This window comes from Polynucleobacter sp. MWH-UH23A (genome assembly GCF_040409805.1).
GTDB lineage: Bacteria > Pseudomonadota > Gammaproteobacteria > Burkholderiales > Burkholderiaceae > Polynucleobacter.
On sequence record NZ_CP099572.1, the window covers coordinates 1 to 57,671 of the forward strand.

Annotated in this window: 49 protein-coding genes, 7 tRNA genes, 3 rRNA genes and 1 pseudogene (1 of these 60 running past the window's edge); 54 read left to right on the top strand and 6 right to left on the bottom strand. The window is 46.1% G+C overall.

Going from position 1 to position 57,671, the window contains the following annotated elements:
• Positions 1–39: 39 nt before the first annotated feature.
• From dnaA to priA, 26 genes are all read left to right on the top strand, one after another.
• Positions 40–1,470 carry a chromosomal replication initiator protein DnaA gene (gene dnaA / locus NHB35_RS00005; protein WP_353432353.1) on the top strand — a complete coding sequence of 477 codons (1,431 nt, stop codon included), beginning with the start codon at positions 40–42 and terminating at the stop codon, positions 1,468–1,470.
• A 263-nt stretch (positions 1,471–1,733) separates the two neighbouring features.
• The gene (gene dnaN / locus NHB35_RS00010; protein WP_353432354.1) at positions 1,734–2,849 is read left to right on the top strand and encodes a DNA polymerase III subunit beta; all 1,116 of its coding nucleotides are present in this window, start codon (positions 1,734–1,736) and stop codon (positions 2,847–2,849) included.
• An 11-nt stretch (positions 2,850–2,860) separates the two neighbouring features.
• The gene (gene gyrB, locus NHB35_RS00015) at positions 2,861–5,359 is read left to right on the top strand and encodes a DNA topoisomerase (ATP-hydrolyzing) subunit B (RefSeq protein WP_353432355.1); all 2,499 of its coding nucleotides are present in this window, start codon (positions 2,861–2,863) and stop codon (positions 5,357–5,359) included.
• Between the two features lie 2 nt (positions 5,360–5,361).
• Complete coding sequence (locus NHB35_RS00020) at positions 5,362–5,856, top strand: SET domain-containing protein-lysine N-methyltransferase (RefSeq protein WP_353432356.1); 495 nt, start codon at positions 5,362–5,364, stop codon at positions 5,854–5,856.
• A gap of 14 nt (positions 5,857–5,870) precedes the next feature.
• A complete protein-coding gene (locus tag NHB35_RS00025) occupies positions 5,871–6,095 on the top strand; it encodes a DUF3717 domain-containing protein (RefSeq protein ID WP_353432357.1) in 225 nt (74 codons plus the stop codon).
• 93 nt (positions 6,096–6,188) lie between these two features.
• On the top strand, positions 6,189–6,956 hold the full coding sequence (locus NHB35_RS00030) for an ABC transporter ATP-binding protein (RefSeq protein WP_353432358.1): 768 nt from the start codon (positions 6,189–6,191) through the stop codon (positions 6,954–6,956).
• The gene (locus tag NHB35_RS00035; protein WP_353432359.1) at positions 6,953–7,654 is read left to right on the top strand and encodes an ABC transporter ATP-binding protein; all 702 of its coding nucleotides are present in this window, start codon (positions 6,953–6,955) and stop codon (positions 7,652–7,654) included. Before NHB35_RS00030 ends, NHB35_RS00035 begins: the two co-directional genes overlap by 4 nt.
• A gap of 21 nt (positions 7,655–7,675) precedes the next feature.
• Positions 7,676–8,902, top strand: coding sequence for an ABC transporter substrate-binding protein (locus NHB35_RS00040; RefSeq protein ID WP_353432360.1), 1,227 nt, complete (start codon positions 7,676–7,678; stop codon positions 8,900–8,902).
• 14 nt (positions 8,903–8,916) lie between these two features.
• Positions 8,917–9,837 (top strand): branched-chain amino acid ABC transporter permease, encoded by a 921-nt coding sequence (locus NHB35_RS00045; RefSeq protein ID WP_353432361.1) that lies wholly within the window; start codon positions 8,917–8,919, stop codon positions 9,835–9,837.
• A gap of 2 nt (positions 9,838–9,839) precedes the next feature.
• Complete coding sequence (locus NHB35_RS00050) at positions 9,840–10,769, top strand: branched-chain amino acid ABC transporter permease (protein WP_353432363.1); 930 nt, start codon at positions 9,840–9,842, stop codon at positions 10,767–10,769.
• Between the two features lie 140 nt (positions 10,770–10,909).
• On the top strand, positions 10,910–11,647 hold the full coding sequence (locus NHB35_RS00055) for a TSUP family transporter (protein ID WP_353432364.1): 738 nt from the start codon (positions 10,910–10,912) through the stop codon (positions 11,645–11,647).
• 106 nt (positions 11,648–11,753) lie between these two features.
• Positions 11,754–13,673: a tRNA uridine-5-carboxymethylaminomethyl(34) synthesis enzyme MnmG gene (gene mnmG / locus NHB35_RS00060; protein WP_353432366.1), complete on the top strand. Its 1,920-nt coding sequence runs from the start codon at positions 11,754–11,756 to the stop codon at positions 13,671–13,673.
• Positions 13,670–14,347 carry a 16S rRNA (guanine(527)-N(7))-methyltransferase RsmG gene (gene rsmG / locus NHB35_RS00065; protein ID WP_353432367.1) on the top strand — a complete coding sequence of 226 codons (678 nt, stop codon included), beginning with the start codon at positions 13,670–13,672 and terminating at the stop codon, positions 14,345–14,347. The genes mnmG and rsmG overlap by 4 nt, the downstream gene beginning before the upstream one ends.
• Positions 14,348–14,354: 7 nt before the next feature.
• A complete protein-coding gene (locus tag NHB35_RS00070; RefSeq protein ID WP_353432368.1) occupies positions 14,355–15,125 on the top strand; it encodes an AAA family ATPase in 771 nt (256 codons plus the stop codon).
• A gap of 22 nt (positions 15,126–15,147) precedes the next feature.
• Positions 15,148–16,038 (top strand): ParB/RepB/Spo0J family partition protein, encoded by an 891-nt coding sequence (locus NHB35_RS00075; RefSeq protein ID WP_353432370.1) that lies wholly within the window; start codon positions 15,148–15,150, stop codon positions 16,036–16,038.
• 68 nt (positions 16,039–16,106) lie between these two features.
• Positions 16,107–16,601: an ATP synthase subunit I gene (locus NHB35_RS00080; RefSeq protein WP_353432371.1), complete on the top strand. Its 495-nt coding sequence runs from the start codon at positions 16,107–16,109 to the stop codon at positions 16,599–16,601.
• A gap of 40 nt (positions 16,602–16,641) precedes the next feature.
• On the top strand, positions 16,642–17,517 hold the full coding sequence (gene atpB / locus NHB35_RS00085) for a F0F1 ATP synthase subunit A (RefSeq protein WP_353432372.1): 876 nt from the start codon (positions 16,642–16,644) through the stop codon (positions 17,515–17,517).
• A 45-nt stretch (positions 17,518–17,562) separates the two neighbouring features.
• A complete protein-coding gene (gene atpE / locus NHB35_RS00090) occupies positions 17,563–17,829 on the top strand; it encodes a F0F1 ATP synthase subunit C (protein ID WP_114639407.1) in 267 nt (88 codons plus the stop codon).
• A gap of 63 nt (positions 17,830–17,892) precedes the next feature.
• Positions 17,893–18,363 (top strand): F0F1 ATP synthase subunit B, encoded by a 471-nt coding sequence (locus NHB35_RS00095; protein ID WP_353432373.1) that lies wholly within the window; start codon positions 17,893–17,895, stop codon positions 18,361–18,363.
• Between the two features lies 1 nt (position 18,364).
• A complete protein-coding gene (locus NHB35_RS00100) occupies positions 18,365–18,901 on the top strand; it encodes a F0F1 ATP synthase subunit delta (protein WP_353432374.1) in 537 nt (178 codons plus the stop codon).
• 45 nt (positions 18,902–18,946) lie between these two features.
• On the top strand, positions 18,947–20,488 hold the full coding sequence (gene atpA, locus NHB35_RS00105; RefSeq protein ID WP_353432375.1) for a F0F1 ATP synthase subunit alpha: 1,542 nt from the start codon (positions 18,947–18,949) through the stop codon (positions 20,486–20,488).
• 13 nt (positions 20,489–20,501) lie between these two features.
• Positions 20,502–21,371 (top strand): F0F1 ATP synthase subunit gamma, encoded by an 870-nt coding sequence (atpG, locus tag NHB35_RS00110; RefSeq protein ID WP_353432376.1) that lies wholly within the window; start codon positions 20,502–20,504, stop codon positions 21,369–21,371.
• Positions 21,372–21,426: 55 nt separating this feature from the next.
• Complete coding sequence (gene atpD, locus NHB35_RS00115) at positions 21,427–22,827, top strand: F0F1 ATP synthase subunit beta (protein ID WP_112202554.1); 1,401 nt, start codon at positions 21,427–21,429, stop codon at positions 22,825–22,827.
• Positions 22,828–22,848: 21 nt separating this feature from the next.
• The gene (locus NHB35_RS00120) at positions 22,849–23,265 is read left to right on the top strand and encodes a F0F1 ATP synthase subunit epsilon (protein ID WP_215316641.1); all 417 of its coding nucleotides are present in this window, start codon (positions 22,849–22,851) and stop codon (positions 23,263–23,265) included.
• 15 nt (positions 23,266–23,280) lie between these two features.
• The gene (gene hemE / locus NHB35_RS00125; RefSeq protein WP_353432377.1) at positions 23,281–24,393 is read left to right on the top strand and encodes a uroporphyrinogen decarboxylase; all 1,113 of its coding nucleotides are present in this window, start codon (positions 23,281–23,283) and stop codon (positions 24,391–24,393) included.
• Positions 24,394–24,661: 268 nt separating this feature from the next.
• Positions 24,662–26,797, top strand: coding sequence for a primosomal protein N' (gene priA / locus NHB35_RS00130; protein WP_353432378.1), 2,136 nt, complete (start codon positions 24,662–24,664; stop codon positions 26,795–26,797).
• A 7-nt stretch (positions 26,798–26,804) separates the two neighbouring features.
• On the opposite strand, the gene gcvH is transcribed toward priA, so the two are convergent.
• Entirely contained in the window at positions 26,805–27,197 is a 393-nt protein-coding gene (gcvH, locus tag NHB35_RS00135; protein ID WP_353432379.1) for a glycine cleavage system protein GcvH, read from the bottom strand.
• Between the two features lie 75 nt (positions 27,198–27,272).
• Here gcvH and NHB35_RS00140 point away from each other — a divergent pair, with 75 nt between their 5' ends.
• Positions 27,273–27,917 (top strand): MBL fold metallo-hydrolase, encoded by a 645-nt coding sequence (locus tag NHB35_RS00140; protein ID WP_353432381.1) that lies wholly within the window; start codon positions 27,273–27,275, stop codon positions 27,915–27,917.
• A gap of 34 nt (positions 27,918–27,951) precedes the next feature.
• Here the strand turns inward: NHB35_RS00140 and NHB35_RS00145 are convergent, their stop codons facing one another.
• From NHB35_RS00145 to NHB35_RS00155, 3 genes are all read right to left on the bottom strand, one after another.
• Positions 27,952–28,137: a hypothetical protein gene (locus NHB35_RS00145; protein WP_353432382.1), complete on the bottom strand. Its 186-nt coding sequence runs from the start codon at positions 28,135–28,137 to the stop codon at positions 27,952–27,954.
• 41 nt (positions 28,138–28,178) lie between these two features.
• A complete protein-coding gene (locus NHB35_RS00150; protein ID WP_353433447.1) occupies positions 28,179–29,213 on the bottom strand; it encodes a fatty acid desaturase in 1,035 nt (344 codons plus the stop codon).
• 190 nt (positions 29,214–29,403) lie between these two features.
• A tRNA-Arg gene (locus NHB35_RS00155) sits at positions 29,404–29,479 on the bottom strand.
• 102 nt (positions 29,480–29,581) lie between these two features.
• Here NHB35_RS00155 and NHB35_RS00160 point away from each other — a divergent pair.
• Positions 29,582–30,073 (top strand): c-type cytochrome, encoded by a 492-nt coding sequence (locus NHB35_RS00160; RefSeq protein WP_353432383.1) that lies wholly within the window; start codon positions 29,582–29,584, stop codon positions 30,071–30,073.
• Between the two features lie 63 nt (positions 30,074–30,136).
• On the opposite strand, the gene rsmI is transcribed toward NHB35_RS00160, so the two are convergent.
• On the bottom strand, positions 30,137–31,033 hold the full coding sequence (gene rsmI, locus NHB35_RS00165; protein ID WP_353432384.1) for a 16S rRNA (cytidine(1402)-2'-O)-methyltransferase: 897 nt from the start codon (positions 31,031–31,033) through the stop codon (positions 30,137–30,139).
• A 105-nt stretch (positions 31,034–31,138) separates the two neighbouring features.
• Between rsmI and NHB35_RS00170 the strand changes: the two genes are divergently transcribed.
• Genes NHB35_RS00170 through NHB35_RS00180 form a run of 3 tightly spaced genes read left to right on the top strand, consistent with a single transcriptional unit; the run spans position 31,139 to position 32,783 of the window.
• Positions 31,139–31,741: a phosphoheptose isomerase gene (locus NHB35_RS00170; RefSeq protein WP_353433448.1), complete on the top strand. Its 603-nt coding sequence runs from the start codon at positions 31,139–31,141 to the stop codon at positions 31,739–31,741.
• A 53-nt stretch (positions 31,742–31,794) separates the two neighbouring features.
• Positions 31,795–32,418, top strand: a complete 624-nt coding sequence (locus tag NHB35_RS00175; protein ID WP_353432385.1) for a BON domain-containing protein — start codon at positions 31,795–31,797, stop codon at positions 32,416–32,418.
• A gap of 17 nt (positions 32,419–32,435) precedes the next feature.
• Positions 32,436–32,783, top strand: a complete 348-nt coding sequence (locus tag NHB35_RS00180; protein ID WP_353433449.1) for a c-type cytochrome — start codon at positions 32,436–32,438, stop codon at positions 32,781–32,783.
• Positions 32,784–32,798: 15 nt separating this feature from the next.
• Here the strand turns inward: NHB35_RS00180 and NHB35_RS00185 are convergent, their stop codons facing one another.
• A complete protein-coding gene (locus NHB35_RS00185) occupies positions 32,799–33,455 on the bottom strand; it encodes a GNAT family N-acetyltransferase (protein ID WP_353432386.1) in 657 nt (218 codons plus the stop codon).
• Positions 33,456–33,926: 471 nt separating this feature from the next.
• On the opposite strand from NHB35_RS00185, the gene NHB35_RS00190 reads away from it, so the two are divergent.
• From NHB35_RS00190 to rpsJ, 23 genes and pseudogenes are all read left to right on the top strand, one after another.
• Positions 33,927–35,459, top strand: a 16S ribosomal RNA gene (locus NHB35_RS00190).
• 59 nt (positions 35,460–35,518) lie between these two features.
• Positions 35,519–35,595, top strand: a tRNA-Ile gene (locus tag NHB35_RS00195).
• A 30-nt stretch (positions 35,596–35,625) separates the two neighbouring features.
• A tRNA-Ala gene (locus NHB35_RS00200) sits at positions 35,626–35,701 on the top strand.
• 269 nt (positions 35,702–35,970) lie between these two features.
• Positions 35,971–38,844: ribosomal RNA gene (locus NHB35_RS00205) — 23S ribosomal RNA — on the top strand.
• Between the two features lie 106 nt (positions 38,845–38,950).
• Positions 38,951–39,064 (top strand): 5S ribosomal RNA (gene rrf / locus NHB35_RS00210).
• Together the 16S, 23S and 5S rRNA genes with 5 tRNA genes alongside form the textbook arrangement of a ribosomal RNA operon.
• Before the next feature lie 104 nt (positions 39,065–39,168).
• Positions 39,169–39,253 (top strand) — tRNA-Tyr (locus NHB35_RS00215).
• A gap of 5 nt (positions 39,254–39,258) precedes the next feature.
• Positions 39,259–39,332 (top strand) — tRNA-Gly (locus tag NHB35_RS00220).
• 21 nt (positions 39,333–39,353) lie between these two features.
• Positions 39,354–39,428 (top strand) — tRNA-Thr (locus NHB35_RS00225).
• A gap of 67 nt (positions 39,429–39,495) precedes the next feature.
• Positions 39,496–40,686, top strand: a complete 1,191-nt coding sequence (gene tuf / locus NHB35_RS00230; RefSeq protein WP_353432387.1) for an elongation factor Tu — start codon at positions 39,496–39,498, stop codon at positions 40,684–40,686.
• A gap of 17 nt (positions 40,687–40,703) precedes the next feature.
• Positions 40,704–40,779 (top strand) — tRNA-Trp (locus NHB35_RS00235).
• Positions 40,780–40,799: 20 nt separating this feature from the next.
• Entirely contained in the window at positions 40,800–41,177 is a 378-nt protein-coding gene (gene secE, locus NHB35_RS00240) for a preprotein translocase subunit SecE (RefSeq protein WP_353432389.1), read from the top strand.
• A 9-nt stretch (positions 41,178–41,186) separates the two neighbouring features.
• Positions 41,187–41,759 (top strand): transcription termination/antitermination protein NusG, encoded by a 573-nt coding sequence (nusG, locus tag NHB35_RS00245; protein ID WP_215389954.1) that lies wholly within the window; start codon positions 41,187–41,189, stop codon positions 41,757–41,759.
• 174 nt (positions 41,760–41,933) lie between these two features.
• Entirely contained in the window at positions 41,934–42,365 is a 432-nt protein-coding gene (rplK, locus tag NHB35_RS00250) for a 50S ribosomal protein L11 (RefSeq protein WP_173954844.1), read from the top strand.
• A gap of 2 nt (positions 42,366–42,367) precedes the next feature.
• Positions 42,368–43,069 (top strand): 50S ribosomal protein L1, encoded by a 702-nt coding sequence (gene rplA / locus NHB35_RS00255; RefSeq protein WP_353432390.1) that lies wholly within the window; start codon positions 42,368–42,370, stop codon positions 43,067–43,069.
• A 235-nt stretch (positions 43,070–43,304) separates the two neighbouring features.
• Positions 43,305–43,826: pseudogene (gene rplJ / locus NHB35_RS00260) on the top strand (50S ribosomal protein L10); the annotation flags it as partial.
• 141 nt (positions 43,827–43,967) lie between these two features.
• The gene (gene rplL, locus NHB35_RS00265; protein ID WP_173954847.1) at positions 43,968–44,345 is read left to right on the top strand and encodes a 50S ribosomal protein L7/L12; all 378 of its coding nucleotides are present in this window, start codon (positions 43,968–43,970) and stop codon (positions 44,343–44,345) included.
• A gap of 225 nt (positions 44,346–44,570) precedes the next feature.
• Complete coding sequence (gene rpoB / locus NHB35_RS00270) at positions 44,571–48,671, top strand: DNA-directed RNA polymerase subunit beta (protein ID WP_353432391.1); 4,101 nt, start codon at positions 44,571–44,573, stop codon at positions 48,669–48,671.
• A 1-nt stretch (position 48,672) separates the two neighbouring features.
• Positions 48,673–52,935, top strand: a complete 4,263-nt coding sequence (gene rpoC, locus NHB35_RS00275; protein WP_353432392.1) for a DNA-directed RNA polymerase subunit beta' — start codon at positions 48,673–48,675, stop codon at positions 52,933–52,935.
• 178 nt (positions 52,936–53,113) lie between these two features.
• The gene (gene rpsL / locus NHB35_RS00280) at positions 53,114–53,494 is read left to right on the top strand and encodes a 30S ribosomal protein S12 (RefSeq protein WP_068947691.1); all 381 of its coding nucleotides are present in this window, start codon (positions 53,114–53,116) and stop codon (positions 53,492–53,494) included.
• Between the two features lie 171 nt (positions 53,495–53,665).
• On the top strand, positions 53,666–54,136 hold the full coding sequence (rpsG, locus tag NHB35_RS00285) for a 30S ribosomal protein S7 (protein WP_068320103.1): 471 nt from the start codon (positions 53,666–53,668) through the stop codon (positions 54,134–54,136).
• 27 nt (positions 54,137–54,163) lie between these two features.
• The gene (fusA, locus tag NHB35_RS00290) at positions 54,164–56,266 is read left to right on the top strand and encodes an elongation factor G (protein WP_353432393.1); all 2,103 of its coding nucleotides are present in this window, start codon (positions 54,164–54,166) and stop codon (positions 56,264–56,266) included.
• 48 nt (positions 56,267–56,314) lie between these two features.
• The gene (tuf, locus tag NHB35_RS00295; RefSeq protein WP_353432387.1) at positions 56,315–57,505 is read left to right on the top strand and encodes an elongation factor Tu; all 1,191 of its coding nucleotides are present in this window, start codon (positions 56,315–56,317) and stop codon (positions 57,503–57,505) included.
• Between the two features lie 122 nt (positions 57,506–57,627).
• On the top strand, positions 57,628–57,671 hold the 5' end (the start) of the coding sequence (gene rpsJ / locus NHB35_RS00300; RefSeq protein WP_011901899.1) for a 30S ribosomal protein S10. It continues 268 nt past the right edge of the window; the window shows 44 of its 312 coding nt (coding positions 1–44); the start codon lies at positions 57,628–57,630; the stop codon falls past the right edge of the window.

Here is a 57,671-nt window from a genome sequence, read left to right on the forward strand (position 1 = left end):
ATAACTTTGCAGGATCGCTACAATGGATCCTCCAAAAATATGAGCAACCTACAAAATCCCCCCTCCTTGAATTCAATCAGTCCTTTTGGTTTTTGGGACGGCGCCGTTGGCGCACTCTCACGCGAACTATCACCACAACAGTTTAAAACCTGGATACAGCCATTAGTATTGCTATCTTTTGATGAGAGTGACCGCTTACTAACAATTGGAGCCCCAAACCGCTTTAAGTTGGACTGGATTAAAAAAACTTTTGCAGAACGTTTCCAAGAAATGGCTGCGGACTACTTTGGGGGACCAATCAATGTTCACTTTGCACTGGCGGTTGAAGGTGCCGTACAAGCAAGAGCAACTGGCGCCAGCGAGATTTCCGAGCCTGTGGTCGGCGTCGAAACCCATACAAATACCTCGCCAAATATTTCCGTTGAAGAACAGTCTTTTGAAATTGAGGATCATTCGAAACTTAATCCAAACCTTACTTTTGAGACCTTTGTAACCGGCAAAGCAAATCAACTTGCTAGGGCGGCCTCGATTCAGGTTGCGCACAACCCAGGAACCTCATACAACCCAATGTTTTTATATGGTGGTGTTGGTCTTGGAAAAACCCATTTAATTCATGCGATTGGTAACCATCTCCTCAAGGAAAAACCAAACGCTCGTATTCGTTATATCCACGCTGAACAATATGTATCCGACGTGGTTCGTGCTTACCAACAAAAGGCTTTTGATCGTTTTAAGCGTTATTACCACTCGCTTGATCTGTTGTTGATTGACGATATCCAATTTTTTAGTGGCAAATCAAGAACCCAAGAAGAGTTCTTTTATGCCTTCGAAGCGCTCTTAAGCAACAAATCTCAGGTGATTATTACAAGCGATACCTACCCAAAAGAAATGGCTGGTATTGATGATCGACTCATTTCACGCTTTGATTCTGGTTTGACGGTAGCCATTGAACCTCCTGAACTGGAAATGCGAGTGGCCATCCTTATGAAGAAGGCCGCCAACGAGGGCATCCCCATGAGTGAGGATGTGGCATTTTTTGTAGCCAAACATCTGCGCTCTAATGTGCGCGAGCTTGAAGGCGCCTTGAGAAAGATTCTGGCTTTTGTTCGCTTTCATGGTCGCGAGGTCACTATTGAGGTGGCCAGAACCGCCTTGAAGGATTTGCTATCAATTCAAAATCGTCAAATTTCGGTTGAGAACATACAAAAAGCAGTGGCAGACTTCTACAGCATTAAGGTTGCTGATATGTATTCAAAAAAACGTCCAGCTAATATTGCTCGCCCGAGACAAATTGCCATGTTTATGGCCAAAGAATTAACCCAAAAAAGCCTACCAGAAATAGGCGAGTTGTTTGGGGGTCGTGATCACACCACTGTTTTACACGCCGTTCGTAAGATTGCAGAAGAGCGAGCTCACGACAGCCAGTTAAACCATGAGATTCACGTTATTGAGCAAACACTAAAGTCATAATTTTTACTTGTGGATAAACGTGTGAATAACCCTAGGGATAAGTTTGGGGATTGCTTGTGGATAAATTGTGGAAAGATCCCGCTTCATGCAAAAATAGGGTCTTAAAGAAAAGTTATCCCGTTTTTATGCAGTGTTTATACAGAAGTTTTCCACAGGTTTTTTGGCGTTTAATGTGTTGTTTTGTTTGAGGTTTTTGACTTATCCACGGAAAAGACGGCCCTTATTACTATTACTATTTAGATATATACAAGGATTTAAAAGCAATGCAACTTGTCAACACCTCACGCGATAGTTTGTTAAAGCCACTACAAGTAGTAAGTGGAATTGTTGAGCGTAGACACACTTTGCCAATTTTGGCGAATCTCTTATTTAAAAAGAGTGGTGAGAGAGTGTCTTTTGTATCAACAGATATTGAAATTCAAATTACAACAAATGCTAATTTTGGTGTCGGCTCCGAAGATGTCACTACAACTGTTGCCGCAAGAAAGTTGTTAGATATTTTGCGAGCACTACCCGAGGGTCCGGTTTCTTTAAATCTTAAGGATAACCGTATGGTTGTTCAGAGTGGCAAAAGCCGTTTTTCTTTGCAAACATTATCTGCAACCGAGTTCCCAGTTATGCAAAGTGTTGGCGAGGTTACAGCTGCTTGGAAAATGACGCGGAAAAGTTTTCGCCAATTGATTAGTCAAGTGCACTTTTCTATGGCTCAACAAGATATTCGCTATTACTTAAACGGAATGTTGTTGGTTGTAGAGGGTAAAGAGGTGGTTGCTGTTGCAACTGATGGACATCGTTTGGCATTTTCTCAGGTTCAACTTACAGAAGCTCCGTCAGGATCTGGTCAGCGCCAAGAAATTATTATTCCTCGTAAAACCATACTTGAGTGCCAACACCTACTTGAAGATTCGGATGAATCATTGGAAATTAGTTTGACTGCCAATCAAGTTAAATTTACTTTTGGTGATATTGAGCTTATTTCTAAATTGGTTGAGGGTAAGTTCCCAGATTTCCAAAGGGTGATTCCAAAGGGGCACAAAAATTCTTTGGTGGTTGGTCGTGATGTGTTGCAAGCAGCATTGCAGCGCGCAGCTATTCTTACTACCGACAAATTCAAAGGTGTGCGCTTCTCTTTATCTCCAAACAAGATCACCGTTCAGTCTACTAATGCTGAGCAAGAAGAAGCCCAAGAAGAAATTGAAACTGAATACAGCGGCGATGCTGTGGAAATTGGTTTTAATGTGAGTTACTTGTTAGACGTATTGGCGAACCTAAAGAATGAAAAAATTCAAATTAGTTTAGGTGATGCCAACAGTAGTGCTGTAATCACATTACCGGGATCAGAAGACTTTAAGTATGTAGTAATGCCAATGCGCATTTAATGTAGAAAAAAATGACTGAAGAAAAAAAAGCAGTAGAGCAGTATGGTGCAGCATCGATTCAAATCTTAGAAGGTCTTGAAGCTGTTCGTAAACGTCCAGGCATGTACATCGGAGACACTTCCGATGGAACGGGTTTGCACCATCTTGTATTTGAGGTTTTAGATAACTCTATTGACGAGGCCCTAGCAGGCTACTGTTCTGAAATTACGGTTGTTATTCAAACTGATAACTCTATTTCAATTGTTGACAACGGTCGTGGTGTTCCAACAGGTATTAAGTACGACGATAAGCATGAGCCAAAAAGAAGCGCAGCAGAAATCGTGATGACCGAGCTGCATGCTGGCGGTAAGTTCGATCAAAACAGCTATAAAGTTTCTGGTGGTTTGCACGGCGTAGGCGTAAGTTGTGTAAATGCCCTTTCTAAATGGTTGAAACTAACTATTCGCCGCGATGGCAAAACTCATTACATGGAGTTTGCTCGCGGGGTCATTCAAAATCGCAATATTCAAGAAGAGAATGGTGTTGCTATTTCACCGATTACAGTAATAGGCGATACCGAGTTGTCAGGCACGGAGGTGCATTTTTTAGCTGATGAAGAAATTTTTGGAAATATTGAGTTTCATTATGAAGTTCTAGTAAAGCGAATTAGGGAGCTTTCATTCTTAAATAATGGTGTGCATATCAAGTTGATTGATCAGCGCACTGGACAAGAAGAAGATTTCGCTTTTTCAGGTGGTGTGCGCGGGTTTGTTGAATACATTAATCAAACCAAAAACGTTTTACATCCAAACATTTTTTACGCTGAAGGTGTTCGCCCTTCTGATTTGGGTGGTCAAATTACCGCTGAAGTATCGATGCAGTGGAACGATAGTTTTAGTGAACAAGTTCTGTGTTTTACCAACAACATTCCTCAGCGTGATGGTGGTACTCACTTAACTGGTTTGCGTGCCGCGATGACGCGCGTCATCAATAAATATATTGATGAAAACGAGATCGCCAAAAAAGCAAAAGTAGAAATTTCTGGCGATGATATGCGCGAAGGTTTGGCATGCGTGCTGTCTGTAAAGGTGCCGGAACCAAAATTCTCAAGCCAAACAAAAGATAAGTTGGTATCAAGCGAGGTTCGTGGACCGGTTGAAGAAATTGTTGCTGAAGCCCTAAGTGCTTATCTTCAAGAGCGTCCCGCAGACGCAAAAATTCTTTGTGGAAAGATTGTGGATGCTGCGCGTGCTCGCGAGGCTGCTCGCAAAGCACGAGATATGACTCGTCGCAAAGGCGCCTTAGATGGACTTGGGTTGCCAGGTAAGCTTGCAGATTGCCAAGAAAAAGATCCAGCAAAGTCCGAGTTATTTATCGTCGAGGGTGATTCAGCGGGAGGCTCTGCGAAACAGGGCCGCGATCGTCGTTTTCAGGCAATTCTTCCTTTAAAAGGAAAAATTCTGAACGTTGAGAAAGCCCGTTTTGACAAGATGCTCACAAGCCAAGAGGTAGTAACTCTCATCACAGTCTTGGGAACGGGTATTGGTGTTGAAGAATACAAGGCTGATAAATTGCGCTATCACCGCATCATCATCATGACCGACGCGGACGTTGATGGTAGCCACATTCGCACACTACTTTTAACTTTCTTCTATAGACAGATGCCAGAGTTAATTGAGCGAGGCCATATTTATATTGCTCAACCACCACTTTATAAGGTGAAGTTTGGCAAGAGCGAACAGTACATTAAAGATGATGCTGAGCTTAATCAGCTTTTATTGAAAATCGCTATGGAAACAGCCTCTTTGCAAACTCCTGGTGGCGAGGTAATCGAGGGCGAGGCTCTAAACGAGTTGGCAAAACACTATCAAGTGATTCAATCCATTGTTGATCGCCTATCTCGCACAATTGATGAAGACGCGTTACGCGCAATTGCCTCTGGAACCCAACTAAACCTGGACACTGAAAAAGCTGCAAATGAATCTGCTGATCGCCTAAGAGCCGCACTTGCAGACCCTTCCAATCCATTGGCATTACCACCAGAAATTATTGTGCAAAAAGAAGATCGCACAGAGCGATTCCGTTTGCTGTTGTCGCGTCGTATTCATGGCAACGTAAAACTCTCAACCATTAACTCTGATTTTGTTCATGGCGACGACTACCAGGCTCTCTCTAATGCTGCCGCGGTATTGTCTGGAAAAGTCTTAGCTGGTACGAAAGTGCGACGCGGCGATCCTGACAAGAATCTCAAAGAGCAAACCATTCATGATTTCAAGGGCGCATTCTCTTGGCTATTGTCTGAGGCCGAGCGTGTATTGAGCCGTCAACGTTATAAGGGTCTTGGTGAAATGAATCCATCGCAGTTGTGGGAAACCACTATGGATGCTGATTCAAGAACTTTGCTCCAGGTAAAAATCGAAGACGCGATTGCAGCCGATCAGGTATTTACTACATTGATGGGCGATGAGGTTGAACCACGTCGGGCCTTTATTGAAAAAAATGCGCTCATTGCGCGCAACCTAGACGTATAAATATGGCAACCAAAAAATTAAAACCACCGAAGGTGGATCGGTCTTCTATTGTTGTTAAATCTTCGCCAATTCATGGCAAAGGTGTCTTTGTGGCTAAGCCCATCAAAAAGGGCCAAGCAATTATTGAATACAAGGGTGAACGCATTAGTTGGAAGCTTGCTGAAAAACGGCACCCACATGACCCTAAAGACCCAAATCACACTTTTTATTTTTCTTTAGAAGATGGCCGTGTTATTGATGCAAAGTATGGTGGTAATGCTGCGCGATGGATTAACCACTCTTGCAGGCCTAGCTGCGAAACTCGTGAAGATAGTTTTGATGGTGAACCACGAGTTTTTATCTATGCCATGCGAGCCCTTAAAGTTGGTGAGGAGTTGTTTTATGACTACTCGCTGGATGTTGAAGGACCAATCACCAAGAAGCTAAAAAAAGAGTACGAATGTCGTTGTGGCGCTAAAAAGTGCCGCGGGACCATGCTATCCCTCGACAACAAATAAGCTCAACAGTTTATATGTTGTACATCACCATTCAAGAGCTTGAGGCTGCCATTAATTATTGGCGAAACCTGTCTCCCGCGAGGGGGGATGAGCTCAGTCTATGCGCCGAAGCCTCTACTTTGGCAAAGGCGTATGCCCTAATGATTATTCAAGGCTCCCAACGCGCCCCTTTGGATGTCTTAGATGAATCAGCAAGAATTGCGATTCAAAAAATTATTAAAAATACCCAAAGCTCATAATTTACAAACCCTTTTAATTTAGGGTAATTGCTATATATAGCTAGGCTGTTCTAGGTTATTCTCAAAGTCTTGCCCCAGCAGGGGGTAGAGGGTATGAACTTGCAAGAAACAATATTAAAAACAATTGGTCTGGGAAAATCCTTTAAGGGGTTTTCAGCGGTAAGCGACGTTAACTTGGATGTAACCAGAGGAACCATTCACGCCCTTATTGGGCCAAATGGGGCTGGAAAAACAACCTGCTTTAATTTGCTGACAAAATTTTTGGAGCCAACTAGCGGCCAAATTTTATTCAATGGCTTTGATATCACCAATGAGGCCCCATCACAAATTGCACGTCGGGGTGTGATTCGATCATTTCAAATTTCCGCAGTTTTCCCCCATTTAACAGTGTTGGAAAACGTTCGTGTTGCACTGCAGCGAGGATTGGGCACCGAATTCCATTTTTGGAAACCAGGAAGCTCACTGGATGTCCTAAACGAAAGGGCTTTAGAGCTATTGCAGGAGGTTGGTTTAGAGAAGTTTGCGGACGAAGAGACTATGAATTTAGCCTATGGTCGTAAAAGGGCGCTAGAAATTGCAACCACTTTGGCGATGGAACCAGAGTTGATGTTGTTGGATGAGCCCACTCAGGGCATGGGTCACGAGGATGTTGAGCGCGTTACCGAATTAATTGATCGCGTCTCTAAAGGGCGAACCATCTTGATGGTTGAGCACAATATGAAGGTTGTTTCTTCTATTGCCGATCGCATTACGGTGTTGCAGCGTGGTTCCGTTTTGGCTGAAGGCTCTTATCACGAGGTTTCCAATAATCCCTTGGTGGTTGAGGCCTACATGGGTAGCCATGGGGGAGATGCTTTATGACCATGGCCCTTGAGGTTAAAAATTTAGAGTCTTGGTATGGCGAGTCCCATATTTTGCATGGTGTGAATTTTGCCGTGCGCGATGGCGAGGTTGTAACGCTATTGGGAAGAAACGGCGCTGGCCGAAGCACTATTTTGAAATCCATTTTGGGTTTAACTAGCAAAAGAACCGGCTCCGTTCAGGTCTACGGTGCGGAAACTATTTCGATGCCGACATACAAAATTGCTCGCCTTGGAGTCGGATTTTGTCCTGAAGAGCGAGGCATTTTTGCCAGCCTAAGCACCGAAGAGAACTTGCTTTTATTGCCAGAGGTTGCACCCGGTGGAATGGGTTTAGATGAAATCTATGAAATGTTCCCAAATCTGTATGAGCGACGTAACAGCCCTGGAACACGTCTTTCTGGTGGCGAGCAACAGATGTTGGCTATGGCGCGTATTTTGAGAACGGGCGCCAAGCTACTTTTGCTCGATGAGATTACTGAAGGCTTGGCTCCAGTGATTGTGCAAAAGCTGGGTGAGGTTGTAACCAGTTTGCGCAAGAAAGGCTTCACTATTGTGTTGGTTGAGCAAAACTTCCGTTTTGCAGCGCCATTAGCGGATCGACATTATGTTGTTGAGCACGGAAATGTGGTTGAGGTTGTACAGCAAAACGAGTTGGCTGAAAAAGCGGCCTTATTAAATGAGTATCTTGGTGTTTAGTAGTTTTTATAGGAGATGGGTATGAAGTTAAAGCAAATTACCGCAAGTCTGGTTGCAGCGACCATGTTCGCTTCAAATCCAGTTTTTGCACAAAATGGATCCAAAGTTAGTGGCGATGTTGTAAAGATTGGAGTATTAACCGATCTTTCTTCAACTTATTCCGATTTGGCTGGTCCGGGTGCGGTGATTGCCGCCAAAATGGCGATCGCAGATTTTTCTAAAGACGGCACAGTCATTGGTAAAAAGATTGAACTTGTTAGTGCAGACCACCAAAACAAAGCAGACATTGCCGCCAATAAAGCTCGCGAATGGTATGACAAAGATGGTGTTGATGTAATTGTGGAGCTAGTTTCAACTAACGTTGCCTTGGCTGTAATGGAAGTCGCCGAACAAAAGAACAAAATTACCTTGGTTTCAGGTGCTGCATCATTGCCTATTACCAATGAGAAATGTACTGCCAATAACGTTCATTGGACTTACGACACTTACGCGCTTTCCAACGGAACAGGCAAGGCGGTTGTAAAGCAGGGCAAAAAGAATTGGTACTTTATTACTGCTGACTATGCATTTGGTGCAGCTTTGGAAAAAGATGCTACAAGTGTTGTAACTGCTAACGGTGGAAAAGTATTAGGAACCAGCAAACACCCATTTCCAAATAGCGATTTCTCTTCATATCTCTTGAAGGCTCAAGCCAGCGGTGCTGATGTAGTGGCTTTAGCGAATGCCGGTCAAGACACTATCAATACCGTTAAACAGGCTTCCGAGTTTGGTATTAACAAGAAGCAAACAGTTGTCCCTTTATTGATGTTTATTACAGACGTTCACTCTTTGGGATTAAATGCTGCTCAAGGTATGTACCTCACAGAAGGCTTCTACTGGGATAAAGATGACAAGACCCGCGCGTTTGCTAAACGTTTTATCTTGCAACATAAGCGCATGCCTAGCATGGTTCAGGCCGGCGTTTATTCCTCTGTATTGGCTTATTTAAATGCGGTTCAAAAGGCTGGCACCGACGATACTCAAGCAGTAATGAAAGCCCTCAAATCAACCAACATTGATGACGGCCTCTTCAAAGGCAAGATTCGTGCAGACGGTAAGTTTGAGCATGATATGTACCTCTTGGAAGTGAAGAAACCATCTGAATCTAAGAGCCCATGGGATTACTACCATGTTCGTGCGGTGATTCCTGCTGCCGAGGCAACCCAACCACTTTCATTGTCACGATGCAAATTGGTTACTAATAAGTAATTACAAAAACAAGCATGTTTGAACTTCTTGGAATTACCCCACAAGGGCTGGTTGCCCAGCTCTTGGTGGGTTTAATTAATGGCTCTTTTTATGCCATTTTGAGTTTGGGGTTGGCCATTATTTTTGGCCTCCTCAACATTATTAATTTTGCTCATGGAGCGCAGTACACCATGGGCGCATTTATTGCCTGGATTGGCTTAACTCAAATTAGCCAATGGCTTGGCTTTCCCGAGCTATCAATCAATTATTGGTTTGCTTTAATTGTTGTCCCACTTGTTTTGGCGGGCTTTGGTTTGATCCTTGAGCGGACGATGTTGCGTCGGCTTTATCACCTAGACCATTTGTACGGTTTATTACTAACTTTTGGATTGGCTTTGATTATTGAGGGAATGTTCCGTCATTGGTATGGAATTTCTGGTGAAAGCTATCCTGCTCCAGAGCTCTTACAGGGCGCGATCCCGCTAGAGTCCATTGGAATTATTTTGCCCAAGTATCGTTTGTGGGTTGTGGTGATTTCTTTGGCGGTTTGTTTCTCTACTTGGTATGTAATCGAGAGAACAAAGCTGGGCGCCTATCTGCGTGCGGGCACTGAAAATCCAAAATTACTTCAAGCATTTGGCATTAATGTGCCATTGATGATCTCTTTAGCATACGCCTATGGTGTTGGTTTGGCTGGTTTTGCTGGTGTGTTGGCTGCCCCGATCTTTCAGGTTAATCCGCTGATGGGATCCAACCTCATCATCGTTGTTTTTGCGGTGGTGGTGATTGGTGGTATGGGCTCAATCATGGGCGCGATTTTGACTGGTTTGGGCTTGGGCTTGGTCGAGGGCTTGACTAAGGTCTTCTATCCCGAGGCTTCAGGAGTTGTCATTTTTGTGATCATGGCAATCGTTCTCTTGATTCGTCCTGCTGGACTTTTTGGGCGGGAGAAATAATCATGAATCCCAAAACAAAATTGCTTTACGCCATTTTGGTTTTAATTGCCCTGCTGTTGCCGTTTCAAGATTTCATTTATCTTGTTTTTGCAATGAAGGTTTTGTGTTTCGCTCTTTTTGCTTGCGCATTTAATTTGCTGCTTGGCTTCACTGGTCTTTTGTCTTTTGGTCACGCTGCATTTTTTGGAACCGCCGCTTACATCACGGCTTACTTCTGTAAAGAGGCTGGCTTTTCGCCGGAGCTTGGTATTTTCTTGGGCGTAGTAGGTTCGGGTGTTCTTGGCTTTTTGATAGGATCCCTTGCCATTCGTCGCCAGGGTATCTACTTTGCGATGGTGACTTTGGCGCTCTCGCAAATGATTTATTTCCTGGCCGTGCAACTTCCTTATACGGGTGGCGAAGATGGCATTCAGGGCGTACCGCGCGGAATGCTGTTTGGCTTAATTGACCTCAAAGATGATGTAGCCATGTATTACTTTGTCTTGGCCGTTTTCTTGTTTGGGTTTGCATTGATCATGCGTGCCGTTCACTCGCCTTTCGGCCAAGTATTAAAAGCCATTCGTGAGAATGAGCCGCGTGCGATTTCTTTGGGTTACGACGTTGATCGTTTCAAGCTAATGTCTTTTGTCATTTCCGCGACGCTTGCTGGATTAGCGGGCTCAATGAAGTCTCTAGTCTTCCAGCTGGCAACCCTGACTGACGTTCATTGGCATATGTCCGGTGAAGTGGTGTTGATGACTTTGCTCGGTGGCATGGGAACAATTTTGGGTCCAGTTGTTGGCGCTGGCATTGTGGTTGGTTTGCAAAACTATCTCGCGAATATTGGATCTTGGAGCACGATTGCAACCGGATTTATTTTTGTAATTTGTGTGCTGGCATTTCGTCGCGGTGTTGTTGGTGAAATTGTTGCGCACCTTAAAAATAAAAACTAAGAAACAAAACGAAGTTTTTGTTTTCCTCTTATTATTTAGTTTTTAGTGTGGCGCGTTTAGCGCCACACTCATTTAAATAAAAAGAAAATAAAGAGACTCTCATCGAATTTTCAATTTACATATGGCCTTTGCTCTTGGCGATGGCTTTTTTTGCTGGCTTAGTGGATGCAGTTGCTGGCGGTGGCGGCTTGATTCAGGTGCCAGCGCTTTTTACTGCATACCCAGATGCACCCCCAGCCACCCTGCTCTCAACCAATAAGGTTTCTGCGGTAGGTGGAACGCTGAATGCCGCTCGTAGATATTTGCGACATGTGTCGCTGCCGTGGGCAGTAGTTGGTCCGGCAATTGTTGCTGGTTTTATTGGCTCTTTGTTAGGTGCGAATGCTGTAAGCAACTTTCCGGCGGAGCCATTGCGCAAAGCCTTACCTTTTGTCTTATTGCTTTTGTTGTTGTACACCTGGTTTCAGCCATCGCTTGGAGAAACTCATGCGCCAAAAGGTACAAACCGATTTCAGCAATTAAAAGGTGTTTTGCTGGGCTTAACCATTGGGTTTTATGATGGGTTTTTTGGTCCCGGAACCGGTAGCTTTTTGCTCTTTGGCTTTGTTCGTTTTTTCGGCTTCGACTTTTTGCATGCTTCTGCCGCAACCAAGCTGGTCAATGTAGCGACTAATCTTGCAGCTATATTGTTATTGGCAAGTTTTGGTCAGATTAATTGGACTCTTGGGTTTGCCATGATGGTCGCCAATGTTGCGGGCAGCCAATTCGGTAGTCGTCTGGCAATCAAACATGGAAGCAGTTTTGTCAGAAAGGCTTTCTTAGTCATTGTTAGCATATTAATTTTGAAGTCTGCATGGAATGCATATTTCATTAACTAAATCAAGCACTTAGAAATCAGCCTTTTAAATCCTGAAGAATTCCACATCTTTTGTTTCACGTGAAACAAACAAAATGCTATGATCATCGCCCTATCTAAGGCAAATCATGCGTTATACCAAAAGTTTTGATGTCATTGTTGTGGGGGGCGGTCACGCTGGGACCGAGGCCGCACTCGCCTCAGCACGCATGGGCTGCGACACCCTTTTAATTACCCATAGCATTGAAAATTTGGGTGCGATGAGCTGCAATCCTTCAATTGGGGGTATTGGTAAAGGTCATTTAGTTAAAGAAATCGATGCCATGGGCGGCGCTATGGCCGCAGCTACCGATGAGGCGGGAATTCAGTTCCGAATTCTGAATTCCAGCAAGGGCCCAGCGGTGCGAGCAACCCGCGCTCAGGGTGATCGGGTTTTATATAAAGCTGCTATACGTCGTCGTCTAGAAAATCAGCCAAATTTAAGCTTATTTCAGGCAGCCGTTGACGACCTTTTGGTAAAAGGGGATGAGGTTCAAGGCGTCATAACGCAAATGGGCTTGGAGTTTATGGCCAAAAAAGTTGTGCTTACAGCGGGAACATTCTTGGATGGAAAAATTCACGTCGGCTTGAATAACTACGCGGGCGGAAGAGCGGGCGATCCCGCGGCAGTCTCCTTGTCCGCCCGTCTTAAAGAGTTAAACCTGCCTCAGGGAAGATTAAAAACAGGCACACCTCCGCGTATTGATGGCAGAACCATTGATTTTTCTGTCATGCTAGAACAGCCAGGAGATCTAGACCCCGTCCCTGTTTTTTCTTACTTAGGGCGCCCAGAACAACATCCTAAGCAGGTTCCCTGTTGGATTTCTCACACAAACGAGAAGACCCACGACATTATTCGGCGTGGTTTGGACCGCTCCCCTATGTATACGGGTGTGATTGAGGGGGTTGGACCTCGTTATTGCCCTTCTATCGAAGATAAAATTCATCGTTTTGCTTCTAGAAATAGCCACCAAATATTTTTGGAGCCCGAGGGTTTAACTACAAATGAGTTTTACCCCAATGGAATTTCAACTAGCCTCCCTTTTGATGTGCAGTGGGATTTGGTTCGCAGTATTCGTGGACTAGAGTCGGCGGTAATTGTGCGCCCTGGTTATGCAATTGAGTATGATTTTTATGATCCACGTCAGCTGCGACACAGCTTAGAAACCAAGGCAATTAGCGGCTTATACTTTGCTGGGCAAATTAATGGCACCACTGGTTACGAAGAGGCTGCCGCCCAAGGCATGTTAGCCGGAATTAATGCTGGTTTGGCCGCTCAAGGCAAAGAGCCCTGGCTACCAAAGCGCAGTGAATCCTACATAGGCGTCTTAGTAGACGACTTGATTACTCGCGGGGTTCAAGAGCCTTATCGTATGTTTACTAGCCGCGCTGAATATCGCTTAAGTTTGCGCGAAGACAATGCAGATATGCGACTTACTGGGATTGGCCGCGAGCTAGGCCTAGTTGATGATCATCGCTGGGAAGTCTTTTGCAGGAAGCAAGACGCTGTTTCACGTGAAACATCTCGTTTGCATAATATTTGGGTGGGCCCAAAACATGAGGCTGCCCCTCTCATTTCAGAATTATTGGGTCAGGATTTATCGCACGAATGTAATTTGGCAGATCTTTTAAGAAGGCCTGGTGTTACGTATGAGGCAATTACTGGGCTTGGAGGCGGCATTTGGTCTCCCGGTAGTTTGGACCAAGATCTCGGTTTAGCCGCCCAAATTAGCGACCAAGTGGAAATTTCGGTTAAATATCAGGGTTATATTGATCGTCAGGCAACGGAAATTGCGCGACAAGAGCACAACGAGACCTATCCGCTCCCGGAGTCTTTGGACTATTCCCAGGTTCTTGGTTTGTCTAAAGAGGTGCAACAAAAGCTCAATTTGCACAAGCCGGCAACACTGGGGCAGGCAGGCAGAATTTCTGGGGTAACCCCAGCCGCCCTCTCCTTGCTTTTGGTACACCTTAAAAAAGGTTTGGGCCGCACCCAAGAAACTACATGACCGAAGACCTTCTCGAGTTGGGAATTGCAGAGCTTGGCCTAAACTTAAGTGAAAAAAATATTGCTGATTTAGAGCTTTTTTTGCAAGAAATGGGCCGCTGGAATCAGGTGCATAACCTTACAGCGATCGACAATGAGCAAGATTCTGTACGCTTGCATCTCATTGATTCAATTGCAGTTTTGCCAGTGATGAGACGTTTTTTGCAGGATAACTCCAAGATAGCTGATCTTGGTTCTGGTGGTGGTTTACCGGCCATCCCCATTGCCATTATTCAACCAAATTGGAGTCTGACATTAATTGAGGCTATTCGAAAAAAGACAGCATTTTTACAGCATATACGCGGAAAATTAAAGCTGAATAATATTGATGTGCTGAGTGAGCGAGTAGAAAATGTTGCATTGCAACAATCTAATCAATTTGATGCTGTTATTTCGAGAGCGTTTACCAATTTATCTCGATTTTTAGAGCTTTCGCTACCTCTGCTCAAGCCCAATGGGCTTGTATTTGCAATGAAAGCTAAGCGCGCGGACGAAGAGCTGTCAGCAGTTTGTAAGGATGATTGGCAATTGCTGGCTGACGAAGTGCTTTCCATACCCAATTTGCCAGTAGAGCGCCGTCTTTTAGTGCTCTCCCCCGTGAGAAAATTTATCCCCACTATTTCATCTGCAGTTTAAAAAACCTATGGCAAAAATATTCTGTATTGCAAATCAAAAAGGCGGGGTTGGTAAGACAACCACTGCAGTTAATTTAGCCGCGGGATTAGCTGGGCACGGACAGCGTGTATTGCTTGTTGACTTGGATCCTCAGGGCAACGCGACCATGGGTTCAGGGGTTGAAAAAGCGGATTTAGATTTAAGTGTTTATCAAGTTTTAATTGGCATGGCATCAATTAAGGATTGCGCACAGCGTTGCGAGAGTTCTGCTTACGATGTATTGCCGGCAAATCGTGATTTAGCAGGCGCGGAAATTGAGTTAGTAGACCTTGATGAGCGTGAATCTCGCTTAAAGGATGCTCTGTCATCAGTGGGAAATGATTATGACTTTGTATTGATTGATTGCCCTCCCGCACTTTCATTATTAACACTCAATGGATTGTGTGCTGCCAATGGCGTCATCGTTCCAATGCAATGCGAATACTTTGCGTTAGAGGGCCTGTCTGATTTAGTAAATACGATTAAACAAGTGCACGCCAATTTAAATCCTGATCTTGTGATTATTGGTTTGTTACGTGTGATGTTTGATGCCCGCATGACCCTTCAACAACAAGTATCAGAACAGTTGTTGGAGCACTTTGGCGACAAAGTATTTAAAACCATAATTCCGCGCAATGTTCGATTAGCAGAAGCCCCCTCTTATGGCCTTCCCGGTGTGGCTTTTGATAAATCATCGCGCGGTGCAAAAGCCTATTTAGATTTTGGCGCTGAAATGATCGAGCGCATTAAACACATGTAATTTTTTAAGAAGACAAATCACTATGGTTGCAGTAAAGAAAAAAGGTTTAGGTAGAGGTTTAGAGGCTTTGTTGGGTGAAAAAAATCAATCGCCAAAGCCATCAACAGATATCAACCGTTTGCCCCTAACGGCTTTGCAGGCTGGCAAGTATCAGCCTCGTCAAAAAATGGAGGTGGGTGCACTGCAAGAGTTGGCGGAAAGTATTCGCGAACAAGGAGTGATGCAGCCATTGCTGGTGCGTTTAGTTGGAGCGGGTAAGTACGAAATTATTGCTGGTGAAAGACGTTTTCGCGCAGCAACGATTGCTGGTTTAAAAGAAGTGCCCGTGCTTGTTTCCGGCGCCGATGATCAAGCTGCCGCCGCGATGGCTTTGGTCGAAAATATGCAGCGCGAAGACTTAAATCCTCTAGAGGAGTCTCAAGGATTGGCGCGCCTGATTGAGGAGTTTGGCTTTACGCACGAACAAGCCGCAAAAGCAGTTGGTAAGTCGCGTAGCGCCATAAGTAATTTATTAAGGTTGTCACAGCTTGCAAAGCCTGTGCAGGCAATGCTTTTAGCCGGGGAAGTTGATATGGGGCATGCCCGTGCCCTTCTGCCTTTGCCAGGAGCAAGTCAGGTCGCTTTGGCGCAAAAAATTGCTGCTCAAAGATTATCTGTGCGCGAGGCCGAGAGAATGGCCGCAGCATTAGTTGTCGCTGGTGGACAAATTGGGGATAAAAAAGCAAAGACCAAGTCTGGTTCAGTGATCCCAAGTCAAGATCCTGATATGCGTCGCTTAACCCAAGAAATTGCTGATTTAATAGGTTTAAATGCAGAATTTAAGTTTAAAGGCAAAGGTGGAGAGCTCAGAATTCAATTTAGTCAATTCGACGAGCTTGATTCTTTATTAAAAAAGTTGGGCATAGAGGCATAAACATTGCCAAAAATGTAGCCAAATCCTTTGACATATTGCACTGCACACATTAAACTTTCGGGGCTAAATTGATTCCTCAAAAAAATCAGTTTTCCAAGGCAGATGATTGGGATGAGCTCGAAGAAGAGGTCATTCGGGTCTATAGCAAGGAAGAAATTGTTGCGTTGCAGCAAAGTAATGCGGCAAAGTATCGAATTCTCTCGCCATGGAAAGTTTTGTTGGCCCAAGTGCTGATAACTGTCATCAGCATGGTGTTTTGGTCAATTTTTGGGGAGCCGGTAGGGGTAAGCCTTTATACTCAGTCGGCCTTTTTAGGTGGTTTAATTAGCGTCTTGCCTTCGGCCTTGTTTTTAGCAAGATTGGAAGTGGCAAAAAAATCGCAAAGATTAAATCCAGGAAGTTTTTTAGCAGCATTAGTTTCAGGCGAATTTATAAAAATAGCCTTGACATTAATGATGTTTGTGGGGATTGCATACCTCGTCCCCGGCGTGCTTTGGGTCCCACTATTGGTGACCTACCTGCTTGCCTTGAAGTGTGTTTGGCTAGCGTGGTTGTGGCGCTAAAAAGTGACAATTGAGATTGAAACAAAGGACTAGTTAAGAGATGTCTAGCGAAGTACACCAAGCCCATGCGGCAGCAGAACAAGTGACGCCAACGGCGTATATTTCTGAGCACTTACAAAATCTCACCAACACTGGTGGACCACAGTCATCCATCATTGATTTCAGCGTTATTAATTTAGATACTATTTTCTGGGCCTCTTTGATGGGCTTCTTAGCAGTATTTATCTTGTTAATCGCAGCACGTCGCGCAACCCCTGGTGTTCCTGGTCGTTTTCAATGTTTAGTGGAAATGATTGTTGAGATGGTGGACACTCAGGCAAAAAGCATTGTTCATGGCAACCGCACTTTTATCGCCCCGCTTGCGTTGTTTGTATTTTTCTGGGTAATTCTTCTAAATACTCTCGACTTAATTCCAGTGGACTGGGTTTTGGGTGTAAATCATTTCATCGAAAGCTTCGGTGTACATGTTCCTCACCACAGATTGGTTCCAACAACAGATTTGAATGCAACCATGGGCATGTCACTTTCTGTTTTGTTATTGGTTTTTTTCTACAGCTTCAAGATCAAAGGGATTGGCGGCTTCTTACATGAGTTGGTTTCTGCTCCTTTTGGCGCGAAGTGGTACTTGGCCCCATTCAATCTTGCATTGAACATCATTGAATATTTGGCAAAGGGTGTTTCCTTAGGAATGCGACTTTTCGGAAACATGTACGCTGGTGAGTTGGTGTTCTTATTGATCGCCTTGCTAGGAAGCGTATGGACGTTTAATTTAGATTTATCCCTGTTCGGATTGGTGGGCCATGTTATTGCAGGATCAGCTTGGGCCATCTTCCACATTTTGGTTATTTTGTTGCAAGCTTTTATTTTTATGATGTTGACTTTGGTTTACATCGGGCAAGCGCATAGCCATCACTAAGATTTTATTTTTAACCTACCTCTTTTAACTTCAGGAGTCAGCAACATGCAACAATTTCTCGCAAACATTCAAGGTTTCACAGCGATTTGTATCGGCATCATCATCGGCCTCGGCGCGATTGGTGCTTGTTTGGGTATAGCATTGATGGGCGGCAAGTACATCGAAGCTTGTGCACGTCAACCAGAATTGATGGAGCCACTCCAAACCAAAATGTTCCTCTTGGCAGGTTTGATCGACGCTGCGTTCTTGATCGGCGTTGGTGTTGCAATGTTGTTTGCTTTCGCAAACCCACTGCTCGCAGTTATTAAGTAATTGTTTTGGCATGGATGACCAAGTGGTCATCCAACTGTTCTCAACAATACTGAAAGGAATATCGTGAATCTGAACGCGACCCTATTCGCGCAAATGATCGTTTTCTTCGTCTTATGGTGGGTTGTTGCACGCTTTGTGTGGCCACCACTTGTTAAGGCGTTAGATGAGCGTTCAAGCAAAATTGCCGATGGTTTAGCTGCTGCCGAGCGCGGCAAAGAAGCGCTAGCATTGGCAAGCAATGAAGCTGAGCTAGAACTAAATAAAGCACGCCAAGAAGGCGTTCAACGCGTTGCCGAAGCTGAAAAACGTGCACAAATGTCTGCCGAAGAAATTCGTGCGAACGCACAAGCCGAAGCTGCTCGAATCATTTCTCAAGCAAAGCAAGATGCGGATCAACAAGTCACACGCGCACGCGAATTGTTGCGCGCTGAAGTTGCTGTTCTTGCTGTTAAGGGTGCTGAGCAAATTTTGCGTCGTGAAGTTGATGCAAAAGCGCATAGCCAATTGCTTGACCAACTAAAGGCAGAACTTTGATATGGCTGATTTAGCCACTATTGCACGTCCTTACGCTGAAGCGCTTTTTCAAAGCGCAAAGCCGGCGGAGCTCGCTGGTTGCTTGGAGCAGTTAAATGAGTTGGCACAGCTTGCTGCTTTGCCTGAAGTTGCTGCTTTATCAAACAACCCAAAAGTCTCAGCTGATGATTTGAGCAAGTTGCTTTCTGGCATGGTGAAAACCAAGCTAGATCCTAAGGTTGCTAGCTTTTTAAATCTTGTAAATCAAAACCACCGCTTAGCAGCTGTTCCAGAAATTGCCCATCAGTTTGAGGCAATGAAGAACAAGAGCGAAGGTGCTGCAGAAGTAATGATTACCAGCGCATTCCCTTTAGAGGGTGCTGCGCTAAATGATTTGTTGTCAAGTTTGAAGAAGCGCTTTGGGGGTAAAGAATTGCGCCCAACTATTCAAGTTGATCCAGCATTGATTGGCGGTGTCCGCATTCAAGTTGGTGATGAAGTGATGGATAGTTCTGTCAAGGCACAGTTAGCTCAAATGCAAGCAAGTCTTGGCGCATAAGTAATCCCTATTAAGAACATACGAAATAAGACCCAGGAGTAAGTAATGCAACTCAATCCTTCCGAGATCAGCGAACTGATCAAAAGCCGAATTAGCGAATTGGGTGTTGACTCCCAAGTTCGCAACGAGGGCACTGTAATTTCAGTGACCGATGGTATTTGCCGTGTACATGGTTTGTCAGGCGTTATGCAAGGCGAAATGTTGGAGTTCCCTAACAACACAATCGGCCTCGCTTTGAACCTTGAGCGTGATTCTGTTGGTGCCGTGGTGTTGGGTGAGTACACCCACGTTAAAGAAGGCGACCCCGTTAAATGTACCGGCCGTATTTTGGAAGTTCCTGTTGGTCCAGAGTTGCTCGGTCGCGTAGTGAATGCGCTCGGTCAGCCGATTGATGGCAAAGGTCCAATTAATACCAAATTAACTGACTTTATTGAAAAAGTTGCCCCTGGCGTTATTGCCCGTCAATCTGTTAGCCAGCCAGTTCAAACTGGTTTGAAGGCGATTGATGCGATGGTTCCTATTGGTCGTGGTCAGCGTGAGTTGATCATTGGCGACCGTCAGACTGGTAAGACAGCAGTTGCAGTTGATGCGATCATTAACCAAAAAGGTAAAGGCGTTTATTGCGTTTACGTAGCGATCGGTCAAAAAGCTTCTACTATTGCTAACGTTGTTCGCAAGCTTACAGAAAACGGTGCAATGGATTACACCATTGTGGTTGCAGCAAGCGCATCTGAGTCTGCAGCGATGCAGTATCTCTCTGCATATGCAGGTTGCACAATGGGCGAATATTTCCGTGATCGCGGTGAAGACGCTTTGATTGTTTACGATGACTTGACTAAGCAAGCAGTTGCTTACCGTCAAATCTCCTTATTGCTCCGCCGCCCACCAGGCCGTGAAGCTTATCCTGGCGACGTGTTCTATCTCCACTCACGCTTGCTTGAGCGCGCTGCTCGTGTAAATGCCGACTATGTTGAGAAGTTCACTAACGGCGCAGTAAAAGGTAAGACTGGCTCATTGACAGCATTGCCAATTATTGAGACTCAAGCAGGTGACGTTTCTGCATTCGTTCCAACCAACGTGATTTCGATTACTGACGGTCAGATCTTCTTGGAAACTGACTTGTTCAATGCTGGTATTCGTCCAGCGATTAACGCGGGTATTTCTGTTTCTCGTGTTGGTGGTGCAGCTCAAACTAAGGTTATTAAGAAGCTGTCCGGCGGTATTCGTACCGACTTGGCACAGTATCGTGAATTGGCAGCGTTTGCGCAGTTTGCCTCTGATCTTGACGAAGCAACCCGTAAACAGCTTGAGCGTGGTCGCCGTGTTACTGAATTGTGTAAGCAAGCTCAGTACAAGCCACTCCAGGTTTGGGAAATGGCCGCTTCACTCTACGCAGTAAACAACGGTTATTTTGATGATCTCGAAGTGAAAGATGTACTGGCTTTCGAAAAAGGCTTGCAAGATCACTTGAAATCAAAATACGCTGATTTAGTTGCTCGTGTTGAAGAGACCAAAGATTTGAGCAAAGAAGACGAAGCTGCTTTACGCGCTGCGATTGAGGACTACAAGCGTTCTGCAGCCTTCTAAGGACGCGTAAATCATGGCCGGCACAAAAGAGATACGATCCAAGATCAAGAGCGTGCAAAACACGCGCAAGATCACGAAAGCGATGGAAATGGTCGCCGCATCAAAGATGCGTCGTGCCCAGGAGCGCATGCGTAATGCGCGCCCATTCGCCGAAAAAATTCGTGAAATGGTGGCTAATCTTTCTAAAGCAAATCCCGAGTACCGCCCTGCTTACATGGCGACTCGCGAAGTTAAGAAAGTTGGCACGATTTTGGTTACAACAGACAAAGGATTATGCGGTGGCTTAAATACCAACGTATTGCGTTTGATTGCAAACCAAGTGCGCGATTTGCAGGCAAAAAATATTGAAATTGAGTACACAGCGATTGGTTCAAAAGGTCTTCAGTTTTTGAATCGCTCAAAAGCAAAACTCATTTCTCAAACAATTCAAATTGGCGATACGCCACATTTGGATGTTTTGATTGGCGCAATCACTGCCCAGTTGGAAGCGTTTGAGAAGGGTGAGATTGATGCAGTGTATTTGGCATACACACGCTTTGTGAATGCAATGAAACAAGAACCTATTTTAGAAAAGCTTTTACCTTTGGAGCCGGCAGGTTTGAGCTCTGAAGATAAGTCAGGGCCATCTTGGGATTACATTTATGAGCCCGATGCTGAGTCCATTTTGAATGGCTTATTAAAGCGTTACGTTGAGGCGATGATTTATCAAGCGGTTGCCGAGAATATGGCGTCCGAGCAGTCTGCTCGCATGGTTTCCATGAAGGCAGCATCTGATAACGCAAAGAACGTAATTGGTGAATTGCAATTGGATTACAACAAAACACGACAAGCTGCTATTACCAAAGAGTTGTCTGAAATTGTTGGTGGAGCGGCTGCTGTTTAAGCGGTCAGCATTTAGGAATACGAAAGAATTTACGGAATTAAAAGCGGAGAAAGCGATGAGTAACGGAAATATCGTGCAATGTATCGGTCCAGTGGTGGACATTCAGTTCCCACGCGACAAAATGCCAAACATTTATGATGCGTTGACATTAGTTGAAAGCGGCGAAAAATCATTTGCTGAAAAAGGTTTGACCTTTGAAGTTCAGCAACAAATCGGTGATGGCGTAGTTCGCGCGATTGCGATGGGCGCTAGTGATGGCTTGCGTCGTGGCATGGAAGTGAAGTCCACCGGTAAGCCAATTTCTGTTCCTGTTGGTCCAGCAACATTGGGCCGCATCATGGACGTTTTAGGCCGCCCAATTGATGATGCAGGCCCGATTGCGACTGAAGAGCGTCGTGCAATTCACCAGCCAGCTCCTAAGTTTGATGAGCTCTCTCCTTCAGTTGATCTTTTGGAAACTGGTATTAAGGTTATTGACTTGGTTTGCCCATTTGCTAAGGGCGGTAAGGTCGGCTTGTTCGGTGGTGCGGGTGTTGGTAAGACCGTGAACATGATGGAATTGATTAACAACATCGCTAAGCAACACTCAGGTTTATCAGTGTTCGCAGGTGTTGGTGAGCGTACTCGTGAAGGTAACGACTTTTACCACGAGATGAAAGAATCTAACGTTATCGACAAAGTGGCGATGGTGTTTGGTCAGATGAACGAGCCTCCTGGTAACCGTTTGCGTGTTGCTTTGACTGGTTTGACTATGGCTGAAGCGTTCCGTGACGAAGGTCGTGACATTCTGTTCTTCGTTGACAATATTTACCGTTACACCTTGGCTGGTACCGAAGTTTCTGCGTTGCTAGGCCGTATGCCTTCTGCTGTGGGTTACCAACCTACATTGGCTGAAGAAATGGGTAAATTACAAGAGCGTATTACTTCTACCAAGACTGGTTCTGTGACATCTATTCAGGCTGTTTACGTTCCTGCGGATGACTTGACCGATCCATCACCTGCAACAACCTTCTTGCACCTAGACTCCACCGTTGTATTGTCACGTGATATTGCTGCTTTGGGTATTTACCCAGCGGTTGATCCATTGGATTCCACTAGCCGTCAGCTTGACCCACAAGTGGTTGGCCAAGAGCACTATGAAGTGGCTCGTTCAGTACAGATGACTTTGCAGCGCTACAAAGAATTGCGCGACATTATTGCGATTTTGGGTATGGACGAATTGTCTCCAGAGGACAAATTGGCTGTGGCGCGTGCTCGTAAGATTCAACGTTTCTTGTCCCAGCCTTTCCACGTTGCTGAGGTATTCACTGGTTCACCAGGTAAATACGTTCCATTGAAAGAAACCATCCGTGGTTTCAAGATGATCGTTAGCGGTGAATTGGATCACTTGCCTGAGCAAGCGTTCTACATGGTGGGTTCAATTGATGAAGCCATCGAGAAAGCGAAGAAGCTTTAATCGAACTCATCTAGGGAAATTATGTCAACCATACGCGTCGATGTAGTAAGTGCTGAGCAATCTATTTTCAGCGGTGAAGCGAAGTTTGTAGCGCTTCCTGGTGAAAGTGGCGAGCTCGGTATTTTGCGCGGCCACACTCCATTAATGACACGCATTCGTCCAGGCTCAGTTCGTATTGAAAAAGCTGATGGCGACGAAGAGTTTGTGTTTGTAGCGGGTGGCTATTTAGAAGTTCAGCCTGATCATGTAACTGTATTGGCAGATACTGCTATTCGTGGGCACGATCTGGATGAAGCAAAAGCATTAGAAGCTAAGAAACGCGCTGAAGAAGCCATGCAAAATCGTGGCACAGAATTCGATTTGGCATTAGCTCAATCTGAGTTTGCAATGGCTGCTGCACAGCTGGCAGCAATTGCGCGTTTTCGTCGTAAAAAATAAAAAACCGGTTATTCCTTGCTGTTAAACGATCGGTTTTTAAAGGCTTGCCTGGGCGAGGCGGTAGATCAAACACCGCTTTGGCTCATGCGCCAAGCTGGCCGATATCTTCCTGAGTACAACGCCACGCGCGCAAGGGCCGGAAGTTTTCTAGGCCTGGCAAAAAATCCTGCATATGCCACCGAAGTAACACTTCAGCCTTTGGATCGATATCCATTGGACGCGGCAATTTTGTTCTCTGACATTTTGACCATTCCCGATGCTATGGGATTGGGCTTGAAATTTACTGCGGGCGAAGGCCCTAGTTTTGATCATCCTTTGCGTGATGAGGCGTCTGTTAAGAAGCTACGTGCTGCGGATATGGGCGAGCTCAAGTATGTATTTGATGCTGTTTCGGAAATACGCAGCGCATTAGCTCAGGATGGTAAGCAACGTGTTCCTTTGATTGGCTTTTCAGGAAGCCCATGGACCTTGGCATGTTACATGATTGATGGTTCTAGCTCAGATGATTTTCGTCATGCTAAAACGATGATGTTTAGTCGCCCTGATTTATTGCAGCATATCTTGGATATCAATGCACAATCAGTGGCAAATTATTTAACTGAGCAAGTGAAAGCTGGCGCACAAGCACTGATGATTTTTGATACCTGGGGCGGGATGCTACCAGACGGTTGGTATCAAAGAATGTCTTTGGCATCGATGCAAAAAGTGATTGCCGCATTACCAAGAGAGCACGATGGTAGAAAAATTCCAGTAATCATGTTCACTAAGGGTGGCGCTATTTGGTTGGATGATATGGCGCAAGTTGGTGCAGATGTGATCGCATTAGATTGGACTATTTCTCTTGGTCGTGCGCGCAAACAATTACTCTCCTTAAATAAGCCTTTGGCTTTGCAAGGCAATTTAGACCCACTGATTTTGTTCTCTGAGCCAGAGCAAATCGCAAAACAAGCCAGTGCAATATTGGATGATTTGGCTAGCGCCCCACCTCTTAAATCTGGCTTACATTCTTTGGATGGCCATGTATTTAATTTGGGCCATGGGATTTCCCAATTCACGCCGCCAGAGAGTGTGTCTGTTTTGGCAGAAACGGTGATTAAGCACTCTAGGGCTTTAAGGACAAAGCGGTAATACTGAGTAACTGCTAACTTTCTTGGGGAGATTTTCCATAAAAGTTATGCACAGCAACATCTAAAAATGAAAATTCAGTGAGATTGCGTTAAAAGATAAACAGAAGCTTTCGGAAAGTAATGCAAATTATTGATTATTAAGGAAAATTTTGCAATTTAATCAAAAGGTAAGTATTCAAAGTTTGCTGGTAAATTAGCTTATAAATCAAAGTTTTTGGATGATATCCACAGACTTATCCACAAGCAAAATAGATAAAACGAAGTGCCTGATGCCCTCACCTATTGTGGTCCAAGTTGTTGTAGACAAGCCCCTTGCCCAAGGGTTTGATTACTTATGGGACAAAACAAGTTTGGGGCTAGATCCGCAAATCGGGCATGTGGTTGAAGTTCCATTTGGCAGATCCTTTTTAGTCGGAGCAGTAATAAAAGTAAGTGCTTACTCTGACTATAAAATAAATAAATTAAAGTCTGTTACCAAGGTAGCGCCATTGCCACCAATGGATGCAGCGGCCTTGCGGCTCATGAGTTTTGCAAGCCAGTACTACATCCACGGGCTTGGGGAAACCATCATTCCAGCAATCCCGCAGATGTGGAAAAAACCCTCTTCTTGGGAAAAACTATCGAGTTCACACTTGGCCGATGAGAATAAAAAGCCAAAGAAAAAAGAATCTGAAAAAAAGATTGCTGAAGGATATGTCGCAGAGTCTGAGTTAAATGAAGCCCAGAAAACTGCCTTGACACAGCTAAACGATTCTTGCCGACAAGAAAAATATCATGCTGCTTTGCTACAGGGTCAAACTGGCAGCGGAAAGACAGCAGTTTTTTTGCATTGGTTAAATATTCTTCTTGGCGACAGTAAAGCCCAGGCATTGATATTGGTCCCGGAGATTAATTTAACGCCTCAATTAGAGCGACGCGTACGCGCTTATTTCCCAGAAAAGAAAATGGCAGTGTTGCATAGTGGCGTTTCTGAAAAGAAGCGCGGAATCGCTTGGTATGAGGCAATTACTGGCGAGGCAAAAATTATTTTGGGAACCAGATTAGCTGCTCTGACGCCTTTTCCCAAGCTGAGTGCCATCGTAGTTGATGAAGAGCATGACCCATCCTATAAACAGCAAGATGGCATACGTTACTCGGCGAGAGATCTCGCAATCTGGCGTGCACACGATTTAAAAATTCCTATAGTGTTATCTTCAGCAACGCCCTCTCTAGAAACCTGGATGGCCGCCAAAGCCGGCCGTTATCAGCACCTGCGGCTGGATCAAAGAGCTCAAGGTGCGGCATTGCCAAATGTGCATTTGCTCAATTTGCGGGATCCGCAAAACCAACTCAGCCCAGGCGACAAAGTGAAGCCAGGCTTAAACATTTCTTTAAGCAAGCCAGTAGTTGCAGCAATTCAAAAAAATCTATATGAAAGTAAGCAAAGCCTCGTTTTAATTAATCGAAGAGGTTATGCGCCAGTACTTAGTTGCAGTGCTTGTTCGTGGTTGTCTAAGTGTCATCAATGCAGCTCTTATATGGTGATGCATAAAGCAGGCGCTTTGGGCGGAAAACCAGTTTTAAGTTGCCATCATTGTGGCCTAGTAAAAGGTATCCCTAGCCACTGTCCTGATTGCGGTAACGCTGATCTAAAAACCTTGGGGCAAGGCACCCAAAAGCTGGAAGACGCGATCGAAGAGTGGTGGCCAAATGCAAGGGTATTGCGTGTAGACACTGACTCAAGTCGCAAAAGCAAAGACGCTGAAGAATTGTTTCAAGAAATACACGATGGCAATGTCGACATCGTCGTTGGCACCCAAATGATTGCCAAGGGGCATGACTACCAACGCGTTGGTCTTGTGGCTGTATTGGACGCTGATGCTCGACTGTTCTCACAAGATTTTCGGGCGGCCGAGAGATTGTTTGCACAACTAGTTCAGGTTGCAGGTCGTGCAGGAAGGGCAAATAAGGATGGCCAGCGCAGTGGCGATATTTTTATCGAAACTCAGTTTCCGGAAGCGGCGGTATATCAGTATTTGTTGAGACATGATGTCGATGGATTTTTGGCTCATTTGGCCGCAGAAAGAGAAGAGGCAAAGTTGCCACCTTTCTGCTATCAGGCTTTGGTTCATGCAGAAGCCAAGAGTCTTGATAAGGCAATACGCTTTTTAATTAAGCTTAAAGGTCGATTGCATGATCAGGGTCTAATAGGCTCCGGCTTAAAGGCTTATGACCCAGTTCCTAGAAGCATGATGCGGGTAGCTGGCATTGAGCGCGCTCAACTGCTAATTGAGTCTGTGGATCGCAAGCGATTGCAATTGGCCTTAGAAGCTATTGATGGTGACTTGCGATCCCGGTCTCAGGGCCGCATTAGCAAGGAAGATCGGATTCGGTGGCTAATTGAGCGCGATCCGATATCTATTTAGGCTAAGCCTAAGCTCCTGCAGAAGAGTTGTATTGATCCAAACTCATGAGCTGGTTTAAGTCTGAAGACAGAGTGGTTTCAGAGCTCGGCTTGATTTTGAATAACCAAATGCCATAGGGGTTTTGGTTTACTAATTCTGGGTTGGCATCTACTGCTTCATTCAGAGCAATAATTTCACCACTAACTGGCGCATGAATGTCGCTAGCTGCTTTAACAGACTCTATGACGGCAATGGCTTCACCTTGTTTTACTTGTTGGCCAAGCTTGGGTGCTTGAAAAAACATCACATCGCCTAAAGCCTCTTGAGCATGGTTACTAATCCCAACCCATACTAAGCCATCACCCTCTAGGTCAGCCCACTCATGAGTTTGCGCGAATTTAAATGTATCTTCGGTATTCATTGTTTATCCTTTAGACCCATTTTATTCCCAGTCCCATAAACTAGGAATCCTTATTCATTTTTAGTGATGTGTTTTATGCCAATCAAATTAGGAATAGTTCCAGTCACCCCTTTTGAGCAAAATTGTTCAATTTTGGTTTGCCAAGAAACGGGTGATGCCGCCGTAGTTGATCCCGGCGGGGATATTGAAAAGATATTGGATGGCGTAAAACAAATGGGCGGCAAGGTAAAAAAGATTTTGCTCACTCATGGCCATTTAGATCACTGCGCAGCTGCCAAAGACTTATCGGATCAGCTTGGGGTGCCTATCGAAGGGCCACAAGAGGATGAGCGTTTTTGGATTGATCAGCTGCCGGAACAAACCGTTCGTTTTGGTTTTGGACATGCCAAAGTATTTGAACCCAATCGTTGGCTCAACGATGGCGATCATGTGCAAGTTGGCAATGTCAATTTTGAAGTGTTTCATTGTCCTGGACACACACCAGGACATGTGATTTTTTATGGCAAAGAAGATCGCCTAGCGATTGTTGGCGACGTATTGTTCGCGGGCTCTATCGGTAGAACAGATTTTCCGCGGGGCAATCATGCGGATTTAATTCATGCGATTAAAACAAAATTATGGCCCTTGGGCGATGATGTGCAGTTTGTGCCTGGACACGGACCCATGTCAACGTTTGGCAACGAGCGTAAAACGAATCCCTATGTGGGTGATAAAGCCTAGCAATCGCAATGATTGCATGTGCAGCTTGCGCTAATTAGGTTTTTGCTGAACCAGTGCGGTGCGTACGGTTGTATAAGCAGCTGGCGCAAATCCAACGTTGCTTGCGATTGCTGGTAGGAATCCAAGTTCCACCTTCAAGACGTTTTTCGCGACTGCAAGAAGAGCAAAATTTGAGGCTCTGTGAAGAATCTTGTGCGGCAGCTGGAGTCGTTGTAGTCATGGGCAATCCGAGTAAGGCAAATCTTTATACAAACTACTATTTTACCCGTTTTGCCCTACTGGCACTGGGGATAGCACCACTCTGACGGAGTCTGCCGTCTTGTTCCCATCAAAATCCAACCAAGCTTTGTTTTGGAAATCGTAAAGCTTGCACTTGCGCGCAGTGTCGAAATACCATGCCCAAGAGAACTTTTGGATAAAAATACGCTCTGGAAGGATGGTTTCGAGGGTTTTTTGGGCTTCTGGGAGGTGGTATAGAGGTACGCTCATGTCTACGTGATGGGCGGTGTGCTCCATGATGTGGTGCATTAAAGAGCCCCAAATCCAGCTAAAAGTTAAATGTACGGTAGTTGAAACGAAAGGTTGGGCGCGCAACCACTCCGATTTTTTGTCATACCAAGATACTGATGGGTGGGTATGGTGAACGTAGACCACAAATCCAATCATGCCGTTCCAAAACAAAAATGGAATTGCAAAACCGGTAAGAAGGCCAACCCAAATTGATTGGTTAGTAGCGATCGCACCAGCAATTAGACAGCCAATCCAAACAATCGCAAATGCAGTGACGAGCAAATTGTCTTTTAAGAAAATAGGGCGATCACCAGGTTTGTTTTTTGCATTTGGGAAGTACTCACGTCTCCACCAAATTTCAATTAAGTAATAGAAAACAGGACCCCAGCCACTACGGTAAAGGCGCTCTAGAGCCTTACGCCATGAGGGCAAGGCGTCATATTCTTCCTTTGATAATGGAGCCCAGACAAAGTCAAAGCCCTTTAAATTGGTTTGTCCATGATGCACAACATTGTGACCAACATCCCACAAGCTGTAGGGTGTGAGTGAAGGCAAGAATGCAATACGTCCAAGCACTTTGTTGAGTTCGCGATTGGGGGTGAAGCTTTGATGACATGCATCATGACCCAAAATAAAAATGCGACCAGTGACAAAACCAGCAATTAATCCAAAAACAACTTTTAGTAGAACGTTTTCAACAAATACGGTACCTGCAATGCAACCGAGCCACAAGAATGAATCAATCAACAGCAACATAATTGCGCGTGCTGTTTCGCCTTGGGCCATTGGAATGAGCCAACTCCGAATAATTTTGCGGTGCGGCAATGGCGCCTCAGGAGGCAAGGGATTTGTCAGTGACGGCTCTGAAAGGGCTGAATTTAGATGTGTAGACACGATAAGAATCAATAAGTTAGACGCAAATTTTAGCGGTTTTCATGATTTTACGCATGATATAAGTCAAAAACCCCTTGTGTTTTGGCGCGCCCGGCAGGAATCGAACCTGCGACCCTTGGCTTCGGAGGCCAATACTCTATCCACTGAGCTACGGGCGCCCATAAAAACTGGATACCCCGTTATTGTAAGTGCCTATACCCCTACTCTCTAGTTATAATCACCGCAAAACAACCCTAAAACCCGTCAAACGATAAATTCTTATGAGCAACGAGCACGGAAATCTGATTAAGTCCCCAAAACAACTCATCATCATGGTGTTCGCAAGCTTTTTTGTGCCCTTGATCATTATTTTGTTGTTGATGGTGTTCGTTAACAACGGTAAGCGCGGTGAATCTACAACAACGACCGAACAGCTCATCAAGCCGGTTGCCCAACTTAATTTCAAAGACGCCAGCGGCCCTAAAGAATTGCAAACTGGCGAACAAGTTTACAAAGCAGTTTGCTCTTCATGCCATGCAACTGGCGCTGCTGGCGCTCCAAAGGTTGGCGATGCAGGTGCATGGGCCCCACGTATTGCAAAGGGCTATGACTCATTGTTGACCTCCGTCCTCAAGGGTAAAGGAGCAATGCCAGCGCGTGGCGGATCAAGCCCTGCTGACGTTAGTGATTACGAATTAGGCCGCGCAGTTGTTTATATGGCCAATGCATCTGGTGGCAAATTGCCAGAACCAAAAGCACCTGCTGCTAAGTAATTAACAAAATAATTTCTTAGACTTGTATTTTTAAAAGCTGGCATGTAGCCAGCTTTTATTTTTTTACTCTTTTGCTTTTGCATCTAGAGCAACTTGGTAAGCCTCTTTTTTGTTTGCGCCTAAGGTTTGGGAAAGCACCGTAGCAATTTCTTTGCTGCCCAAATAGGGAGTTAATGCACGCGCCCAGCGATTGAGAGAATCTGTGTCTACAGCCTCATCAGCATTGCCCTTGCGACCCGCCACTAGAATGACAAATTCGCCTTTTAGATGTTCGGAATTTTCAAGCCATTCTGAAATTTCATGTGCCTGAATCGAAGCTAATTGCTCAAATTTCTTTGTGAGCTCTCGGCAGATGAGTAAAGAACGTTCTTTTTCTAAAGAACTTGCAAGCAAGAGAAGTGTCTCGCGAATATGGTGTGGCGATTCGAAAAAAATACTTACTTTCTTACTGCTGATAATGTCTTGCAAGCAGGTTTCTCGATCCTTAGTTTTATGTGGCCAGAAACCCAAGAATTGAAAGCGCCCTTCTGAATTCAGCATGACTGAACCAGATGCTGATATCGCGCAAGATACGGAACTTGCGCCAGGGATTGGAATAACGCGGTAGCCAGCATTCTGAACTTGCTCAACTAAGCGCGCACCAGGGTCAGAAATTCCTGGAGTGCCTGCATCAGAAACATAGGCCCAGCGCTCATTATTCGAAAGATGTTGAATTACAGTTTGAGCGCCACTAAGCTCATTGTGGTCATGAAGCGCAATACATTTTTTATGAATACCGAACTGTCGCAATAGGGCTGCGCTATGCCTGGTATCTTCACAGGCAATCCCATCCACGGAATTGAGAACATGTAGGGCGCGCAAGGTGATATCACCCATGTTCCCAATGGGTGTTGCAACCATGTATAAAGCCCCAGATGGCAAATCTTGTTGTTTTAAAAAATCGAACGAGGCAAATTCCATGGGTTTATTGTCTGCTGAAGATGAATCAATAACAAGAGAATACGTTGGTTTTGAGTTAAGCTGATGACATCTAAATTGAGCGTTACCTTAGCGCATAATATTGCTATGAACAAAGATACGATTGAACGTTTGCGCAAGCGCGCATCTCAGCATTTTTTAGATAGCATTGCTGTTAAGCAGGAAGCAGAAAAAACACTTCCAGATGCAGTTGCTCAAGGAGTGCTGGCTATGGCGGATTGTTTGCAAGCGGGTGGCAAGGTAATGGCTTGTGGCAATGGTGGGTCGGCTGCTGATGCCCAGCACTTTGCAGCAGAGCTGATCGGTCGATTTGAGCGTGAGCGCCAAGAGTTAGCTGCAATTGCTTTAACAACTGACAGCTCAATTCTGACTGCGGTTGGTAATGACTACAGCTACGACGAAGTATTTAGCAAACAAGTACGAGGCCTTGGTAAGAAAGGCGATGTTTTGTTGGCCATTTCTACTTCCGGAAATTCTAAGAATGTTGTCAAAGCAATAGAAGCTGCGAAAAAGATTGGCATCAAAATTATTGCGCTTACTGGAAACGGTGGCGGAAAGATTGCGACTCTTTTGGATAAAGACGACATACATTTATGTGCCCCTTCAACACGTACTGCGCGCATTCAGGAGACGCATTTGGTCTTGCTGCATGGCTTATGTGATGGCGTTGATCACATGCTCTTGGATTAATTTTTAAATCAACACAAAGTACATTTATGCAAATCCAATTCATCAGTAAATCTTTGATTACAGTTTTACTTGTTACACAATTATCTGCGTGTGGAATTTTAGCGGTGGGCGGTGTTGCAGCAGGCGCTAGTGTGATGGCTGATCGTCGTACACCAGGAGTGCAAGCAATTGACAATGGAATTGAGATGCAAGCAAATGCGGCGCTGTCGAAAAAATTTGGAGATAACGCACACATTAATGTGACTTCTTTTAATCAGAAGGTATTGTTAACTGGCGAAGCAAAAGATGCGGATATTAAAGGCGAAGCCGATGCTTACGTAAAAGCAATGAAGAATGCTCGTACCGTGTTCAACGAGATTGTTATCGGCCCAAACAGCACATACACTGCTCGGGCCAACGATTCTTATCTCGAATCAAAGATTAAAACGCAGATGATTTTTACCGATCAGTTGCCGTCAAACTCTATGTCGATAGTGGCAGAAGGAACAAGCGTATATCTTATGGGGATCTTGACTCAGAAAGAAGCGGACTTGGCCAAAAAAGTAGCTAGCAATACCAATGGCGTGAAAGATGTTTACGTTTACTTTGATATCATTTCTGATGCAGAAAAAAATCGACTAGAGAAACAGGGCAAGGCTGATGAATCACAACCAAGCAGTCCGCCAAAGTTCCAATAAATTTTAGTAGTCTTGTGATGTTGCAAAAATATGCGCTTGTAAAAATAGTATTTATTTTTACAGCGCTGTTTTTCTTTGCGACAAAGGCATATAGTAATAGCGAAGACCAAAAAGCATTTGTACTTGCAAAACAAAATGCTTGCTTAGGTTGTCATGCAGTAGATAAAAAAATTGTTGGACCCAGTTTTCAATCTGTTGCGCAAAAATATAAACACGATCAAAACGCGCCAACGTTTTTAAAAAACAAAATTACTAAGGGCGGTGCAGGCTCATGGGGTGTAGTGCCGATGCCTGCAAACGCAAAATTAAGTGATGCCGATTTGTCATTATTGGTGAGTTGGATCTTACGTGGCGCACCAAACTAACCCTCGCATTATTTATTAACGCGCGTGTTTAGGTTTTCCTAGAAACCACCACCATGCTTGATTAGCAAGTTTCAAATTTTCTTTTAATGCGTAATCAAAATCTGCCCATTGTTCGTTTGCTGCTTCTTCAACAATCGTGCTTGGGTTAGCTGGTGGTAGGGTGAGATAAGCATCAGCATCGCCGTATGCATACTCCACTTTCATGCCAGCCTTTTGAGCTAAATGCATCATGGCTTTATTGTTTGCAAGGCAGTGAACATAAAGCGTTTGTATATTGCTATTACGTGAGTGCACCGCAGAGCGGTTGAGTAATGCAGTGCCAAGCCCTTGTGCTCTGCCTTCAGGTAGCACGGAAACTCCAAATTCAGCAGCACGCGCTTGGCCTTTAATCTCTGGGAGATAGGCAAGGTGTGCCATACCAATCAGCTCCAGATCGGCATTGAATACACCAAAAACCGCATCTTGATTGAAATCTAGGTGTTCAACGTAGTGGTGAATCACTTCATCAGGAGTCTGTGTGCCAAAACGTAAGCGACGGTCTTCATCGCTAAGCTTGAGCAGATGGTTGAGGATTGCGTCCCTGTGACCTGCATGTAATTCGCGTACAGGAACTACCTGCCCCACCGTGAAAGGGCTGGAAGGTGAGTGGTTGTTCGCTAATTTATTGTGCATAGCAACATGTTAGCACTAATCAAGGAAAATTTCAGGGTTTTCCCTTAGCTTGTGGCTTATGCGCAAATGGGGTTTTTGACGACCCCAACGATTCGTCTAGGGCCTCAGAAACAGGCTAAAAATGCAGAAAATCTCAAAAAAATTGAAATTTTTTTCATGTTTTATGTGACTGATTTTATTAAGGTTTTTTAGAGAGTCAGAAAAATCTTCGCTTTTTTTAGGAAAAATAGTGCAAAAGGTGTTGACAACCCTATTCGGGTATGTCATAGTCTCGCTTCTTCGCTGAATCTTTTTAATAACGATTCAGCCCTCTTTAAAAATTAGTCAACCGATAATTGTGGGTACTAAGTGAAAGCATCCAGTCCTTCGGGACAGATGTAAATAAATAGTACTCATAGACAGTAAAGATTTGGTTTTTTACCAAGTCGATTTCTTGAATGAGTGCGACGATCCGCAAGGATCACAGGAATTGAACTGAAGAGTTTGATCCTGGCTCAGATTGAACGCTGGCGGCATGCCTTACACATGCAAGTCGAACGGCAGCACGGGTGCTTGCACCTGGTGGCGAGTGGCGAACGGGTGAGTAATACATCGGAACGTACCTTATCGTGGGGGATAACGCAGCGAAAGCTGTGCTAATACCGCATACGCCCTGAGGGGGAAAGCGGGGGATCGCAAGACCTCGCGCGATTAGAGCGGCCGATGCCTGATTAGCTAGTTGGTGGGGTAAAAGCCCACCAAGGCGACGATCAGTAGCTGGTCTGAGAGGACGATCAGCCACACTGGGACTGAGACACGGCCCAGACTCCTACGGGAGGCAGCAGTGGGGAATTTTGGACAATGGGGGCAACCCTGATCCAGCAATGCCGCGTGAGTGAAGAAGGCCTTCGGGTTGTAAAGCTCTTTTGTCAGGGAAGAAACACCGGCTCTAACACAGTCCGGGAATGACGGTACCTGAAGAATAAGCACCGGCTAACTACGTGCCAGCAGCCGCGGTAATACGTAGGGTGCGAGCGTTAATCGGAATTACTGGGCGTAAAGCGTGCGCAGGCGGTTATACAAGACAGGCGTGAAATCCCCGGGCTTAACCTGGGAATGGCGCCTGTGACTGTATAGCTAGAGTGTGTCAGAGGGGGGTAGAATTCCACGTGTAGCAGTGAAATGCGTAGATATGTGGAGGAATACCAATGGCGAAGGCAGCCCCCTGGGATAACACTGACGCTCATGCACGAAAGCGTGGGGAGCAAACAGGATTAGATACCCTGGTAGTCCACGCCCTAAACGATGCTGACTAGTTGTTCGGGATTTACATCCTGAGTAACGTAGCTAACGCGTGAAGTCAGCCGCCTGGGGAGTACGGTCGCAAGATTAAAACTCAAAGGAATTGACGGGGACCCGCACAAGCGGTGGATGATGTGGATTAATTCGATGCAACGCGAAAAACCTTACCTACCCTTGACATGTCACTAACGAAGTAGAGATACATTAGGTGCTCGTAAGAGAAAGTGAACACAGGTGCTGCATGGCTGTCGTCAGCTCGTGTCGTGAGATGTTGGGTTAAGTCCCGCAACGAGCGCAACCCTTGTCTTTAGTTGCTACGCAAGAGCACTCTAAAGAGACTGCCGGTGACAAACCGGAGGAAGGTGGGGATGACGTCAAGTCCTCATGGCCCTTATGGGTAGGGCTTCACACGTCATACAATGGTGCATACAGAGGGTTGCCAACCCGCGAGGGGGAGCTAATCTCAGAAAATGCATCGTAGTCCGGATCGTAGTCTGCAACTCGACTACGTGAAGCTGGAATCGCTAGTAATCGCGGATCAGAATGTCGCGGTGAATACGTTCCCGGGTCTTGTACACACCGCCCGTCATACCATGGGAGTGGGTTTTGCCAGAAGCCGTTAGCCTAACCGCAAGGAGGGCGACTGCCACGGCAGGGTTCATGACTGGGGTAAAGTCGTAACAAGGTAGCCGTATCGGAAGGTGCGGCTGGATCACCTCCTTTCTAGAGAAAAGATGCTGGAGCTATAGTACCCACACTTATCGGTTGACAATAATAGCCACGGGTCTGTAGCTCAGCTGGTTAGAGCACTGTGTTGATAACGCAGGGGTCGTAGGTTCAAGTCCTACCAGACCCACCAATCAGTAGTGATATGGTCTTAGTGGACGTTGGGGGATTAGCTCAGCTGGGAGAGCACCTGCTTTGCAAGCAGGGGGTCGTCGGTTCGATCCCGTCATCCTCCACCAACTCTTAAATGTCAAAACTAAGCAATTAGTAAATTGTTTAGTTTTGCCATTTATGGCTGTTCTTTAAAAATTTGAGTAAGCAAAGTGTCAAACGTATCTTTGAGAGTGCGTTTGACAATGTAATAAGGGTAAAGATTGAATCATCAATCAGTAATATCAAACGAGTTTTACAAAGTTCTTAACAAGTACTTACAGTTTGGATTACGGCAAACATGTCAGAAGTAGAAGTAAAACCCTGTAACAGGTACTAGCAATGGTGCTCGTTATAGGATCAAGTGAATAAGTGCACATGATGGATGCCTTGGCGATTACAGGCGACGAAAGACGTTATAACCTGCGATAAGCCCCGGGGAGCTGGTAAATAAGCTTTGATCCGGGGATCTCTGAATGGGGAAACCCACCACTTTTGTGGTATCCACACCTGAATACATAGGGTGTGTGAAGCGAACCTCGTGAACTGAAACATCTAAGTAGCGAGAGGAAAAGACATCAACCGAGATTCCCAAAGTAGTGGCGAGCGAAATGGGAAGAGCCTTCTAGTGATAGCTCAGTAATTAACAGAATGGAATGGAAAGTCCAACAATAAAGGGTGATAGTCCCGTATGTGAAAATTATTGAGTGGTACTAGGCTAGAGACAAGTAGGGCGGGACACGTGAAATCCTGTCTGAATATGGGGGGACCATCCTCCAAGGCTAAATACTCGTAATCGACCGATAGTGAACAAGTACCGTGAGGGAAAGGCGAAAAGAACCCCGGGAGGGGAGTGAAATAGATCCTGAAATTGTGTGCATACAAACAGTAGGAGCCTCGTAAGGGGTGACTGCGTACCTTTTGTATAATGGGTCAGCGACTTACATTCAGTAGCAAGCTTAACCGAATAGGGAAGGCGTAGCGAAAGCGAGTCCGAATAGGGCGCTAGTTGCTGGGTGTAGACCCGAAACCAGTTGATCTATCCATGGCCAGGTTGAAGGTGCGGTAACACGTACTGGAGGACCGAACCCACTAACGTTGAAAAGTTAGGGGATGAGCTGTGGATAGGGGTGAAAGGCTAAACAAAACTGGAAATAGCTGGTTCTCTCCGAAAACTATTTAGGTAGTGCCTCGTGTATCACCGTAGGGGGTAGAGCACTGTCATGGTAGTGGGGTCCATTGCGGATTACTGCGCCATAGCAAACTCCGAATACCTACGAGTGCGAGCACGGGAGACAGACATCGGGTGCTAACGTCCGGTGTCAAGAGGGAAACAACCCAGACCGCCAGCTAAGGTCCCTAATATATGCTAAGTGGGAAACGAAGTGGGAAGGCTAAAACAGTCAGGAGGTTGGCTTAGAAGCAGCCATCCTTTAAAGAAAGCGTAATAGCTCACTGATCGAGTCGTCCTGCGCGGAAGATGTAACGGGGCTAAGCATATAACCGAAGCTGCGGATCACAGCAATGTGATGGTAGGAGAGCGTTCTGTAAGCCTGTGAAGGTGTCTTGTAAAGGATGCTGGAGGTATCAGAAGTGCGAATGCTGACATGAGTAGCGATAAAGGGGGTGAAAAGCCCCCTCGCCGTAAGCCCAAGGTTTCCTGTTCAACGTTCATCGGAACAGGGTGAGTCGGCCCCTAAGGCGAGGCAGAGATGCGTAGCTGATGGGAACAAGGTTAATATTCCTTGACCATTGTTAGATGCGATGGGGGGACGGATCGCGGAAAGTTGTCCGGGTGTTGGATGTCCCGGTTCTTGCGTTGGAGATGGCTATTAGGTAAATCCGGTAGCGTAATTCAAGGGCGTGAGACGAGCGAATTTATTCGCGAAGCAATTGGAAGTGGTTCCAAGAAAAGCCTCTAAGCTTCAGTCTAACAAGACCGTACCGCAAACCGACACAGGTGGGCGAGATGAGTATTCTAAGGCGCTTGAGAGAACTCAGGAGAAGGAACTCGGCAAATTTGTACCGTAACTTCGGGATAAGGTACGCCCTGGTAGTTTGAACCTGTACAAGGGGAGGACGAAAGGGTTGCAATAAAAAGGTGGCTGCGACTGTTTAATAAAAACACAGCACTCTGCAAACACGAAAGTGGACGTATAGGGTGTGACGCCTGCCCGGTGCTGGAAGATTAAATGATGGGGTGCAAGCTCTTGATTGAAGTCCCAGTAAACGGCGGCCGTAACTATAACGGTCCTAAGGTAGCGAAATTCCTTGTCGGGTAAGTTCCGACCTGCACGAATGGCGTAACGATGGCCACACTGTCTCCTCCTGAGACTCAGCGAAGTTGAAATGTTTGTGATGATGCAATCTACCCGTGGCTAGACGGAAAGACCCCATGAACCTTTACTGTAGCTTTGCATTGGACTTTGAACCGGTCTGTGTAGGATAGGTGGGAGGCGTTGATATCAGGATGCTAGTTCTGATGGAGCCGTCCTTGAAATACCACCCTGATTTGTTTGAGGTTCTAACCTTGGCCCGTTATCCGGGTCGGGAACAGTGCATGGTAGGCAGTTTGACTGGGGCGGTCTCCTCCCAAAGTGTAACGGAGGAGTACGAAGGTACGCTTGGTACGGTCGGACATCGTACCTAAAGTGCAATGGCAAAAGCGTGCTTAACTGCGAGACCGACAAGTCGAGCAGGTGCGAAAGCAGGTCATAGTGATCCGGTGGTTCTGTATGGAAGGGCCATCGCTCAACGGATAAAAGGTACTCTGGGGATAACAGGCTGATACCGCCCAAGAGTTCATATCGACGGCGGTGTTTGGCACCTCGATGTCGGCTCATCTCATCCTGGGGCTGTAGCCGGTCCCAAGGGTATGGCTGTTCGCCATTTAAAGAGGTACGTGAGCTGGGTTTAAAACGTCGTGAGACAGTTTGGTCCCTATCTGCCATGGGCGTTGGAGATTTGACGGGGGCTGCTCCTAGTACGAGAGGACCGGAGTGGACGTACCGCTGGTGTACCTGTTGTTTCGCCAGAAGCATCGCAGGGTAGCTATGTACGGAAGAGATAACCGCTGAAAGCATCTAAGCGGGAAACTTGCCTGAAGATGAGATCTCCCGTAGGTTTAACCTACATAAAGGGTCGTTGAAGACCACAACGTTGATAGGTCGGGTGTGGAAGCGCAGTAATGCGTTAAGCTAACTGATACTAATTGCCCGTTAGGCTTGATCCTATAACCAGCACTATTGTGTTGGATGTTTGCCAGATTTAATCTGCATCCTTAATTACATGCTTACTCAAATAGAGTTGTTGATTTATCAGCAACTCAACCCTCTACGCCCGGTGACCATAGCGAATTGGAACCACTCCTTCCCATCTCGAACAGGACAGTGAAACGATTCTACGCCGATGATAGTGCGGATTACCCGTGTGAAAGTAGGTAACTGCCGGGCACCAAAGCGACGCCCAGACCCCTTTAGGTCTGGGCGTTTTTACTTGTGCAAAGCGTAAGAGAGATTGACAGAAACTCCATTTGGAGTCAGAATATTGGGTTCGCGGAGGGGTGTCCGAGCGGCTAAAGGAGGCAGACTGTAAATCTGTTGGCTACGCCTACGTAGGTTCGAATCCTACCCCCTCCACCAGATGTGCGGGATTAGTTTAATGGTAAAACAGCAGATTTCCAATCTTCGGTCAAGAGTTCGATTCTCTTATCCCGCTCCAGTATTTGCAGCAAATAGAAAGGCCCATGTGGCTCAGTGGTAGAGCACTCCCTTGGTAAGGGAGAGGTCGGCAGTTCGATCCTGCCCATGGGCACCAGGCTTAGTTTTTATTAATTGTGTATTTCGTGTTTTGGTTTTTAAGAGTTAACTAAAGGCAGACAAAAATGGCAAAAGAAAAGTTCGAGCGGACAAAACCGCACGTAAACGTAGGCACCATCGGTCACGTTGACCACGGTAAAACCACCTTGACAGCGGCAATTGCAACTGTGCTCTCAAAAGCATTCGGTGGCGAAGCGAAAGCATACGATCAGATCGATGCGGCTCCAGAAGAAAAAGCACGTGGTATTACGATTAACACAGCACACGTTGAGTATGAGACTGCTGGTCGTCACTATGCACACGTTGACTGCCCAGGACACGCTGACTACGTTAAGAACATGATTACTGGTGCTGCGCAGATGGACGGCGCAATCTTGGTTTGCTCTGCTGCAGACGGCCCTATGCCACAAACTCGTGAGCACATCCTCTTGGCACGTCAGGTTGGCGTTCCTTACATCGTGGTGTTCTTAAACAAGTGCGACATGGTTGACGATGCTGAACTCTTAGAGCTCGTTGAAATGGAAGTACGTGAACTCCTGTCTAAGTATGACTTCCCAGGCGATGACACTCCCATCATCCGTGGTTCTGCTAAGTTGGCATTAGAAGGCGACGAAGGCCCATTGGGTAAAGAAGCCATCATGAAATTGGCTGAAGCACTCGATACTTACATCCCAACTCCAGAGCGTGCTGTTGATGGCTCATTCTTGATGCCAGTAGAAGACGTGTTCTCTATCTCTGGTCGCGGTACTGTAGTAACTGGTCGTATTGAGCGCGGCATCATCAAGGTTGGTGAAGAGATTGAAATCGTTGGTATCAAGCCAACTCTCAAGACCACTTGTACTGGTGTTGAAATGTTCCGCAAATTGCTCGACCAAGGTCAAGCAGGTGACAACGTCGGTATCTTGTTACGTGGTACAAAACGTGAAGAAGTTGAGCGTGGCCAAGTATTGGCTAAGCCTGGTTCTATCACTCCACACACCCACTTTACTGCTGAGGTTTACATCCTTGGTAAAGACGAAGGTGGTCGTCATACTCCATTCTTTAACAACTATCGTCCACAGTTCTACTTCCGTACAACGGACGTTACTGGTTCAATCGAGTTGCCAAAAGACAAAGAGATGGTGATGCCTGGTGATAACGTCACCATTACCGTCAAACTCATCGCCCCAATCGCGATGGAAGAAGGTTTACGTTTTGCGATCCGTGAAGGTGGCCGTACTGTTGGCGCCGGCGTGGTTGCAAAGATTTTGGCTTAAGAAGTATTTAGAAATAAAGGGGTGTAGCTCAATTGGCAGAGCGTTGGTCTCCAAAACCAAAGGTTGGGGGTTCGATGCCCTCCGCCCCTGCCACGATTTGAACTGAAAGCAATATGTCTCAACAAACTGCAAGTCAATCTGAAGAAAAAAGCAGCTGGGTCTCAGGCCTCGCTGCTTTAATCGTCGTTGCCGCGTTAGTGCTTTACTACACGCTCATCGACCAATCTTTATTGGTGCGCTTAGCCGTATTGTTTGGCGGCATTGCTGCTGCAGTCATGATCGTGGCAATTTCTCCTGACGGGCGTCGTTTTATCGCCTACGCAAAAGATTCTTGGTATGAAGTAAAAAAGGTTGTTTGGCCGACTCGTAAAGAGACCACCCAAATGACTCTAGTCGTATTTGGCTTTGTTCTGATCATGTCCTTGTTTTTGTGGATTGCAGACAAATTAATTGAATGGCTAGTTTTTTCAGTCCTTCTAGGCTGGAAGTGAGTAAGCAAAATGACTGATTCAGAAGTAGTCGCAAATTCTCAAGCTGCTGGTAATAAGCGTTGGTATGTAATCCACGCCTACTCTGGCATGGAAAAGAGCGTTAAAAAAGGCCTTGAGGAGCGTATCGCTCGTTCAGGTATGCCTGAGAAATTTGGCCGTATTTTGGTCCCATCAGAAGAGGTGGTTGAAGTGAAGTCTGGCTCCAAGTCTGTTACTGAGCGCCGTTTCTTCCCTGGCTACGTCTTAATTGAGATGGAAATGACCGACGAAAGCTGGCATTTGGTGAAAAACACGCCAAAAGTAACCGGTTTCGTGGGTGGCGTACGTAACCGCCCAAGCCCGATTTCGAACGCAGAAGTCACCAAAATCATGGATCAGATGCAAGCTGGGGTTGATAAACCTAAGCCCAAGACTCTATTTGAAGTGGGTGAGATGGTTCGCGTCAAAGAAGGTCCGTTTACCGACTTTAATGGCAACGTTGAGGAAGTGAACTATGAGAAGTCAAGATTGCGCGTTTCTGTTACAATTTTCGGTCGCGGCACCCCAGTTGAACTGGAGTTTGGCCAAGTAGAAAAGATGTAAAAACAAGGACTTAGTCTTGTATTGCAGTGCAGCAAAGTAGTAAAAGTCGTTTTAAGTGGTTATTTAGTTTTAGTAATTAACCGAGGAGCTGAGCTAGAAAGCCAAAAACTAGCAAAGCGTTAACTCAACGGCGGTCTTTCCTAATGAGGTTAGGCGCGCTTTAAGGAGCAACACATGGCAAAGAAGATTGTTGGCTTTATTAAGCTGCAGATTCCTGCAGGTAAAGCAAACCCATCACCACCCGTAGGTCCAGCATTGGGTCAACGCGGCCTCAACATTATGGAATTCTGTAAAGCGTTTAATGCTCAAACTCAGAGCATGGAACCTGGCTTGCCAATTCCAGTTGTGATTACAGCGTTCGCTGATAAGAGCTTCACATTCATCATGAAGACTCCTCCAGCAACCATCATGATTAAGAAGGCTGCAAAGATCGAAAAAGGATCACCGCGTCCTCATACCGATAAGGTAGGAAAAATTACTCGTGCTCAAGCGGAAGAAATCGCTAAAGCAAAAATGCCAGATTTGACTGCAGCTGATATGGATGCAGCAGTTCGCACAATCGCTGGTAGCGCCCGTTCCATGGGCATCACTGTGGAAGGAGTCTAATCATGACTAAATTATCTAAGCGCGTAAAAGCAATTCAGTCCAAAGTTGATCGCAACAAGTTTTACCCATTAGAAGATGCGTTGAATCTCGTTAAAGAGTGTGCAACTGCTAAGTTCGATGAGTCTATCGACGTTGCTGTTCAGTTGGGTATTGATGCTAAGAAATCTGACCAAGTTGTGCGCGGAGCAGTTGTGCTCCCAGCAGGTACTGGTAAGCATGTTCGTGTTGCTGTTTTTGCCCAAGGCGAGAAGGCTGAGCAAGCTAAAGCTGCTGGTGCAGAAATCGTTGGCATGGAAGATTTGGCTGAACAAATTAAAGGCGGCAAAATTGATTTTGATGTGTTGATCGCATCTCCTGACACAATGAAAATCGTTGGTACTTTAGGTCAAGTATTGGGTCCACGTGGTTTGATGCCTAATCCAAAAGTTGGAACAGTTACACCTGACGTAGCAACTGCAGTGAAAAATGCAAAAGCGGGTCAAGTACAGTTCCGCGTGGACAAAGCCGGTATCGTGCATGCAAGTATTGGCCGTCGTTCATTCGAGCCAGCTGCATTGAAATCGAATTTGCTCGCATTGCTTGAGGCTTTGAATAAAGCAAAACCTCCTGCATCTAAGGGAATTTATTTAAAGAAGGTTGCCGTAAGCAGCACCATGGGTGCAGGCGTACGTGTAGACCAAGCATCGTTACAGGCAGCAGTTTAATAGCCTGTAACAAAAAAGAACTTTGGGTCGACTTTTGCCTAAAAGCAAAAGTCGAACATCAAAGACCGTTGGTGAATTAGTTGCTAGTAAAGAGTTAATTCTTAATTGTTACGAAAGTGACGACCAGCGCAGATGGCGACCCTGAAAAGATTTTCACAAGAATCTTTGTGAACAAATGATCAGACGCTGGTGTGTAACCCCAACTGGAAGCAGTTGGTTTTTATGGAGTTAAACCGTGCCTTTGAATGTACAAGACAAAAAAGCGATTGTTGCTGATGTCGGAGCTCAATTGGCTGGAGCCCAAACCGTCGTTCTCGCTGAATACCGCGGTATCCCAGTAGAAGAATTGACAAAGCTACGTGCTAGCGCACGTGACCAAGGTGTATATCTTCGTGTTTTGAAGAACACATTGGCACGTCGTGCTTCACAAGGCACGCAGTTTGAGCCTCTTGCTGATTCGATGGTTGGCCCCTTGATCTACGGCATTTCTGCTGATCCGATTGCCTCGGCAAAAGTATTGCAGAACTTTGCTAAGACTCAAGATTTGCTAGTGATTAAAGCTGGCCTATACAACGGTAAGTTGTTGGATGTTGCAGGTGTTAAAGCACTCGCGACAATTCCAAGCCGTGAAGAGTTGTTATCAACGTTGTTGGGAGTGATGTTGGCCCCAGTATCTGCGATGGCTCGTGTATTGGGCGCAGTGGCTGCGCAAAAAGCAGCTGGAGCACCTGCTCCAGTAGCCGAAGCGGCAGCACCTGTAGAGGCAGCCCCAGTGGCAGAAACTGCGCCAGCCGCAGAGCCTGCAGCTGAACCAGCAGCCCCAGAAGCTACAGCAACAAACGAAACCCCTGCCGCTGAATAAGCGACAAATTAACTATTTAAGTATTAGGAGCTAAAAATGGCGATTACTAAAGAAGAAATCATTGAAGCAGTTGGTAGCATGTCCGTTATGGATTTGAACGACTTGGTTAAAGCGTTCGAAGAGAAGTTTGGTGTATCAGCTGCAGCGATGGCTGTTGCTGGTCCTGCAGGTGCTGGCGGTGGTGATGCTGGTGGTGCAGAGCAAACTGAATTCACAGTAAACCTCGTTGAAGCTGGCGCAAACAAAGTTTCAGTAATTAAAGCAGTTCGCGAAATTACTGGCCTTGGTTTGAAAGAAGCTAAAGACTTGGTTGACGGTGCACCGAAGCCAATCAAAGAAGGCGTTGACAAGAAGACTGCTGAAGAAGCCAAGAAGAAGCTTGAAGAAGCTGGCGCTAAGGCAGAACTCAAGTAATACAAACTCAGCTGGCGCCTCTCACAAAGGGGCGTTAGCCATGTTGTTTGACCTTTAGAGGTCAAACCCGATTTCATTTCTGATTGAAATCGGGTTTGCCTTCTGATACGACTGCAGAATGCAAGTTTGGTCGGACACTATATCCAAGCGATGTAGTGTTGTCCGCCAGTGATTGGTAGTGGCCAATCGCCAAATCTTTGTACAGTCGCTGAATTCGGAGATGAAATGAACTATAGCTTCACCGAACGCAAGCGAGTCCGTAAAAGCTTTGCTAAGCGAGTAAATAACCATCAGGTTCCTTACCTGATCGCAACGCAGCTGGAGTCCTACGCTAAATTTTTACAGGCTGATAAGCCGGCTACTTCTCGCATTAACGAGGGATTACAGGCTGCCTTTACATCAGCATTTCCAATTGTGTCCAACAACGGTTATGCACGTATGGAATACGTGTCTTATCAGTTGTCACAGCCACCGTTTGACGTTAAAGAATGTCAACAACGTGGTTACACATACCACTCTGCCTTGCGCGCAAAAGTTCGCTTGATTATTTATGATCGCGAAGCGCCTACTAAGGTTAAAGAAGTAAAAGAGAGCGAAGTCTACATGGGTGAAATTCCACTCATGACAGAAAACGGCTCTTTCGTGATCAACGGTACTGAGCGTGTGATCGTTTCTCAGTTACACCGTTCCCCAGGAGTGTTCTTTGAGCACGATAAGGGCAAAACCCACAGCTCTGGTAAGTTGCTGTTTTCAGCAAGAATCATTCCTTACCGTGGTTCATGGCTCGATTTTGAGTTTGATCCAAAAGATATTTTGTATTTCCGCGTTGACCGTCGTCGTAAGATGCCTGTCACCATTTTGCTCAAGGCAATTGGCTTAAACAACGAGCAGATTCTTGCAAACTTCTTCAACTTCGATCATTTCTCATTGACCGCTAACGGCGCATCAATGGAATTTGTTCCAGAGCGTTTGCGTGGCCAGTTGGCTAGCTTTGATGTGGTTGATAAGAATGGCGTTGTCGTCATTCAAAAAGACAAGCGTATCAATGCTAAGCATATTCGCGAACTAGAAGCTGCTAAGACAAAAACAATTGTTGTTCCAGACGACTACCTAGTAGGCCGTGTGGTTGCACGTAATATTGTTGATCCAGATTCTGGTGAAATCTTGGCTTACGCTAATGATGAAATCACTGAAGAGTTGTTGGCGACATTGCGCGATGCTGGCATCAAGCAATTGGAAACCATCTACACCAATGATTTGGATTCTGGTGCATACATTTCTCAGACATTGCGTACTGATGAAACTGCTGATCAAACAGCTGCGCGTATCGCCATCTACCGCATGATGCGTCCTGGTGAGCCTCCAACAGAAGATGCTGTTGAGGCTTTGTTCCAGCGCTTGTTCTATAGCGAAGATACCTATGATTTATCTCGTGTTGGCCGTATGAAGGTCAATAGCCGTCTTGGCCGCGCTGAGATGGAAGGCCCGATGGTCTTGTCGAACGAAGATATTCTCGACACTATTAAGTCCCTTGTAGATTTACGTAACGGTAAAGGCGAAGTAGACGATATCGATCACTTAGGTAATCGCCGTGTACGTTGCGTTGGTGAATTGGCAGAGAATCAATTCCGTGCTGGTTTATCACGTGTAGAGCGTGCGGTTAAAGAACGTCTCGGTCAAGCCGAAACAGAAAACCTCATGCCGCATGACTTGATTAATAGCAAGCCAATCTCTTCTGCTATTCGTGAGTTCTTCGGTTCTTCACAGTTGTCCCAGTTTATGGACCAGACCAACCCACTCTCAGAAATCACGCACAAGCGTCGTATTTCTGCGCTGGGACCTGGTGGTTTGACACGTGAACGCGCTGGCTTCGAAGTGCGCGACGTGCATCCAACTCACTATGGACGTGTTTGTCCGATCGAAACTCCAGAAGGTCCAAACATTGGTTTGATCAACTCACTCGCGTTATTCGCGCGTTTGAATGAGCATGGCTTCCTCGAGACTCCATACCGCAAGGTTTCCAATAGCAAGGTAAGCGATGAGGTGGTTTACCTCTCTGCGATTGAAGAAGCGAAGTATGTGATTGCTCAGGCAAATGCGACGATCGACAAAAATGGTAAGTTGGCTGACGAATTAGTTTCTGCTCGTCAAGCTGGTGAAACCATGATGGTGAGCCCAGAGCGCATCGATTTCATCGACGTTGCTCCTAGTCAGATCGTTTCGGCTGCTGCTTCACTAGTGCCATTCTTGGAGCACGATGATGCGAACCGCGCATTGATGGGTGCGAACATGCAGCGTCAAGCAGTTCCTTGCTTGCGTCCAGATAAGCCATTGGTTGGTACAGGTTTAGAGCGTATTGTTGCGGTTGACTCCGGCACTGTAGTGTTGGCAGCCCGAGGCGGTGTTGTGGATTATGTTGATGCGAATCGCGTTGTGATCCGTGTGAACGATGATGAAACCGCTGCTGGTGAAGTCGGTGTGGATATTTACAACCTCATCAAGTACACCCGTTCAAATCAAAATACCAATATCAACCAGCGTCCAATCGTGCAGGTTGGCGATCGTGTAGCCCGCGGCGACGTAGTTGCTGACGGTGCATCTACCGATTTGGGTGAATTGGCTTTGGGTCAAAACATGACTGTGGCATTTATGCCATGGAACGGTTACAACTTCGAAGATTCGATCTTGATCTCTGAGAAGGTTGTTGCTGATGATCGCTACACCTCTATTCATATTGAAGAATTGTCTGTAGTTGCTCGCGACACCAAACTTGGTTCAGAAGAAATTACGCGCGATATCTCCAATTTGGCAGAGTCACAACTCTCTCGTTTGGATGAGAGCGGTATTGTGTACATCGGTGCTGAAGTAGAAGCTGGTGACGTACTGGTTGGTAAGGTCACTCCAAAGGGCGAGACTACTCTCACCCCTGAAGAGAAGTTACTGCGTGCGATCTTCGGTGAGAAAGCGTCTGATGTTAAAGATACTTCTTTGCGCGTTCCATCAGGTATGGTTGGCACTGTTATCGATGTTCAAGTCTTCACTCGTGAAGGTATTGAGCGCGATGCTCGTGCACAGTCGATTATTCAAGAAGAATTGCAACGCTACCGTTTGGATTTGAACGATCAGTTGCGTATTGTTGAAGGCGATGCCTTCATGCGTTTAGAAAAGCTGTTGGTTGGCAAAGTTGCTAACGGCGGCCCTAAGAAATTAGCTAAAGGCACCAAGATCGACAAGGATTACCTTGCTGATTTGGATAAATACCATTGGTTTGATATTCGTCCAGCAGATGATGAAGTTGCTTCCCAAGTTGAAGCGATCAAGTCTTCTATCGAAGCAAAGCGTAAGCAGTTTGATGAGGCGTTCGAAGAGAAGCGTACCAAGCTTACCCAAGGCGATGATTTACAGCCTGGCGTAACGAAGATGGTGAAGGTTTACTTGGCAGTTAAGCGTCGCTTGCAGCCTGGTGACAAGATGGCCGGTCGTCACGGTAACAAAGGTGTGGTCTCTAAGATTGCTCCTGCTGAAGATATGCCATTTATGGCTGACGGACGTCCTGTTGATATCGTCTTGAACCCGTTGGGCGTTCCTTCCCGTATGAACGTTGGTCAGATCTTGGAAACCCACTTAGGTTGGGCTGCTCAAGGTATTGGTAAGCGTATCGATGAAATGGTTCGTCAACAAGCGAAGCAAGCTGAACTACGTAAGTTCTTCAAGCAGCTTTACAACGAGACTGGCCGTCAAGAAGACATCGACAACTTCACTGATGAGCAAATCTATGCATTGGCTGAGAACTTACGCCAAGGCTTGCCATTTGCAACCCCAGTGTTTGATGGTGCTACCGAAGCCGAAATTGGCCGCATGCTTGAATTGGCATACCCAGAAGAAGTTGCCAAGTCATTGCAGATGACTCCATCACGCCAGCAAATGGTTTTATTTGATGGCCGTACTGGTGATCAGTTCGAGCGTCCTGTAACTGTTGGCGTAATGCACGTCTTGAAACTCCACCACTTGGTTGATGACAAGATGCATGCGCGTTCAACCGGACCTTACTCCTTAGTAACGCAGCAGCCATTGGGCGGTAAAGCTCAGTTTGGTGGTCAGCGCTTTGGTGAGATGGAAGTCTGGGCCCTCGAAGCATACGGCGCTTCATATGTCTTGCAAGAAATGCTGACAGTGAAGTCCGATGATGTCACAGGCCGAACCAAGGTTTATGAAAACATCGTCAAGGGCGAGCACACGATTGATGCTGGCATGCCCGAATCCTTCAACGTTCTGGTGAAAGAGATCCGTTCGTTAGGTATTGACATTGACATGGAGCGCAACTGATATGAAAGCATTGCTCGATTTATTTAAGCAAACGCAGGGTGATGAGCAGTTTGATGTCATCAAGATTGGCCTCGCATCCCCTGAGAAGATTCGCTCATGGTCTTTTGGTGAAGTGCGCAAACCAGAAACCATCAACTACCGGACTTTTAAGCCCGAGCGTGATGGTTTGTTCTGCGCCAAGATTTTTGGACCAACCAAAGACTACGAGTGCTTATGCGGTAAGTACAAGCGCTTAAAGTTCCGTGGCGTTATCTGCGAGAAGTGCGGCGTTGAAGTTACTCTCGCTAAGGTGCGTCGTGAGCGCATGGGCCACATTGAGTTGGCAGCCCCTGTTGCGCACATTTGGTTCTTAAAGTCCCTGCCATCCCGTTTGGGTATGGTTCTCGATATGACATTGCGCGATATCGAGCGCGTTCTTTACTTTGAAGCATATGTAGTAGTGGATCCTGGCATGACTCCTGAAGGCGCAATGAAGCGCGGTCAGATCATGTCTGAAGATGAGTACATTGCTAAAACTGAAGAGTATGGTGACGGTGCATTTACCGCCATCATGGGCGCGGAAGGTATTCGTGAACTCTTGCGTTCGATTGATATCGATCGCGAAGTAGAAACGATTCGTGCTGAGTTAAAAGCAACTGGTAGCGATGCCAAGATCAAGAAATACGCTAAGCGCTTAAAAGTGCTTGAGGCGTTCCAAAGCTCAGGCATTAAGCCTGACTGGATGATCATGGAAGTATTGCCAGTATTGCCACCAGAGTTGCGCCCATTGGTGCCATTGGATGGCGGTCGCTTTGCTACCTCTGATTTGAACGACCTCTATCGTCGTGTGATTAACCGTAACAACCGTTTGAAGCGTTTGTTGGAATTGCGCGCACCAGAGATCATCGTTCGCAACGAAAAGCGTATGTTGCAAGAGGCGGTTGACTCCTTGCTCGATAACGGTCGTCGCGGTAAGGCTATGACAGGCGCTAACAAGCGTCCTCTCAAGTCATTGGCTGAGATGATTAAAGGTAAGAGCGGTCGTTTCCGTCAAAACTTGCTCGGTAAGCGCGTTGACTACTCTGGTCGTTCAGTGATCGTGGTTGGTCCTACACTGAAATTGCATCAGTGCGGCTTACCAAAATTGATGGCGCTCGAGCTGTTCAAGCCATTTATTTTTAACAAGCTTGAGACTTTAGGCATTGCAACCACTATCAAGGCTGCGAAGAAAGAAGTTGAAAGCCAGACGCCAATCGTTTGGGACATTCTCGAAGAAGTGATTCGTGAACATCCAATCATGTTGAACCGTGCACCTACATTGCACCGTCTCGGCATTCAGGCTTTCGAGCCAATGTTGATTGAAGGTAAGGCAATTCAGTTGCACCCATTAGTCTGCGCGGCATTTAACGCGGACTTCGACGGTGACCAAATGGCGGTTCACGTTCCTTTGTCGCTCGAAGCGCAAATGGAAGCACGTACATTGATGTTGGCTTCGAACAACGTATTGTTCCCAGCTAACGGCGAGCCATCTATCGTTCCTTCACAGGACGTGGTGTTGGGTCTGTACTACGCTACACGTGACAAGATTAATGGCAAAGGCGAAGGCATGGTGTTCGCCAATATTACTGAGGTAGTACGTGCATATGAAGCAGGTCAAGTTGAATTGGCTTCTCGTGTTGCTGTGCGTATCACTGAGTATGAAGTAGTGGATAAGAAGGCAGAAGGCGATGCGCGTTTTGCTGAAAAGACCAAGATCTACCAAACCTCAGTTGGCCGTGCGATCTTGTCTGAGATTTTGCCTAAGGGTATGTCTTTCGAGGAAATTAACAAGCCTTTGAAGAAAAAAGAAATCTCTCGTTTGATCAACACTTCATTCCGCAAGTGCGGCTTACGCGAGACGGTGATTTTTGCTGATCGATTGTTGCAGTCTGGTTTCCGCTTGGCTACTAAAGCCGGTATCTCGATTGCAATCGACGATATGTTGATTCCATCTTCTAAAGATCGCATCATTACTGAAGCGTCTACTAAGGTTAAGGAATACGACAAGCAGTTCATGTCAGGTCTCGTAACCAATCAAGAGCGTTATAACAACGTGGTTGATATTTGGGGTGCTGCAGGTGACCAAGTTGGCAAGGCCATGATGGATGAGTTGTCACACGTTGATGTGCTTGACCGAAACGGTAAAACAGCTCGCCAAGAATCCTTCAACTCCATCTATATGATGGCGGACTCTGGTGCGCGTGGATCTGCTGCGCAGATTCGTCAGTTGGCTGGTATGCGTGGTTTGATGGCTAAGCCTGACGGCTCCATTATTGAAACCCCGATTACCGCGAACTTCCGTGAAGGTTTGAATGTGTTGCAGTACTTTATTTCGACTCACGGTGCTCGTAAGGGTCTAGCCGATACTGCGTTGAAGACAGCGAATTCTGGTTACTTAACACGTCGTTTATGTGACGTTACCCAAGACCTCGTTGTGATCGAAGAAGATTGTGGCGCGACAACTGGTGTAACGATGAAAGCGCTTGTTGAGGGCGGTGAAATTATCGAAGCATTGCGCGATCGTATTTTGGGTCGTGTATGTATCGGTGACATCGTTCATCCTGATACACAAGAAGTAATTGTTCCAAATGACACATTGCTCGATGAAGATCACGTTGATCAAATCGTGGCATTGGGTATCGACGAAGTTAAAGTTCGCACCGTACTTTCTTGCCAAACCCGTTACGGTTTGTGCGCTAAGTGCTACGGACGTGACCTAGGTCGTGGTGGATTGGTAAACGTTGGCGAGGCAGTGGGTGTGATTGCTGCTCAGTCAATCGGTGAGCCAGGTACACAGTTGACCATGCGTACATTCCACATCGGTGGTGCGGCATCACGCGCTTTAGTTGCAAGCAATATTGAAGCCAAATCGAATGGTTCCTTGAAGTTCTCTGGCACGATGCGTGTTGTGAAGAACGCGAAGGGCGAGCAGATCGTGATTTCACGTTCTGGTGAAGCTTTGATCGTTGATGACAACGGTCGTGAGCGCGAGCGTCATAAAGTGCCTTACGGTGCAACCCTCTTGTTAAAAGAAGGTGCGGCAGTCAAGGCAGGCGCAAGCTTGGCGACATGGGATCCATTAACCCGTCCGATTATTTCTGAGTACGCTGGTATCGCTCGCTTCGACAACGTTGAAGAGGGCGTCACTGTTGCGAAGCAGGTCGACGAAGTTACTGGTCTTTCCACTTTGGTAGTCATTGACGGTAAGCGTCGCTCTGCTGCAAGCAAAGGCGTTCGCCCAGTGATCAACTTGGTTGACGACAAGGGCAATGATGTAATGATTGCTGGTACTGATCACCCAGTAAACATTGGCCTCCAAGTGGGCGCTTTGATTACTGTTAAAGATGGTCAAAAGGTCGAAGTCGGTGAAGTATTGGCACGTATTCCAATCGAATCACAGAAGACTCGCGACATTACCGGTGGTTTGCCACGCGTTGCAGAATTGTTCGAAGCACGTTCACCAAAAGATGCTGCTGTATTGGCAAAAGTGACCGGAACAGTTTCCTTTGGTAAAGAAACCAAAGGTAAGCAACGCTTGGTCATTACCGATATGGATGGCGAAGCCAATGAATTCTTGATTCCAAAAGAGAAGCAAGTTCTTGTTCACGACGGTCAAGTAGTGAACAAGGGCGAGATGATTGTGGAAGGTCCTGCTGATCCACATGACATTTTGACTCTCAAAGGTATTGAAGAGTTGGCGATTTACATCGTTGATGAAGTACAAGACGTTTACCGTCTCCAGGGTGTGAAGATTAATGACAAGCACATTGAAGTCATCGTGCGTCAGATGTTGCGTCGTGTTCAGGTAACTGATCCAGGCGACACTACATTCATCCCTGGTGAGCAAGTAGAGCGTTCTAAGCTCTATGACGAGAATGACCGCGTCATCGCCGAAGGTAAGCGCCCAGCTTCATTCGACAACGTATTGCTTGGTATTACTAAAGCATCCTTGTCGACAGACAGCTTCATTTCAGCGGCTTCCTTCCAAGAAACCACCCGCGTATTGACCGAAGCCGCAATTATGGGCAAGACCGATACACTTCGTGGCCTCAAGGAAAACGTCATTATTGGTCGTCTGATCCCTGCTGGTACCGGCTTGTCGTATCGCCGCGCTCGCAAGGTCAGAGAGCAATTCGAGCGTGATCGCGCTCAAATGATTGCTGCCGAGGAAGAAGCAATGGCTAGCGCCCCTGTGGAAATAGAGGCTGAAGTCATCGCTCCTACTGGGGAGGCTGATCCAAGCTAATTTGGTAATTCTGGCCACAAATGGCCAGTTTTCCCCCATTTTGGTTGACGGGGAAGGCTGGCCAAGCTAGAATGCTGAGTTCTACTGATTCAGAAGAGGGCCTTTTTGACCTAGAAATTCTCTAAGTCATTGATTTTCTTGAAGAAAGCAACAAAGAAGTACTAACCGAGCTATTTTTATGCCAACAATTAATCAACTATTACGCAAGCCAAGAACAAGGCTTACCGTTAAAAGCAAGAGCCCTGCGCTGCAAAACAGCCCGCAGCGCCGTGGTGTATGTACCCGCGTGTACACAACCACTCCTAAAAAGCCTAACTCTGCGCTTCGTAAAGTGGCCAAAGTTCGCTTGACCAATGGTTTTGAAGTGATTTCATACATTGGCGGTGAAGGCCATAACCTCCAGGAACACTCTGTAGTGTTGATCCGTGGTGGTCGTGTAAAGGACTTGCCAGGTGTGCGTTACCACATCGTTCGCGGTTCTTTGGACTTGCAAGGTGTTAAAGATCGTAAGCAAGCACGTTCTAAATACGGTGCTAAGCGCGCTAAGAAAGCTGCTTAATTTCTGATTAAGCAGTTGAAGTTTTTTGTAGTAAGTCATTGCAGTGAGTCACTTTTGTCAGACTTAAAAGACAAGTAAGTGGCTGTTCCGTTTAAGAATTTTCTTAAATAGTAGGACAGCCGGAGCGGGTAGTTCATGTGAACTGCCCCTAACTGAACTGAAGGAGTAGTTATGCCACGTCGTCGTGAAGTTCCCAAACGGGAAATTTTGCCGGATCCAAAATTCGGTAATGTAGAAGTAGCTAAATTCATGAACGTCCTCATGTTGGACGGCAAGAAATCGGTTGCAGAGCGTATCGTTTACGGTGCCTTTGATCACATCGAGAAAAAAGCAAACAAAGAACCCCTCGAAATTTTTTCAACAGCCATGGGCAACGTTAAGCCAATGGTTGAGGTGAAGAGCCGCCGCGTTGGTGGTGCTAACTATCAAGTTCCTGTTGAAGTTCGTCCATCACGTCGTTCCGCTTTGGCAATGCGCTGGTTGCGTGAAGCTGCAAAGAAGCGTGGCGAAAAATCGATGGCTCAACGTTTGGCCAACGAATTATTGGAAGCTGCTGAAGGTCGTGGCGGCGCAATGAAGAAGCGTGAAGAAGTTCACCGTATGGCAGAAGCTAATAAGGCTTTCTCACATTTCCGCTTCTAATCGAATAGTTAAGAAAAGGCATAAACAGTGGCACGCAAAACCCCCATTGATCGATATCGCAATATTGGTATCTCTGCGCACATTGACGCAGGCAAAACAACTACTACTGAACGCGTTCTGTTCTACACCGGTGTTAATCACAAGATTGGTGAAGTTCATGATGGCGCAGCTACCATGGACTGGATGGAGCAAGAGCAGGAGCGTGGCATCACGATTACTTCTGCTGCAACTACAGCCTTCTGGAAGGGCATGGCAGGTAATTATCAAGAGCACCGTATCAACATTATTGATACCCCAGGACACGTAGACTTCACGATTGAAGTTGAGCGTTCCATGCGTGTTCTCGATGGCGCTTGTATGGTGTATTGCGCGGTAGGTGGCGTTCAGCCACAGTCTGAAACAGTTTGGCGTCAGGCTAACAAGTATGGTGTTCCACGTTTAGCATTTGTGAACAAGATGGACCGTACGGGCGCGAATTTCTTCAAAGTGTACGAACAGATGAAGGCTCGTTTGAAAGCGAACCCAATCTTGATTCAAATTCCAATTGGCGCTGAAGAAAATTTCCAAGGCGTTGTGGATTTGGTCAAGATGAAGGCGATCGTTTGGGATGATGCTTCACAAGGCACTAAATTCACTTACGAAGATATTCCTGCAGAATTGCAAGCTAGCGCTGAAGAATGGCGCGAGAAAATGGTCGAAGCAGCTGCTGAAAGCTCAGAAGAGTTGATGGACAAGTATCTCGGCGGCGAAGAATTAAGCGAAGAAGAAATTAAGAAGGCGCTTCGTACTCGTACGATCGCTGGCGAAATCGTTCCAATGCTTTGCGGAACTGCCTTTAAGAACAAAGGTGTTCAGGCGATGTTGGATGCCGTGATTGATTACATGCCATCACCAGTAGATATTCCTCCAGTTAAGGGCGAGTTGGAAGATGGCACTGAGACTGAGCGTAAAGCTGATGACAATGAGAAATTCTCAGCATTAGCATTCAAGATCATGACTGACCCATTCGTTGGTCAGCTGATCTTCTTCCGCGTGTATTCAGGTGTGATCAATTCAGGCGACACAATCTACAACCCAATTAAGGGTAAGAAAGAGCGTATTGGTCGTTTGTTACAGATGCATGCTAACCAGCGTGAAGAGATTAAAGAAGTTCGCGCAGGCGACATCGCTGCTGCGGTTGGTCTGAAAGATGCAACAACAGGCGAAACATTGTGCGACCCAGACAATATTGTGATTCTGGAGCGCATGGAATTCCCTGAGCCAGTGATTTCTCAGGCGGTTGAGCCTAAGACTAAGGCTGACCAAGAGAAAATGGGTCTTGCATTGAACCGATTGGCTCAAGAAGATCCGTCATTCCGTGTGAAGACTGACGAAGAATCAGGTCAAACCATTATTTCTGGTATGGGCGAGCTCCACCTAGAGATCTTGGTTGACCGTATGAAGCGTGAGTTCGGTGTAGAAGCAACTGTTGGTAAGCCACAGGTTGCATACCGCGAAACGATTCGTAAGACTTGCGACGAAGTCGAAGGCAAGTTCGTTAAGCAGTCTGGCGGTCGCGGTCAGTACGGTCACGTAGTATTGAAGCTTGAGCCACAAGAACCAGGCAAAGGCTTTGAATTCGTTGACGCTATTAAGGGCGGTGTAGTTCCACGTGAATACATCCCTGCAGTAGAAAAAGGCATTATTGAAACATTGAACTCCGGCGTATTGGCTGGCTATCCAGTGGTTGACATCAAAGCAACCCTGTTCTTCGGCTCATACCATGACGTTGACTCCAATGAAAACGCATTTAAGATGGCGGGCTCTATGGCGTTCAAGGATGGTATGCGTAAGGCAGCTCCAGTATTGCTTGAGCCAATGATGGCAGTTGAAGTTGAAACTCCAGAAGATTTCATGGGTAACGTGATGGGTGACCTTTCTTCACGTCGCGGCATTATGCAAGGTATGGATGACATTCCTGGCGGCGGCAAGATTGTTCGTGCAGAAGTTCCTCTCGCAGAGATGTTTGGTTACTCCACTGGCTTGCGTTCTTTAACGCAAGGTCGTGCAACCTACACCATGGAATTTAAGCATTACGCAGAAGCACCTAAGAACGTAGCAGAGGCAGTTATGGCTGCTAAAGCGAAGTAATTTATTCACATTAATTTTGATATTGACTAGCTAAGAAGGCAGACAAAAATGGCAAAAGAAAAGTTCGAGCGGACAAAACCGCACGTAAACGTAGGCACCATCGGTCACGTTGACCACGGTAAAACCACCTTGACAGCGGCAATTGCAACTGTGCTCTCAAAAGCATTCGGTGGCGAAGCGAAAGCATACGATCAGATCGATGCGGCTCCAGAAGAAAAAGCACGTGGTATTACGATTAACACAGCACACGTTGAGTATGAGACTGCTGGTCGTCACTATGCACACGTTGACTGCCCAGGACACGCTGACTACGTTAAGAACATGATTACTGGTGCTGCGCAGATGGACGGCGCAATCTTGGTTTGCTCTGCTGCAGACGGCCCTATGCCACAAACTCGTGAGCACATCCTCTTGGCACGTCAGGTTGGCGTTCCTTACATCGTGGTGTTCTTAAACAAGTGCGACATGGTTGACGATGCTGAACTCTTAGAGCTCGTTGAAATGGAAGTACGTGAACTCCTGTCTAAGTATGACTTCCCAGGCGATGACACTCCCATCATCCGTGGTTCTGCTAAGTTGGCATTAGAAGGCGACGAAGGCCCATTGGGTAAAGAAGCCATCATGAAATTGGCTGAAGCACTCGATACTTACATCCCAACTCCAGAGCGTGCTGTTGATGGCTCATTCTTGATGCCAGTAGAAGACGTGTTCTCTATCTCTGGTCGCGGTACTGTAGTAACTGGTCGTATTGAGCGCGGCATCATCAAGGTTGGTGAAGAGATTGAAATCGTTGGTATCAAGCCAACTCTCAAGACCACTTGTACTGGTGTTGAAATGTTCCGCAAATTGCTCGACCAAGGTCAAGCAGGTGACAACGTCGGTATCTTGTTACGTGGTACAAAACGTGAAGAAGTTGAGCGTGGCCAAGTATTGGCTAAGCCTGGTTCTATCACTCCACACACCCACTTTACTGCTGAGGTTTACATCCTTGGTAAAGACGAAGGTGGTCGTCATACTCCATTCTTTAACAACTATCGTCCACAGTTCTACTTCCGTACAACGGACGTTACTGGTTCAATCGAGTTGCCAAAAGACAAAGAGATGGTGATGCCTGGTGATAACGTCACCATTACCGTCAAACTCATCGCCCCAATCGCGATGGAAGAAGGTTTACGTTTTGCGATCCGTGAAGGTGGCCGTACTGTTGGCGCCGGCGTGGTTGCAAAGATTTTGGCTTAAGAAGTAGGTATTACTAGTAACAATATTTAGCGGTTTGCTAACCGGTGACATCAGTGCTGCTGATGTCACCGCGCTCTTTAGATGTATAACGTGGCAGCACCACACCGCTCTTTGGAATTAATATGCAAAACCAAAAAATTCGTATTCGTCTTAAAGCGTTTGATTA

Coding starts and splice junctions, on each gene's coding strand:
- dnaA (WP_353432353.1), top strand. CDS start 40: ATGAGCAACCTACAAAATCCCCCCTCCTTGAATTCAATCAGTCCTTTT.
- dnaN (WP_353432354.1), top strand. CDS start 1,734: ATGCAACTTGTCAACACCTCACGCGATAGTTTGTTAAAGCCACTACAA.
- gyrB (WP_353432355.1), top strand. CDS start 2,861: ATGACTGAAGAAAAAAAAGCAGTAGAGCAGTATGGTGCAGCATCGATT.
- NHB35_RS00020 (WP_353432356.1), top strand. CDS start 5,362: ATGGCAACCAAAAAATTAAAACCACCGAAGGTGGATCGGTCTTCTATT.
- NHB35_RS00025 (WP_353432357.1), top strand. CDS start 5,871: ATGTTGTACATCACCATTCAAGAGCTTGAGGCTGCCATTAATTATTGG.
- NHB35_RS00030 (WP_353432358.1), top strand. CDS start 6,189: ATGAACTTGCAAGAAACAATATTAAAAACAATTGGTCTGGGAAAATCC.
- NHB35_RS00035 (WP_353432359.1), top strand. CDS start 6,953: ATGACCATGGCCCTTGAGGTTAAAAATTTAGAGTCTTGGTATGGCGAG.
- NHB35_RS00040 (WP_353432360.1), top strand. CDS start 7,676: ATGAAGTTAAAGCAAATTACCGCAAGTCTGGTTGCAGCGACCATGTTC.
- NHB35_RS00045 (WP_353432361.1), top strand. CDS start 8,917: ATGTTTGAACTTCTTGGAATTACCCCACAAGGGCTGGTTGCCCAGCTC.
- NHB35_RS00050 (WP_353432363.1), top strand. CDS start 9,840: ATGAATCCCAAAACAAAATTGCTTTACGCCATTTTGGTTTTAATTGCC.
- NHB35_RS00055 (WP_353432364.1), top strand. CDS start 10,910: ATGGCTTTTTTTGCTGGCTTAGTGGATGCAGTTGCTGGCGGTGGCGGC.
- mnmG (WP_353432366.1), top strand. CDS start 11,754: ATGCGTTATACCAAAAGTTTTGATGTCATTGTTGTGGGGGGCGGTCAC.
- rsmG (WP_353432367.1), top strand. CDS start 13,670: ATGACCGAAGACCTTCTCGAGTTGGGAATTGCAGAGCTTGGCCTAAAC.
- NHB35_RS00070 (WP_353432368.1), top strand. CDS start 14,355: ATGGCAAAAATATTCTGTATTGCAAATCAAAAAGGCGGGGTTGGTAAG.
- NHB35_RS00075 (WP_353432370.1), top strand. CDS start 15,148: ATGGTTGCAGTAAAGAAAAAAGGTTTAGGTAGAGGTTTAGAGGCTTTG.
- atpB (WP_353432372.1), top strand. CDS start 16,642: ATGTCTAGCGAAGTACACCAAGCCCATGCGGCAGCAGAACAAGTGACG.
- atpE (WP_114639407.1), top strand. CDS start 17,563: ATGCAACAATTTCTCGCAAACATTCAAGGTTTCACAGCGATTTGTATC.
- NHB35_RS00100 (WP_353432374.1), top strand. CDS start 18,365: ATGGCTGATTTAGCCACTATTGCACGTCCTTACGCTGAAGCGCTTTTT.
- atpA (WP_353432375.1), top strand. CDS start 18,947: ATGCAACTCAATCCTTCCGAGATCAGCGAACTGATCAAAAGCCGAATT.
- atpG (WP_353432376.1), top strand. CDS start 20,502: ATGGCCGGCACAAAAGAGATACGATCCAAGATCAAGAGCGTGCAAAAC.
- atpD (WP_112202554.1), top strand. CDS start 21,427: ATGAGTAACGGAAATATCGTGCAATGTATCGGTCCAGTGGTGGACATT.
- NHB35_RS00120 (WP_215316641.1), top strand. CDS start 22,849: ATGTCAACCATACGCGTCGATGTAGTAAGTGCTGAGCAATCTATTTTC.
- priA (WP_353432378.1), top strand. CDS start 24,662: ATGCCCTCACCTATTGTGGTCCAAGTTGTTGTAGACAAGCCCCTTGCC.
- gcvH (WP_353432379.1), bottom strand. CDS start 27,197: ATGAATACCGAAGATACATTTAAATTCGCGCAAACTCATGAGTGGGCT.
- NHB35_RS00140 (WP_353432381.1), top strand. CDS start 27,273: ATGCCAATCAAATTAGGAATAGTTCCAGTCACCCCTTTTGAGCAAAAT.
- NHB35_RS00145 (WP_353432382.1), bottom strand. CDS start 28,137: ATGACTACAACGACTCCAGCTGCCGCACAAGATTCTTCACAGAGCCTC.
- NHB35_RS00150 (WP_353433447.1), bottom strand. CDS start 29,213: ATGGCCCAAGGCGAAACAGCACGCGCAATTATGTTGCTGTTGATTGAT.
- NHB35_RS00160 (WP_353432383.1), top strand. CDS start 29,582: ATGAGCAACGAGCACGGAAATCTGATTAAGTCCCCAAAACAACTCATC.
- rsmI (WP_353432384.1), bottom strand. CDS start 31,033: ATGGAATTTGCCTCGTTCGATTTTTTAAAACAACAAGATTTGCCATCT.
- NHB35_RS00170 (WP_353433448.1), top strand. CDS start 31,139: ATGAACAAAGATACGATTGAACGTTTGCGCAAGCGCGCATCTCAGCAT.
- NHB35_RS00180 (WP_353433449.1), top strand. CDS start 32,436: ATGTTGCAAAAATATGCGCTTGTAAAAATAGTATTTATTTTTACAGCG.
- NHB35_RS00185 (WP_353432386.1), bottom strand. CDS start 33,455: ATGCACAATAAATTAGCGAACAACCACTCACCTTCCAGCCCTTTCACG.
- tuf (WP_353432387.1), top strand. CDS start 39,496: ATGGCAAAAGAAAAGTTCGAGCGGACAAAACCGCACGTAAACGTAGGC.
- secE (WP_353432389.1), top strand. CDS start 40,800: ATGTCTCAACAAACTGCAAGTCAATCTGAAGAAAAAAGCAGCTGGGTC.
- nusG (WP_215389954.1), top strand. CDS start 41,187: ATGACTGATTCAGAAGTAGTCGCAAATTCTCAAGCTGCTGGTAATAAG.
- rplK (WP_173954844.1), top strand. CDS start 41,934: ATGGCAAAGAAGATTGTTGGCTTTATTAAGCTGCAGATTCCTGCAGGT.
- rplA (WP_353432390.1), top strand. CDS start 42,368: ATGACTAAATTATCTAAGCGCGTAAAAGCAATTCAGTCCAAAGTTGAT.
- rplL (WP_173954847.1), top strand. CDS start 43,968: ATGGCGATTACTAAAGAAGAAATCATTGAAGCAGTTGGTAGCATGTCC.
- rpoB (WP_353432391.1), top strand. CDS start 44,571: ATGAACTATAGCTTCACCGAACGCAAGCGAGTCCGTAAAAGCTTTGCT.
- rpoC (WP_353432392.1), top strand. CDS start 48,673: ATGAAAGCATTGCTCGATTTATTTAAGCAAACGCAGGGTGATGAGCAG.
- rpsL (WP_068947691.1), top strand. CDS start 53,114: ATGCCAACAATTAATCAACTATTACGCAAGCCAAGAACAAGGCTTACC.
- rpsG (WP_068320103.1), top strand. CDS start 53,666: ATGCCACGTCGTCGTGAAGTTCCCAAACGGGAAATTTTGCCGGATCCA.
- tuf (WP_353432387.1), top strand. CDS start 56,315: ATGGCAAAAGAAAAGTTCGAGCGGACAAAACCGCACGTAAACGTAGGC.